We start from the raw sequence: 56,452 nt of genomic DNA, 5'->3' as shown, positions 1-56,452 counted from the left end.
GCGCCCGCGACGACACCGACGGCCGGACCGCCTCCGAGCTCGCCGCGCACGACGACGTCCTCGGCCGGCTCTCGGTCGGGGTCGGCTTCGTGCCGGTCCCGGTCGCCGTCCGGTTCGGTCCGATCACGGTCCGCCCGTCCGACGTCGTCGGCCTCGCGGTGGGCGACGTCCTCCCGCTGGGCCACCCCACCTCTCGACCTCTCGACGTCGTCGTCGACGACGTCGTGCTCGCCCGGGCCGCCGCCGGGACCCAAGGCACGCGCCTCGCGTGTGTCGTCGTGACCTCCGAGGAGACCTCCTGATGTTCGCCACCGCCACTCTCGCTCCCGAGGCCCGCGCCGCCGCCGAGCTGCTCGTCGGCCTGCTCCCCTCCACGGTCCCGCTGACCGTCGAACCGCTCGATCCCGCTCGCGGGCCGAGCGCCGACTCGGCCGCGGTCGTGTCGACCTTCGTCGGGGCGTCGAGCGTCGAGCTGATCCTCGTCGCGGAGCGCGCGGTCGCCGACTCGCTGGCCGGCGCCGGGGGCACCCCGATCTCGCTCGCCGATGCCCTGCGTCCCGCGCTCGAGGCCGCCGCGGTCGCGTTCGGACCGGGCGTTCTCGACGTCGCCGAGATCCGCCCCGTCGGCGACGACCTGTCCGGCGAGGGCCTCACCGCCTTCGCGCTCATGGCCGGCGGCGCCGCGCAGGCCTGGTTCGGTATCCGCAACCGGGCGCGCACCCCCGCGGTGCCGCAGCAGCGCGACCCGCGCCAGCACGCCGACATGCGCCTGCTCTACGACGTCGAGATGACGCTGACCGCGGAGATCGGCCGGACCCGGCTGCCCATCCGTCAGGTCCTCGAGCTCATCCCCGGTTCCGTGCTCGAGCTCGACCGCGCCGCGGGCGCACCCGCCGACATCATGGTCAACGGTCGTCTCATCGCCCGCGGCGAGGTCGTCGTCGTCGACGAGGACTACGGGATCCGCATCACCGAGATCGTCGCCGCCGACCAGACCACCGCCTGATGTCCGTCGCGCTCGTGGGCGTGCGGGTGGTGCTTGCCCTCGCGTGCGTGCTCGTCCTCATCTGGTTCGCCGGCCGCAAGCTCTCCGGAACCTCGGGCGTGCGCAGGTCGCGGTCGATGCCGCTCAGCGTGATCGGGCGGCAGTCGCTCGGCAAGGGCGCGGGCGTCGCGCTGATCGAGGTCGCCGGGCGGGTGCTCCTGCTCGGGGTCAGCGACCAGGGCGTCCGGGTCCTCACCGAGATCGACGTGCCCGCGCCCGAACCTGTGGTGATCGCAGACCTGCCCGTGCCGGACGACGCGGCCGTCGTGCTGCGCGAGGAGATCGACCTCGCCACGCTCGTCTCCCCGTACCCCGACGGCTCCAGCCGACTCACGGACCCGGTCGAGCTCGCCCAGCTCGCCGGCCTGGCCGCGGCGTCGAGCGCGCGCGGTGCGAGCGCGTTGCACGGCTCGATCCTGTCGCCGGACACCTGGCGGCGCGCGGTCGACGCCATCCAGCAGCGCACCGTGCGGCGATGAGGCGCGCGCTGCGCGCGCTCCTCACCGTCGCCGGGGTCGTCTTCCTGCTCGCCCTGGCCGGTGCCGCGCCCGCGACTGCGGCCAGCTCGACGGCAGCGACCATGACGGCGCCCGCGACGACGCCAGCGACCGCAGCTGCACCCGCCGCGTTGCCCGCGGCGCCTGCCCCGCCGGTCGACCCGGCAGCACCGGCCGACCCGACCGCCCCGGGCGCCGACCCCTCGGTCACGGTCGATCTCAACGGCGTGAACGGGGCCCCGAGCGGCTCCATCACCGTGCTGCTCGCGCTCACCGTGCTGTCGGTGGCCCCGTCCTTGCTGCTGATGATGACGAGCTTCACCAAGATCTTCGTGGTGCTCGCGCTCACCCGGAACGCGCTCGGGCTCACGGGCGTGCCGCCCAACCAGATCCTCGCCGGGCTCGCGCTATTCCTCAGCCTCTTCATCATGGCGCCGGTGCTCTCCGAGGTGAACACGGTCGGCCTGCAGCCGTACCTCGATGGGAGCCAGACGTTCACCCAGGCGGTCGAGGTCGGTCAGGTCCCGCTGCGCGAGTTCATGCTCAAGCAGACCCGTGAGGAGGACCTTGCGCTGATGACCCGCGCGGCCGACCTGCCCAACCCCGAGGACAAGGCCGCGGTCTCCACCCTCACGCTCATCCCGGCGTTCATGCTCTCCGAGCTGCGCAGCGCGTTCATCATCGGGTTCGTCATCTTCGTGCCGTTCCTCATCATCGATCTCGTGGTGTCCTCGTCGCTGATGGCGATGGGCATGATGATGCTGCCGCCGACGATGGTGGCGCTCCCGTTCAAGCTGCTGCTGTTCGTGCTGATCGACGGGTGGGGCCTGATCATCACGGCGCTCGTCGGCAGCTACAGCCTGACGGGCGGTTGACCCGTGGACACCAACGCCGTTCTCGACATCGGTCTCCAATCCCTGATCCTGGCCGCCAAGCTGTGCGCCCCGGTGCTCGTCACCGCGCTCGTCGTCGGGCTGGCGATCTCGCTGCTGCAGTCGGTCACGCAGGTCCAGGAGGCCACGCTGAGCTTCGTGCCGAAGGCGATCGCCGTCGGGATCGTGCTGCTCGTCACCGGGCACTGGATGATCTCGGAGACCGTGTCGTTCACGCAGGAGCTCTTCTTGCAGATCCCGTCGCTGCTCAGCGGGGGCTGACGCGATGACCCTCGCTCTGCCCTGGGGCGGCCTCGAGTCCGTGCTGCTCGCGGGCGTCCGGATCGCCGCGTTCTTCGTCATCGCGCCGCCGTTCTCGCACCGGGGGGTCCCCGGCACCGTGAAGGTCATGCTCGCGATGGGGCTGGCCCTGCTGATCGCGCCGCGGGCGCGCGCGGCGTCGGACCCGACCGACGTCGCCGCGTTCGTCGGCCAGCTGCTGCTGCAGGTCCTCGTCGGGCTCGCCCTGGGCTTCCTGGTCGCGCTCGTGTTCGCCGCGGTGCAGTCGGCCGGTGGGCTGATCGACCTGTTCGCCGGGTTCCAGCTCGCCCAGGCCTACGACCCGATGGGCCTGTTCAGCGGCGCGCAGTTCGCGCGGCTCTACCAGCTCACGGCGATCGTGCTGCTGTTCGCCTCCGATGGGTACCAGCTGGTGATCCTCGGGCTGGTCCGCACGTTCGACGTGCTCCCGCTCGGCATGCCGCTGGACCTGGCCGCCATGGCCGCGGTCAGCACGGCGGGCTTCACCCAGATGTTCCTCGCGGCGCTCCAGGTCGCGGGCCCGCTCGTCGTCGTCCTCTTCCTGGCCGACGTCGGTCTCGGTCTCCTCACGCGCGTCGCTCCCGCCCTGAACGCGTTCGCGCTCGGCTTCCCGCTCAAGATCCTGCTGACGCTCATGCTGTCCGCGACCGCATTCCTTGCTCTGCCGCAGCTCGTCGCGCACCTCACCGGCGACGCCGTGACCGCCATCATGGAGGTGACCCGGTGAGCGGGGACGCGGGCGACAAGTCGCAGAAGGCCACCCCGAAGCGCATGAAGCAGCTGCGTCACGACGGTGCGCTGCAGCGCTCGCAGGACCTGTCCGCGTGGCTCGGCATGGGCGTCGCGGCCATGACGCTCACCGCCGTGCTCGCGTCCGGGTCCGAGCACGCCGTCGAGCAGCTCATGGTGGTGCGCACGATCATCGCCCACCCGGATCCGAAGTTCGCCGTGCAGGCCCTGTTCGACGGCGCTTCGTCGATCCTGGGGACGCTCACGCCGCTGCTCGCCGTCGTCGTGGTCGCCGCGGTCGTGGGCTCCGCGGTGCAGGGCGGGATCTGGTTCTCGACCAAGAAGCTCAAGCCGACCTTCAAGCACTTCAACGTCATCAAGGGGCTCAAGAACGTCTTCGGCGGGCAGGCCTGGTGGAACGGGCTCAAGGCGCTGCTCAAGACGATCGTCGTCGGGGGCGTGCTGTTCATCACCGTCAAGAACATCACCCCGCTGCTGATGACCTCGGGCGGGCTGTCCCTGCAGCAGGTGCTCGGGCTCGCGAGCGGCGGCGTCGCCACCCTCATGAAGACGGCCGTCGCGGCGGGCCTGATCCTGGCGGCGTTCGACATCCTCGTCATCCGCAAGACGAACCGGAAGCAGACGATGATGAGCGTCCAGGAGATCAAGCAGGAGAGCAAGTCCTCCGAGGGCGACCCGCTGCTCAAGGGCGCGATCCGGTCCAAGCAGCTGGCGATGAGCCGCAACCGCATGATGGCGGCGGTCGCCACGGCCGACGTCGTGCTCGTCAACCCCACGCACGTCGCCGTCGCGCTGCGGTACGAGCCCGGCCACGGAGCGCCGCGCGTGGTGGCCAAGGGCTCCGGTCACGTGGCCGCGCGCATCCGCGCCGAGGCGACGGCCAAGCTCGTGCCGATGGTCGCCGACGTGCCGCTCGCCCGCGCCCTGAACGCGGCGTGCGAGATCGGCCAGGAGGTTCCCGAGGACCTGTTCGTCCAGGTCGCGAAGATCCTCGCGTTCGTCATGTCCCTGCGCCGCCGCGGTGCGGCCCAGGGCATCCACACCCTCGCCGAGCGCCACGTCGCATGACCCCCGCTGCTCGGCGCCCCGCCTGCCCCGCCTGCCCCGCCTGCCCCCGAACGAGGACGAGTCGATGAACAACAAGAACATTGCCGGGCTCGCGGTCCCCGCGGGCGTGGTCGGCGTCGTCATGCTGCTCGTCGTACCGATCCCGGCACCGATGCTCGACCTGCTGATCACCGTCAACATCATCGGCTCGCTCGTGATCCTGCTGACGAGCATGTACGTCAAGCGGCCGCTCGACTTCTCGATCTTCCCGTCGCTGCTGTTGATCGCGACGCTGTTCCGGCTCGGGCTGAACGTGGCCTCGACGCGACTGGTGCTGCGCGACGGCTACGCGGGCGAGGTCATCGAAGCGTTCGGTCACTTCGTGGTGGGCGGGTCCCTGGTCATCGGGCTCGTGATCTTCATGATCCTGGTGGTCATCCAGTTCGTCGTGATCACGAACGGCGCCGGGCGCGTGGCCGAGGTCGGCGCCCGATTCACCCTGGACGCGATGCCCGGCAAGCAGATGGCGATCGACGCCGACCTCAACTCGGGCCTCATCGACGAGGACACCGCGCGCCGGCGCCGGGCCGACGTCGGCGCCGAGGCGGACTTCTACGGGGCGATGGACGGTGGGTCGAAGTTCGTCAAGGGCGACGCGATCGCGGGCATCATCATCACGCTGATCAACCTCATCGGCGGGTTTATCATCGGGATGCTGCAGATGGGGATGAGCGCCGGCGACTCGCTCAACCACTTCAGCCTCCTGACCATCGGCGACGGCCTCGTCACCCAGATCCCGGCGCTGCTGCTCTCGGTCTCGAGCGGCATCATCGTCACGCGCGCCACGGCGGACGGCGACCTCGGCTCGGCCGCGAGCAAGCAGCTCGCCCAGTCCAGCCAGGCGCTGCAGATCGCCGGGGTCGCGGCGATCGCCCTCGCTCTCATCCCCGGCCTGCCCAAGCTGCCGTTCATGACCATCGGCGCGCTGCTCGTCTTCGCCGGCCAGCGGGTCAAGGCGCGCGACGATGCCGAGGCCGCCGCCGCCCTGGTCGCCGGGCCGGTCGCGCCGCCGCAGTCGCCTGACAGCCCCGAGTCGCTCATCGAGCAGATGCGCGTGCACGCCCTCGAGATCCTGCTCGCCCCGGACCTGGTCGACCTGGTCGGCGGGGGCGACGGCGACCTGCTGTCCCGGGTGCGCGGCCTGCGCCGCAAGATCGCGCTCGACCTCGGCATCGTCGTGCCGCCGGTCCGCACGCGCGACTCCGTCGACCTGCCCCGCTCGACCTACGCGGTCCGGATCTCCGGCGTCGAGGTCGGCCGCGGCGAGCTGCCCGTCGGGCGCATGCTCGCGCTCGGTGACGCGCTCGAGGCGTTGCCCGGCACCGCAGTGCTCGAGCCCGTGTTCGGGCTCGCCGGCAAGTGGATCCCCGCGGAGCTGCGGCACGCGGCCGAGATGTCCGGGGCGACGGTGATCGACCGGGTCTCGGTGCTCATCACGCACCTGGGCTCGATCATCGGCGCGAACGCCTCCCGCCTGCTGACGCGCGAGGACGTCCGGGTCCTGACCGAGGGCGTCAAGCACGTCAACCCGTCCGTGGTCGACGAGCTGATCCCCGGCCTGCTCAGCCTCGGCGAGGTCCAGCGCGTGCTGCACGGGCTGCTCGACGAGCAGGTGCCGATCCGCGACCTGGGCCGCATCTACGAGGCGCTCGCGCTGCGGGCCAAGGTCGGCACGGACGTCCCCGGCCTGGTCAACGCCGCCCGGACCGCGCTCGGTCCGGCGCTGGCGGCGCCGTACGGGCACGAGGGCGTGCTGCGCGTCGTGGTCATCGACCCGATGCTCGAGCAGCACCTCGTGGAGTCGCTGCGCCCCGCCGACGGCGGCGCGCAGATCATGCTCGATCCCGATCGGGTCGACGCGGTGCTCTCGTCGGTGCGAGCCTGCGTCGCGGCGGGGGAGTCGGCGGGCTACCCTCTGGTGCTCACCTGCGCGCCGGCCCTGCGGGCGGCGATGCGCCGCCTGGTCGTGCTGGCCAGCCCGGATCTGCCTGTGCTCTCCTACACCGAGGTGACCGGTTCAGGACTGCGGATCGAGACCGTAGGGACGGTACGCGATGCCCACGCGATTGCTGCTTGACGGCGACGACCTGGCCTCCCTCATGCACCGGGTGCGCGTCGAGATGGGGCCGAACGCCGTGGTGGTCCGCGCCGAGCGGGTGCGCACGGGCGGGGTCGCCGGGTTCTTCGCGAAGGAGCACTACGAGCTCACCGTCGAGGTGCCCGAGCCGCCGCGCCGGTCTCTGCGCCGACAGGCCGTGCCTCGATCGGACGTCGGCTCCGGTATGGCCGGCCTGCTCGACGCGGCCGACGCCGCCGAGGCGTGGGACGCCGGCCAGGCCGCGCCGGCCGGCCGGCCGGCCGCGCCGGAGCCCGGCCTGCGCGTGTCGACCGACGCCGACACGTTCGCGTCACTGCTCGCCTCGATCGACGACATGGCCGACGTGCCCACCGCCAAGCCGCCGCACGCCACGGTGGCGCCGGCCACTGCGGTGCCGGCCACGGCGGTGCCCGTCGCGCCCGGGATGCGCGCTGCCCTGCTCGGCAGCACGCCGTCGTCGGGCCTGCTCGACCGGTTCGGTGCGCCGATCTCGTCGCCGGCCGTTCCGGTCGGCGACGGCGGCGCCTCGACGCGCCCCGCCGGCGGCGACCGGCGGGCACTCCTGCGACTGGGGGTCCCGGCGACCCTGCTCGGCAGCGGCCCGCTGGACGAGGCCCTGCCGCTCTCCGACCTGCTCGCTCGCCTGGTCCGGCCCCCCGCGCTGGTGCGCGCCCCGGGGTCGATCGTCGCCGTCGTCGGGGAGAGCGCGCAGGCGCTCGCCGTCGCCACCCAGCTCGCGGCGCGCGTGCGCCAGGACCCGCACGACGTGGTGCTTGCCGGCCAGATGCATGCGGTCGCCGGCCACTCCCGCCGGCTGCTGAGCTCGTCGGCGGCGGCCCTGCACCGGGCGCGGTGCGCCGACGGCGAGCAGGTCAGCATCGTCGCGATCGGCGTCGGCCCTCAGGTCGAGGCCTGGCCGGCTGCCGCCGAGCTGCTAGCCGACCTCGGCCCTGACCAGGCGTGGGCCGTCGTGGACGCGCGACGCAAGACCGCCGACCTGCGCGCGTGGGTGCGTTCGGTCGGGCGGCCTCGGGAGTTCGACGTCGTGGCGGTGGCCGCGCTTCACGACACCCAGGAGCCCGGGACCGTGCTCGACCTCGGCGTCCCGGTGGGCTGGATCGACGGGCTGCCGGCCACCCCGGTCGTGTGGGCGGCCGTGCTGAGCGAGCGGCTCGAGTCCGGCACGCGCTGGGACTGAGGGCGCGCCCGGCGTGCACCGCTGCCGTGAGCGGATAGTCTCGCGTGCATGTTGGTGCTGAGCCGTCGCGTGGGCGAGCGACTGATGATCGGTGACGACATCGTCATCACGATTCTCGAGGTGCGCAGCGACGGCGTGCGGTTGGGGATCGACGCGCCCCGTTCGATCGCCGTCAACCGGGCCGAGGTCATCGAGGCGGTCAAGGCCGCCAACCTTGCAGCCTCCGCAGCGACGGACTCAGCGGTCGACACCCTCCGTCGCCTCGTGCCGCCCCGCACCGCCCCTGCACAGCCGGAATCGGGCGCCTGACCGCACCGCGCGGTCGAATGGTCATACCCCCTGCGCCCGTACCGCTCATCTCCGCCCCTGCCCTGTCGATCAGTCGGGCAGTCACAGGTCCGAGGTGTGTGGAGGCAGCAATGGATGACATGGACGAGATCGTCCGTGAGTTCTTGGTCGAGAGCTACGAGAACCTCGATCAGCTCGATCAAGATCTGGTGGCCCTCGAGGGTGCACCTGGTTCGCGCGAGCTGCTGAGCAGCATCTTTCGCACGATCCACACCATCAAGGGCACCAGCGGCTTCCTCGCGTTCGGGCTGCTCGAGAAGGTCACCCACGCGGGGGAGAACCTGCTCGTCCAGCTTCGCGAGGGCAAGCGGGCGATGGACCTGCACACCACGGATGTGCTGCTCCGCATGGTCGACACCGTGCGCGAGATCCTCGCGTCGATCGAGACCGGGGGGGTCGAGGGTGAAATCGCCGTCGACGAGGTGATCCAGCAGATCCACGACGTGCTCGAGAACCGGCCTGTCGCGTCTCCGCCGCAGCCCGCAGCGGTTGCCGCTGCCGAGCCCGTCGAGCCCGCCGTCGAGCCCCGTCTCGAGCCGGCTGACCCGCCGGCCGGCGCACTGCCCACCCAGCGCGACCACGCCGCCGACGAGCCGGTCGCAGCGGCGAGCGAGCCCGCCTCGGAGGGACCTGGACCTCGGACGGCGTCCGACGCCTCGATCCGGGTCGATGTCGACCTTCTCGACGCGCTCATGCGCCAGGTCGGGGAGCTCGTGCTGGCGCGCAACCAGATCAACCGCCTCGCGGACGGCACGGTCGACGTCGACCTCGTGCGCGCATCCCAGCGGCTGAGCCTGATCGCGTCGGAGCTGCAGGAGGGCGTCATGAAGACGCGCATGCAGCCCATCGATCACGTGTGGGCGAAGATGCCGCGCATCGTGCGCGACCTCGCCGCCACCTGCGGGCGCCAGGTCCGCCTGGACATGGTCGGCGGTGACACGGAGCTCGACCGCACCCTGCTGGAGGCGGTCAAGGACCCGCTGACCCACCTGGTGCGCAACGCGATCGACCACGGCATCGAGTCCCCGGCGGACCGCGTCGCGGCCGGCAAGGCGGCTGTCGGCGTGCTGACCCTGCGTGCGTACCACGCGGGCGGCCAGGTCATCGTCGACGTCGTCGACGACGGCAAGGGCGTCGACGTCGAGCGGGTCGCCGCCAAGGCGATCGAGCGCGGGCTGCGCACCCCCGAGCAGATCGCGGGCATGAGCGAGCCCGACCTGCTCCAGCTGCTCTTCCTGCCCGGCTTCTCTATGGCGGCGGCCGTCACCAAGGTCTCCGGCCGCGGTGTGGGCATGGACGTCGTGCGCACCAAGATCGAGGCCATCGGCGGTCAGGTGGACGTCGAGTCCACGATCGGCCGCGGCACGACGTGGCGCCTGCGCATCCCGCTGACGCTCGCGATCATGCCCGCGCTCACGGTCGAGTCGGCCGGCGAGCTGTACGCGATCCCGCAGGTCAGCCTGCTCGAGCTCGTCGCGCTCGACGGGCAGAAGGCCCGGACGGCGATCGAGTACATCGGCACCGCGCCGGTCTACCGGCTGCGCGGCGACCTGCTTCCCCTGGTGGCGCTGCGCGACGTGCTGGAGACGGGTCACCATCGGGAAGCCAGCACGCCCGCCGTGATCGCGGTGCTGCAGGCGGACACGCAGCGTTTCGGCCTCATCATCGACCGGGTCCTCAACACCGAGGAGATCGTCGTCAAGGCGCTCTCGGCCCGACTCAAGGGCATCGGCGTCTACGCCGGGGCAACCCTGCTCAGTGACGGTCGCGTCTCGCTCATCCTCGACGTCGGCGCGATCGCGCGCCGGTCGCTGAGCGCCGAGCCGTTGGACCTCGATCGCGAGTCGTCCGCCGCCTCGGCGGTTGCCGTCGTCACGACGGAACAGGTGCTGGTCGCCGGTATCGGTGGCGGCCGCCGCGTGGCGATCCCTCTCGATGCGGTCACGCGTCTCGAACGCCTGCGCAGCGACCTGGTCGAGCACGTCGGCGGACGCGAGGTGGTCCAATACCGCGGCGCGATCGTCCCGATCGTCCGGCTCGCCGGGCTCCTCGGGGGGACGGCTGCGACCGACCTGGACGACCTGCTCGTCATCGTCTCCACGCGCGGCGCGCGCAGCGTGGCCATCGTGGTCGACGAGATCGTCGACATCGTGGACGACGACGCAGCGCAGCACAGCCAGATCGACGGCTGCGGTCTGATCGGTTCGACGGTGCTCAAGGACCGCGTCACCGAACGGCTCGACGTGACGCAGGCGGTGCTCACCGCGGACCCGACGTTCTTCGATGACGACACCAGCGGTGACGACGCCAGCGGCACGTACTACCGGGCTGCCCTGCCGGGCCTGTCCGTGCGATCCGGGCTCGATTCACTCGTGGGGGTTTGAGATGGGTAAGCAGCTCGCGACGTTCACGGTCGGCGGAGCCCGGTACGGCATCGATGTGCTCCGGGTCCAGGAGGTGCTCCGCGCGCACGTCCGGACGGCCGTGCCGCTCGCGCCTGCCGGGGTGACCGGCCTCGTGAACCTGCGTGGTCAGGTCGTCATGACCATCGACCTGCGCACGCGTCTCGGGCTCCCACCCCTGGCCGTCGACGCCGAACCGATGATGGTGGTCGTCGAGGTGGACGGCGAGGCGATCAGCCTGCTCGTCGATGAGATCGGCGACGTCTTCGACGTGGACGAGTCGCAGTTCGAGACCCCGCCCGACACGCTCCCCGCCGCTCTGCGCGAGGTCATCCTGGGTGCGTACAAGCTCGAGCAGGGCCTGCTGCTCGCGCTCGACGTGGATCGCGCCACCGCTGCCTAGCGCACCCGCGCCCTGCAGGTGGCCGGAGCACTCACAAACGAGGTCGGGCGACCGATCGAGGAGGTGAGGCGCGCACGGATGCGCGCAGAGGTGCGGGGGGAACACGATGATCTTTGACAGATCGGTTCGACGACGGCACAGCAGGTCGGGCCCCTGGGCCTGGTTCCGGGACCGGCGCCTGAGCACCAAGCTCTTCACCGTCGTCCTCGCCCTGACCGCGACGTTCGCGGGGGTGGGGGGCTACGGGGCTCTCGTCCTGCTGCAGACCAGCGCGCAGACCGACCTGGTCGCGTCCAGGTCGAACGGTGTGCTCGTCCCGATGCAGGACGCGCGCGTCGGCCAGATCCGCAGCCAGCTCATGCTGCGCCAGCTCGCGATGTCGCGCACCGACTCGGGTCGCGACCGCGCCACGCAGGCGATCGTCGGCAATGACGCACTCGTGCGCCAGGCGATCGAGCTCGTCGACGCGAACCTCGCCGCCCCCCTGCCCGCGTGGGACGACTTCCTGGTCGCGTGGGAGGGCTGGGTCACGTTCCGGGACGCGACGCTCCTGCCGCTCGCCCAGGCCGGTGACGTCTCAGCGGTCGACCTCGCGATCGCCTCGGCCCCCGCGGCCGACGCCGATGCGCAGGGCCGGTCCATCGCGCTGGCTGCACGGGTTGTCGGCGCCCAGATCGACGCGGCCGCGGCGTCCGCACGGAGCGAGATGCGACAGACGATGGCCATCCTCGTCGGGGTCTTCGCGGTGGGTACTTTCCTGGCGGCCCTGCTCGCGTTCGCGGTGATCCGCTCCGTGACGCGCGGCGTCCGCGGCGTCCAGCGCTCGCTCGTGGCCATGTCTGACGGCGACCTCACCGTGTCCGCGAGCGTTGTCGGCCGGGACGAGATCGGCGCGATGGCGCAGGCGCTCGCGACCGCCCAGGAGTCGCTGCGCGCGATGCTGGCCGGGGTCGCGGGCACCGCCGCGACGGTCGCGTCGGCGGCGGCTGCCCTCGCGGCGTCGAACGCCCAGGTCGCGGCCGGTTCGGACGAGACGAGCACGCAGTCGGGCGTGATCGCGGCCGCCGCCGAACGGGTCAGCCAGAACGTGCAGACGGTGGCCTCCGGGGCCGAGCAGATGGGGGCCTCGATCCGCGAGATCGCGCAGAACTCGAACCAGGCGGCGAACGTCGCCGGCTACGCCGTGGAGGTTTCCGACTCGACCGCTGCGACCGTGCGCGAGCTCGGCCAGAGCTCGCAGGACATCGGCGCCGTCGTGAAGGTGATCACCTCGATCGCGAAGCAGACCAACCTGCTCGCGCTGAACGCCACCATCGAGGCGGCGCGCGCGGGCGCCGCCGGCCGAGGCTTCGCCGTCGTGGCCAAGGAGGTCAAGGAGCTCGCCCGGGAGTCCGCGCTGGCGGCCGAGGACATCGGGCAGCGCATCGCGACGACGCAGGACGCCGCGTCGTCGGCCGTGGTCGCCATCGGTGAGATCTCCGCGATCATCGCCTCGATCAACGACTTCCAGCTCACGATCGCGAGCGCGGTCGAGGAGCAGACGGCGACGACCAACGAGATGTCCCGGTCCGTCGGGCAGGCGGCAGAGGGGTCGGAGGAGATCGCGATGAGCATGTCCCGCGTCGCGTCCTCGGCGGCCGAGGCCAGCGCCGTGCTCGGCCAGATGAGCGGGTCCGTCGACGAGCTCGCGCGCATGTCGCAGGATCTGCGCGAGCGGGTCGCCGCTTTCACGTACTGAGGTCGGACTGCACTACTCAACACGTCGTCGCCCCGGTCGATGAGAAGCCTGACCCCGCGAAACGCCGGGGCCGAGCAGACCACGGCCGGGACGCACGGACCGGGACGACGAGCAGGGGGTGGCCGGTGACGAGGATTCGCGTGCTCGTGGTCGACGACTCGGTCGTCGTTCGCCGGCTCGTCACCGACGCGCTCGCCGGGGACCCCCGGATCGATGTGATCGGCACGGCCGCGAACGGGCACATCGCGCTGACCAAGATCGCGCAGCTCGCGCCGGATCTCGTCACGATGGACATCGAGATGCCGGTGATGGACGGCATCGAGACGGTGCGCGCCCTGCGCCGACGCGGCGACAAGCTCCCGATCATCATGTTCTCGACGCTCACCGAGCGAGGCGCCGCCGCGACGTTCGACGCGCTCGCCGCGGGTGCCACCGACTACGTCACGAAGCCCGCGAACCAGGGCAGCGTCGCCGCCTCGATGGCCAAGGTGGCCGGCGACCTCATCCCCCTGATCAAGGCGCTCGTGCCGTACCCCGGGCACGGCCGGCCGGCGCTGCCCCGCACGTTCGGCGCCACGCGCCCGGCCCTGGCCGGGTCCACCCAGGACGGTGCCGCCGAATCGGCCACCTCCCGGCCCGGCTCCCGGCCGGTGGCGGTGCGTGCGACACCCGCGTCGTCCCCGATCCACCTCGCCGCGCGCCCTGAGCGTCGCCCGGTGCGGCTCGTCATCGTCGGCTCGTCGACCGGCGGGCCCGAGGCGCTGTCGCAGGTCTTCCGGTCGATCACGACGCCGCTGCCGGTGCCGATGGTGCTGGTCCAGCACATGCCGCCGGTGTTCACGCGGCAGCTCGCGGCCCGGCTCGACCGGCTCGGCGCCACGACCGTGGTCGAGTCCGACGGGGACGAGGAGCTGCTCCCTGGGCATGCGTACATCGCCCCGGGCGACCGGCACCTCGAGGTGCGCCCGACGGCGCGCGGCGGTCGGACCAAGCTCACCGACGGCCCACCGGTCAACTTCTGCCGGCCTGCTGTCGACACACTCTTTCGCTCCGCGGTCAGCGTCTTCGGCGGGGACCTTCTCGCCGTCGTGCTGACCGGTATGGGAGCGGATGGCCGGACCGGCTGTGGCGCCGTCGTCGGCGCCGGCGGCACCGTCCTGGTTCAGGACGAGGCCTCGAGCGTCGTCTGGGGCATGCCCGGCGCCGTGGCGATGGCCGGTTTCGCGCACCGCATTCTTCCGCTCGACCAGGTAGGGGCCGCCCTGGTCGGTTCGGTTCTCAAGTCCGCCCTCGACCCTGCAGGTGAAATCCGTTGACTCTCGCCACCGAGACATTTACGTTCGTCGCCGATCTGGTCCGACAACGCAGCGCCATCCAGCTCGAGCCGGGCAAGGAGTACCTGGTGGAGAGCCGGCTGCTGCCGCTCGCCCGCCACGCCGGGCTGGCGGGTGTGGACGAGTACGTTCGCGGGCTGCGCGCCGTTCCGCGACCGATCGAGTACGAGAAGGTCGTCGAGGCGCTCACGACGAACGAGACCTCGTGGTTTCGCGATGCCAGCCCGTTCACGGCACTGACCGATCACGTGGTGCCCGAGCTGCTTCGCGACCGCCCGAGCATGCGCCAGCTGCGCCTGTGGTCGGCCGCGTGCTCGACGGGCCAGGAAGCGTACAGCATCATCATGGCGCTGCGCGAGTCCGCGCCGGCGATGTCCGTGCAGATCACCGCCACGGACCTCTCCGAGCAGGTGCTCGCGCGCGCCAAGGCCGGGCTGTACAGCCAGCTCGAGATCAACCGCGGGCTGCCCGCGAGGATGCTCGTCGAGCACTTCACCCGGGTCGGCATCGAGTGGGAGGTGAGCCAGCAGATTCGTCGGGGGGTGACGTTCTCGCGGCACAACCTGCTGCACGCGCCGCCCGCGGGTGGCCCGTTCGACATCGTCTTCCTGCGTAACGTGCTCATCTACTTCGACCTGGCGACCAAGCAGGAAGTGCTGCGCCGCGTCCAATCCGTCGTCCGCCCTGGCGGGTACCTGCTGCTGGGCGGCGCTGAAACCACCATCGGCGTCGACGACGCCTGGGAGCGGGTGCCCGTCGGGCGCAGCTCCGTCTACCGACTGAACGCACGGAGGGCAGCATGAAAGCGCTGGTCGTTGACGATTCCAGGACCATGCGACGCATCGTCGTCCGCATCCTGCAGCAGCTCGGGTACGAGACGGACGAAGCGGCCGACGGCCAGCAGGCCCTGGACCTGCTCGAGGCGGGTTCGGTCTTCGACCTCGCGTGCATCGACTGGAACATGCCGGTCATGGACGGACTCGAGTTCGTGATGGCGGCCCGCGCCCGGGCCGATTGGCGTGCGATGACGCTGATGATGGTCACCACGGAGGCGGAGCACGGCCAGATCGTGCGTGCCCTCGCGGCCGGTGCGCACGAGTACATGATCAAGCCCTTCACCCCTGACGCGTTCCGGGACAAGCTCGAGCTGCTCGGGCTGATTCCGACCGAGGAGATGGTATGAGCCCCATAGGGATCTTTGACTCCGTCCAGCTGACGGCCATCGCGGAGGAGGTCTTCGCCGCCATGGTCGACGGCGAACCCGGCCTCCTGCAGCCCTGGTGGGACGGGCCGGTCACGGTGGCCGATCCGCTGCACGCGTGGGTCGACCTGCACGCGTCGTACAAGGGCCGCGTGCTGCTGACCACGGACGCCGCGACGGCCGACGACCTGGCCCGCGCGCTGCTCGGGATGGACGCCGGCGAGCCCGTGTCTGAGGCAGACCTCGTGGACGCGTTCGGCGAGGTCGCGAACGTCGTCGGCGGGAACCTCAAGGCGCTCCTGCCGGAGCAGGGGAAGCTGACGATGCCGCTGGTGAGCCGCCAGGCGCCGTCGCACGAGAACGCCTTCCAGCTGGACGAGGTGCTGCTCGCCTGGCGCGGGCGCCCGCTCGTCATCTCGGTGTGGAACCTATGAGCCGGTCACCGCAGTGCACCGGTGGGCAATGGGCTGGACTAGCAGGCAAGGACGAATGACATGTTGCGAGTGGTGATTGCCGACGACAGTCGGGTGATGCGTCAGATCGTCATCCGCACGTTGCGGCAGGCGGGGTACGACTGGGACATCACGGAGGCGGCCGACGGCGCGCTCGCGCTCGAGGTCGTCACGGCCGAGCGGCCGGACCTAGTGCTCTCGGACTGGAACATGCCGAACATGACGGGGATCGAGCTGCTGCGCGCGCTGCGCGCCGGCGGGGACGACGTGCCGTTCGGGTTCGTCACCTCCGAGGGCTCGCCCGAGATGCGCGGTGAGGCCGAGGCCGCCGGTGCGCTGTTCCTCGTCGCCAAGCCGTTCACCGCCGAGTCGTTCCGCGACGTCATCGAGCCGGTGCTCGCGTGAGCGTGCCGGCCGGGACCGTCCCCACGCCGCTGCCGGGGGCCCTGGACGTCCGCGAGGTGCTCGAGGAGCTCTTCGGGCGCGACGTCGACGTCACCACGGGCGGGGCGATGGTCAACCCCGCGGCTGACGACGGCGCGATGGTGGGCATCTATGTCGACAACGCGCTCAGGCTGCGCGCGATCATGCTGTTCGACCTGCCGCTCGCGGCCCGGGCCGGTGCGGCCATCGCGCTCGTGCCCCCGGGCGGCGCGGACTTCGCGATCGAGGAGGGTGCGCTCACCCAGGCGCTGTTCGACAACGCCGCCGAGATCCTCAACATCACGGCGTCGATGTTCAACGCCGAGGGCGCACCGCACGTCAAGCTCGACCGCTGCTACGCCCCCGGCGACCCGCTGCCGGCCGACGTCGCGCAGTGGGTGCTGGCGTACGTCCGCCGGATCGACCTCACCGTCGACATCAAGGGCTACGGCCCGGGCAGGCTCTCGGCGCTCGTCGTCTGACGCCTCCCGGCCTGGAGCGCTAGCCGCGGACGACCCGGGCGATCTGGTCGACGGCCGGGCGCAGTTCGTCGAAAGCGCGTCGGTAGAGCGCTTGGTCGCCACCGAACGGTTCGACGACGTCGTCGTCCTCGGTTGCCGCCCGACGCTGGCCGCGCTGGGCGGCCGCGAGCGGGAGCAGCGCGGCGAACCGTGCGGTCAGGGGTCCGGCCGGAAGCGCCGCCGGGTCCACGCCGCCGGCGAGCCGCGCGAGCTCGCGCAGCGTGAACGTCCGGCGCACGGCGCCCGGGTGCAGCGCGACGATCTTCGAGCGGTGTCCGCGGGTGAGGGCGAGCACGAGGTCGGCGTCGCGCAGCATCTGCTCGGTCAGCTGACGGCCCGCGAACCCGTCGGGCGACGCCCCCGCCGCGCGCACGAGGTCCGCCATCGGCGCCGGCATCGGCGCACCGACCACGGCCGGCACCCCCGCGCTGGTGACCTCGACGTCCGCCTGCGGCCCGAGGGCCGCCGGACGTCGCCGTGTAGGCCACGCGGGTGGCCGGCCGCGTCGACTCACACGATCGCGCCAACCGCGGCTATTCTCTCGGGACCGGCCGATCTGTCGGCCGGACCCGAGTCCGGGGAGCTGACGTGACGTATCCACGCTGGGCGACCGAGCGGTCCGACGCGACCGTCGCTGGTGAAGGTCCCAAGCCTGCCGCCCCGGCCGGCGCGCGCGCACGGATCCGCGCAGTACGCCGCACGGTGCGCAGCAAGCTGATCCTGATCCTGGTGCTCATCGTGGTCGCCGTGATCCTGGCACTCATCGTGGCCGATCTGGTCGCCACGCCCGACCTCGAGGCCGGGGCAGATCTCCTGCCGCTGCTGCGGCTCTGACCCTGCGACGGGCGTCGCGGATCGCTCGCCTGTTCTCGATCGCCCGCGCGCGGCCTCGCTCGCCGAGCAGGGCGAGCGTGATCGTCTTCGCGTAGATCTGGGCATGCACCACGGCGGAGTCGAGCCGCGAATAGTAGCGCTCGGCAAGGATGAGCTGGTTGCGGATCGCCAGGTACCGGTTCGGTCCCGTGACGGCCTGCTCGACGACGGCGTCGAGCACGACGACCACCGGCTCGCCGAGCCGGCGGCACCTGAGCCCGAGCGCCACGTCCTCCATGTACAAGAAGAACTCCTCCGGGATCCCCCCGACCCGCTGCCAGGTCCGCACTGCGATGACGAAGGCCGCACCGTCCACCCAGAGCGCGCGCCGGGTCCCGTGCGTCCGGCCCACCCGCACGTGCTCGGGGTGTCGCAGGGGGAAGCTCAGACGACCGCCCTCCGACCACAGGCTCGGCGCCTGTCCTTTCACCCCCCGCGTGACGAGCCGGGGCGCGACGACGTGCCCACCGGGACGTTCCTGGGCGACCTCGAGCAGGCGGTCGATGACACCGTCTGCGAAGCGCACCTCATGGGTGCACACGAGGATCTCCGTGACGTCCGGCCGGCTCGCGAGCAGGTACCGGACCCCGTCGTTGGCCCCTCGCGCGTACCCGGTGTTCCGGCCCGGGCGCAGGATCACCGCGCCCGCGTCCCACGAGTCGTCGAGGTCCCCGGAGCTGTCGACCACGACGATCCGATCGCGGGGGAAGAACTCACCCAGATCGGTCAGCGTCAGTAGCAGCGTCTCGGGGCTCTCGTAATGAACGACGACGGCCGCCGCGTCGCCCTGGTCGGGCACGGCACTCCCGGTTGTTGGTGCGCGGGGTCGCGCTAGACCGACGCCCTACGCGAAGCGGGTAAATGGTGCAATTTTACCCGATTCCCCCGCGGCGACGGCGGCAGGCTGCGCCGCCGCGGGGCATCAGTGGCGCGTCAGGCGCTCACCCGGCGTTCACGGGATGCGCGGGACACCGTGAGCCCGCCGAAGCCGATGAGCCCGGCGGCGCCGAGGAGCAGCCACGGCAGACCATCGATCCCGGTGTAGGCCAGAACCCGGTTGTTGACGGCCGGGGTCTCGCTCGCGACGGTCTTGCTCGCGACGGTCTTGCTCGCGACCACCGCCACCGGTGTGACGACCGGGACGACTGGGACCACGACCGGAGGGTCAACGACGGGAGGGTCAACGACCGGCGGCACGGCCGCGATGTAGCAGCCAGCCGTTGCGTCAGTCGACTGATCACCCGTGGCAGCCAGGACCTCGACCGTGAACGTCGCTGTGGTCTCGAGGTCGGAGAACACATAGCCCGCGGCAGCGGTCGCGATGACCTCGTGCCGTCCGACCGCGAGCGGCCGGGTGTCGCTCCAGGTGTAGCTCTCGCCGTTGGTGAGGGTCAGCGACCCATCGGCGTCACACGTCGGTGGGATCGGAGTGACCTGCGCCTGAGTGATCACGCTGACCGGCAGCACCGCGGGTAGGCACTCGGGGCTATCCGGTGACAGCTGCGCGATCTTGACGGGCCAGGGGCCCTGGGTTGTGATGGCGTGCCCCGGGGTCGCAGTGGCCGTGTAGTCGCGTCCATTCTCGGTCTCTACGAACGACCAGATGTAGCTGGGATTCTGCTCCAGCGTTACGGTCCCCTCAGCGAGGCATGTCCCAGGTGTCCACGTCGGCGCGACGGGCACCACCGGGGTCGGGCAGTTCGGTCGGTCGACGAGACCACCCGCACGGAAGTCCGGCGTCCCGTTCTTGTCGATCGATTCCAGCGCGACACCGCCATAGAGGTCCACCTGATACGGCCCGCACGGCGGGGTGTTAAGAGTCGACGCCTGGGTCGAGCTCTTCGCGCCGATGGGGAAGGTCATGGGCCTCTGCGGCTGGATTGCAGTCTGGGGTACGGCCGTGAGATTGAACCCCTTCCGGTCCCAGGTTCCCGGCACGGTGTAGGACGTCGCTTGCAGCGTTACTGGGGCGCACAATCCACTCGATTCGGCGTCGACCGTCAGGCTCGCTGTGACCGTGTTGGCGTGGTCCCAGCCGTAGGTCCACTCAGGTGTGGAATCGCACTTCACTTCCACGGGGCACGCGACGGCGGGACCGGCAAACATGACGGTGAATATGGCCGCCACGCATACCGCAAGTATTTTCTTCATGGCAAAGCTGCTCTCTGCGCGTATTGTCCCTCGACTAATAGAGAGGGGTGTCCCAAGAATTCACGGAGGAGTTGCGGCGAGCCTCAGTCCTGACGGACCTGTGCGCGGCCGGGCCGCAGAAGCGACCTCAGCTCGCTCGGGCAGTTGCCGGCATCCGCGCAACGGAAAGACGTGCCTCTCGGCAAGTCATATCCGTTCGGGTTTCTCACGGCAATGCTCCTTGGGCTGGTAACCGACTCAGCGCGAAGCCCTCGCAGGCTCGACTGGTCTAGTTAAGTAGTACACCAAGCGCCCGAACTCATTGGTGGATTTTCGGTCGGCACCGGGGTGAATTCACACTCAGGATCTTTCGGGCATTTCTGACATTTCACGATCCGCCGACTGAGTACTCGTGCTGCGCGCTTAGCGCGCGAGTCACGTTTCGCGGGGGTCATGCGACGAGCGCCCCGTTGGACCGATCGACATCGAGGTCGAGTAGACCCGGCGGCACTGGTGGTCGGGTTGGCCTAGCTGGCCCGTCTAGTTCGGGTGGTCGTGGTGGTTCGGGTGGCTGCGTTCCGGGCGGTCCGGTGGGTGGCCCGGTCTGTCTGAGTGTTCGTCCGGTGGGGTCGGTGAGTTGGTACCAGACGCGTGCGATGCCGGTGATGGCGTTGTAGTCGCGTGTGGTGTGGCGGGTCAGGGTGAGGTCGAGTCGGTGGACTTCGTGGTGGTGGAAGTTGCATAACAGGGCCCCGTTTTCTACGGAGGTGGGTCCGTTGTCGCGTTGCCACCAGGCGAGGTGGTGGATGTGGCACCAGCGGGCGTGGGCGTGGCAGTCGGGCCAGGCGCATTCGCGGTCGCGGGCGATGACGGCTTTGCGTTGGGGTCCGGTGAACAGTCGTTCGGTGCGCCCGAGGTCTAGGGGGACTCCGTCGGCGTTGATGACGATGCGGGTCAGTTCGCAGTCGCACATGATCACGCCGAGCTCGGAGGCGGGCACGGGTGTGCCGTCCTCGAGGGTGGCGGGCGCGTACCCCAGGACTGGGAGCATCGCGGGGCCCGCACCGCATTGGGTCTCGTTGCTGGTGTCGTTGCCGAACAGGGTGTTGCCGCCAATCTCGCCGTCACGCTCGCTGCGCCGGTCAAACTCGCCGCCGCCACCCGTGTCGCCACCGTCGGCGCTGTCGGCGGTGAATCCGAAGGTGGCTAGGGCGGTGCGGCGGCGGTCGCGGTCGGCTTGGGCTGCGGCCCAGGTCGCTTCGGTCAGGATGACGGAGACCTGGGGTGGTACGTGCGCGCCGGGTTTGGTGTCTACCGAGGCCAGGATGCGGTCGGCGATGGTGGCCAGGGCGTCGGCGTTGCGTTGGCCGAAGTCGCGGTCGTCGTCGGCGGCGGGTCTGGGGGTGGCGGCTTCCAGGGCGAGGGCGACCTGGTGGCCGGTGAGGGAGTCGAGCAGTCCTTTGAGGTGGGTGCCGTGGGGGTGTGGGTCAGGTGCAGGAACCTTGCGCGGCGTTGGGCTTGGTGGTCGTGTTCCAGGCCGGCGGGGTCGACGTGGGCGGCCCACCGGTCGGCGGTGCGCGCGAACGTGCCCGCGTCCTGCCCGGCAGCCAACCCGAGCAGCGTCTCTTGCCCGGCGGGGGAGGTGGCGGCTTGGCGTTGGGCGGGGGTGCCGGTGGCGGCGACCTTGGCGATGATGCCGGCGTGCTCGAGCGGGATACGCCCCTCGGTCACGGCGTCCAGCACGTCGGGGACGGTGTCGAGCTCGGCAGCTTGGCGGACCCGGGCGGCCCCGCCGCGCTTCCCGAGCCGGGTCTTGCGCCCGACCCAGGCTTCGAAATTCGGGTCCCCGGACCCGCGCCACGTCTCTGCGTTGCGTTCGGCGATGAGCACCGCGGACCGGATCGCTTGCAGGGTGTCGATGGTCAGGTTCAGCTCGGTCAGCACGCCCTGCCGCTCAGGCCCGGCCCACGCGGGTGCCCCGCAGCAGCTGAGGCGAGCGCTGCAGCGGCGGCGCGCAACGCGGCCACCTCGCCGCCGGCCCCGCACGCGAGCGGCGCGACCGGACCGCCGTCGGTGGTGGCAGCCAGGCTGGCGGGCGACGCGACCGCGACAGGCGCGAGGGGAGGCGCAGCGGTCACGTCCACAGCCGCCCCCTCTCGCCATCGAGTCGCTAGAACCGAGTCAGAAGATCGAACACCTGTGCTAATCGTACCCAACCCGGACGAAACGGTCAAGGGTTCCAGCAAGATCACTCCAGACGCGATGCCGCCCGCGGCGGTCTGTCGATATTGCGACCTGCTGCGACGAACGAGCTTCGTCGGCTCGCTTCGCCCGTAGTGGCCTTGCTTGGCCGCCCTCCCCGTCCGGCCCGCGCCTCCTCCCCCTTTCCTCCCTGGCCTGGGAAAGAAGAACACCCCTGGTGCAAGGATGAAAGATCGATTGAAGAACATCACTCACAGTCGTTTCACAAATACTTTCGCCAGACTTGCTGCGCCGGCGTACCACTCGCGAACCTGGTGAAGAACATGGGCAAAACTACAACAACAATATCTAACCGATCAATCCACCACGTGACGGCGCGCCGTAAGCAAAATAGTACTATCAATGTCCTGAGCCGCACGGATGACATGTTGCTGCTTGCGGAGCTCTTCGGACATGTGGGGCCGCATACTCCTGGCAGGGGTAGCCCGACCCCATTGACTTAAGGATTGAGAAATGGACAGAACGTGGAAATGAAACTCGCGGCGATGCCAATCGCCGCATCCCTTGCCCTGGCCATTGCTGCCTACTTGTCGCCCGCCGCGCTGACCAGTTCCGAGCCGGCTATTGCTGACCGGGCGGAATCCACTCCGGTCGGCGTTGTGCTTGATCGCTCCTGGGGTGACACCGCGAAGGGTCGCGACGCAAAGAGCTCCGCGGTCGCGGCCTGGGACGCGAGGACCGACCTGGGCTCCCTCTACTCCGTCGCCACGAGCACCGGCGCGCGTGCTGCATGGGCAATGAGCGACGTCGCTGGTGGCGCGATCACCGGTCAGGGTGTCACGGTCGCACTGATCGACACCGGAGTCACTCCGGTTGCCGGGCTGAACACCGCAGGCAAGGTCATCAACGGCCCTGACTTCTCCGCCGAGGGTGTTTCGGAATCCACGAGCTTCCTGGACAGCTTCGGTCACGGCACGAACATGGCCGGAATCATCGCAGGGAACGACGTGCAGCCAGCGCGCGGGATGTCAAACCCATTTGTCGGGGTTGCTCCTGGCGCGCGGCTGCTCAACCTGAAGGTCGCGGCTGCCGGCGGCGGCGTTGACGTCAACGGAGTCATTGCGGCCGTCGATTGGGTTGTCCAGCACCGCAACGACAACGGGATGAATGTCCGGGTCATCAACCTTTCCTCCGGTGTCTCGGCCTCGACGCCGTACACGGTTGACCCGCTTGCCAAGGCCGTCGAGGAAGCGTGGGCGGCCGGCATCGTCGTCGTCGCCGCGGCAGGGAACGAGGGCGGGGCCGCCGAACTGACGATGCCCGCTGCCGATCCCTATGTGATCGCCGTCGGCTCTAGCGACAATCAGGGGACTTCTTCGGTCGCCGATGACACGCTGAGCACGTTCACCAATCCCGGCACGGCCTCACGTGCCCCCGATCTGCTCGCTCCGGGCAAGTCAGTGGTTTCGTTGCGTGTCCCGGGTTCCACCATCGACCAGGGACACCCCGAAGGTCTCGTCACCGGCGACACAGCGGGACGATTCTTCCGTGGAACCGGGACCTCGCAGGCAGCAGCCGTCGTGTCTGGCACGGTCGCACTGCTCCTGCAGGCTAAGCCCGAACTGAACCCCGACCAGGTGAAGTACCTGCTCGAGGAGTCGGCCGAGCCGATGCCCGCCGAGCCGAACGTCGCTCGTGGCGCCGGCCAGGTGAACATCGAGCGGGCTCTCCTGGCGACGGTTCCGTCCGCGGACACTGCTCTCCAGTCGTGGACGACGTCCAGTGCGCCTGGGACTCCGGGCGACTCTGTCGCTGGCTCTGACACTTGGTCGGCGTGGCACTGGTCGGCGTGGCACTGGTCGGCGTGGCACTGGTCGGCGTGGCACTGGTCGGCGTGGCACTGGTCGGCGTGGCACTGGTCGGCGTGGCACTGGTCGGCGTGGCACTGGTCGGCGTGGCACTGGTCCGCCTGGCACTGGTCCGCGTGGCACTGGTCCGCGTGGCACTGGTCCGCGTGGCACTGGTCCGTGCACTGGTCCGCGTGGCACTGGTCGGCGTGGCACTGGTCCTGACCGACCTCTCCTGACGGCCAGACAGCACCAGCAGTAGTTCGTGCAGGTGGGGTCCGCGGGGCAACCGCCTCGGGGCTCCCACCTGCACGTCTCTCCGCGGGAGCTAAACGCGCTGACCCGATCGCCCCCCGATCAGTCCCGCCCATTCCCTTCAGTAGTTCGTCGCGATGCCGATGATCAACCTGAGCGGTGATTCGTTCCCGCAGGGGCAGGGGTGGGGAATTGGCTGGGCGATCGATCGCGCGAGCGCACAAGCTCACGCCCGTGAACACGCTCTTGATCGGCCTCGTGGCCGTCGCCGCGGGGCTCTTCCTCGGCCCGCTCCGTGGGGTGCCCGCACTTCCTTCGACCTTGGATGTCCCCTGGTGGGCCGTCGCGGTCGGCTTCGTGCTCTCCGGGTCCTTGATCATCCATGTGCCCTTGGCGAGCAGCGCGTACACCCACACGCTGCGCGAGCTGCCGTCCGTCATCGCGCTCGTCTTTCTCAGCCCGAGCGCTTACCTGTGGACCAGCATCCTCGGCAGCGGCATCGCACTTCTTGTAGTCCAGCGACAGCGCGGGACCAAGTTCGTGTTCAACATGGGACTCTTCGCCGTCGAGGTCGGCGTCGCGGTTCTCACCTTCCGCGCCATCCTCGGTTCGGGTGAGCCGACCTCTCCCCTCGGTTGGCTTGCGGCACTGGTCGCCATGGTGGCTGCCGGCCTTCTCAGCTGCGGCCTCGTGACCCTGGTGATCTACCTCGCCGGCGACGGCTACAGCCCCGACATCCTGCGTGAGGCCGTCACCTCCGGCCTCCTGGCTTGCGTGGCGAACTGCGGGCTCGCCCTCCTGATCGTCGTCCTGCTGGTCAGCGATCCCCTTGCACTCGTCCTGCTGGGCGTCGCCACCGCTGTTCTCTTCCTCTCCAACCGCGGCTACGTCGCCTTCGCCGCCCGGTACGCCCAGCTCGACCTGCTCTACCGCTTCGTCGGCTCGGTCGGCGCGACGGTCGACCTCGATCTCACCGTCGCCTCAGTGCTGAGCGAGGCCCGCTCCCTCCTGGGCGCCCAGCGTGCGGAGCTTGTCGTCCTGCCCGACGGCGACCGCCCCGGCCAGCACGTCGTCCTCACCGACGACGGCGTCGACGACCGCACCGACTTCTCGCTCCGCCCGGACGTGTGGTGGTCCGGGACCCTGGAGGGCCAGGGCATCCTCATCCCTGCCGGCCAGGACCGCTCGCGCAGCTGCCTGCCCGCGGCGCTGACCGACGCCATGGCGGTCCGACTCCCGATCGACGGGGTCGACGGCGTCCTGATCGTGACCGATCGCCTCTTCACCGGCCGCACCTTCGCCAAGCAGGACCTGCGCCTCTTCGAGGCCCTAGCCGGTCACGCCGCCATCACCCTCCAGAACGCCCGCCTGGTCGACACCATCCGCTCCGACGCCGCCAAGCGCGACCACGATGCCCGGCACGATCCGCTGACCGGTCTGCCCAACCGCCGCGAGTTCCAGGAGAGCTTCGACGCGATCGCCGCCGACCACGGCGGCGCCGTCGTGATGGTCGACCTGGACGACTTCAAGGAGATCAACGACACCCTCGGCCACGGCGCCGGTAACGACGTCCTGCGGGAGATCGGGCGTCGGCTCCAGAGCGTCTCCGACGGCGTCGTCGCGCGCCTCGGCGGGGACGAGTTCGCCGTTCTCCTGCCCGACGTCGACCGGGTCGGCGCCATCGCGTCCGCGGAGGGCTTCCTCGAGGCGATCCGTCGACCGGTCGCCGTCGACGACGTGTTCCTCGCGGTCGGCGCGAGCATCGGCATCGCGATGCACCCCCTGCACGGCACGACGAGCGACATGCTGCTCACCCACGCCGACGTCGCGATGTACGCGGCGAAGGTCGGCGGCACGCGGATCGAGATCTACGCCCCGGAGCCCGAGAGCGGTCGGCACCGCCGGCTCGCCCTCGCGGCCCAGATGGAGTCCGCCATCGGCGAGGGTGCGATCACCCTCTGGTACCAGCCCAAGTGCGACGCCGCCACAGGGGTGTGCGTGGGGGTCGAGGCGCTCGTGCGCTGGATCCACCCGCTCTACGGCCTCGTCTCGCCCGCCGAGATCCTCCCCGTCGCCGAACGGACGGGCCTGGTCCGTCGGCTGACCGACCACCTGATCGCCACCGCGCTGCGCCAGCAGGCCGAGTGGCGCGAGCAGGGCCTGGACCTCACGGTCGCGGTCAACATCACGACGCGCGACCTGCTCGACGAGCAGCTCCCGTCGATCGTCGACAGCCTGCTGACCCGCAGCGGCGGGACCTCCCAGCGGCTCACGCTCGAGATCACCGAGAGCGGCATCATGCGCGACCTCGACCGCTGCCTGACCGTGCTCGATGGTCTCGCCGCGATCGGCATCAAGCTCTCCATCGACGACTTCGGCACGGGCTACTCCTCCCTTGCGTACCTCGAGCGGCTGCCCGTGAGTGAGGTCAAGATCGACCAGAGCTTCGTGCAACGCCTCGCGGACCCCAGTCACAACTCGACAGTCCTCCAGTCCACGATCCAGATGAGCCACCAGCTCGGTCTGTCGGTCGTGGCCGAGGGCGTCGAGACGGAGCCCGTCCTGGCCGCCCTGGTCCGTCTCGGCGTCGACGTCATCCAGGGCTACCACCTGGCCTTCCCGATGCCGGCGGTCGAGATCGCACCATGGAGCCTCGCGGCCATCCGCGACCCGCGCCGATCCCGCCCGGCCGGAATCACCCCACGTCCCACGTGACTCGGCCCCGCCGTCGGCCGTTGTGGCGCATGATCGAGAGTGTCCAGGAGTGTCCAGGAGTGGGCATCAGGGTCGACGGCGAACAGCATGAACGAGCGGTGTTCGACCGACAGCAGGGGGCAGCAGTGGCAGTCGCGGTGGCACAGGCATGGGCGGAGTGGCGCGAGTCGCGCGCCCGACAACCGGTCGCAGTGAAGCGCCCGTTCAGCGATTCCGCAGCCCTGCAGCGCGGGGCGCCGTTCGTGATCCTCGCTTTCGTCGCCGTCGTCGTCGAGCTGCTCACGGGCGCGTCGTCGTCCGATCTCGCGTTGGTTGCCGCGGCTGGCGTGACGGCGGGTGCGCTGCTCGTGGCGGCTTTCGCCGTGCCGTGGGGCCGACTGCCGTCGTGGTGCGACGTGATCGTGCCGCTCGGCTTCTTCGTGGTGGTCGCGCTGCTGCGCGACGCCCGGGGCGGGGCGTCGTCCGGCTACCCGCCGCTGGTCCTGCTGCCGGTCGTCTGGTTGGCGGTCTATGGCACCCGTGCCCAGCTCCGCATGGCCATCGCGGGGTTGGCTGCCACCCTCCTCGTCCCCATGATCGTGGTGGGCGCCCCGCGCTACCCGGCGTCCGGCTGGGGTCTTCCGGTCTTGGCCGTGGCCATCGGGGCGCTGGCCGGGACGGCGATCCAACAGATCGTGGAGCAGTCCCGACAGCGCGCGGCGGACGTGGCTGCCCTCGGGGTGGTCGCCCGTGCGCTGACCGCGGGGGCCGACCCGCGCCCCGATCTCTGCGCGGCCGCCGCGCTCATCGCCGGTGCCGGTTTCGCGGTTCTCTTCGAGCCCGACGACGACGGCGTCCTGATCGCGACCGCCGGCACCCACGGCCTCGACCCGGGCCTGCTGCGCGTCGACCCGGGGATCGAGACCTCGGCAACGGCGCAGGTCTGGAATTCCGGGATCCGGCTCTACCTCTCGGACGTCGTCGGCGACCCGCGCGCCTCGCGCCGGTTGACGGAGCTCACCGGGGTGGCCGCGGCGCTGTTCGCGCCGGTCACCCGCGACGGGCGCCGGATGGCGGTGCTCGTCGTCGGCTTCACGCACACCCGCCCTCGGCTGCCCGAGCCCGCGCTCGACCTGGTCGAGCTGGTCGCCGCCGAGATCGCCGCGGCGATCGACCGGGCCGACCTAGTGGCGCTGCTCGCCGAGCAGGCGCGCACCGATCCCCTGACCGGGGCCGCGAACCGGCGTAGCTGGGACGAGTCGCTCGACCGTGAGCTGGCCCGCGCCGAGCGCACCGGTGACCCGTTGACCGTCGCCCTGGTCGACATGGACCACTTCAAGGCCTACAACGACGAGTTCGGCCACAACGCGGGCGACGTCGTGCTGCGCGACCTCGTCCTCGCCCTGCGGGCCGAGCTGCGCACGGGCGACCTGATCGCCCGCTGGGGTGGCGAGGAGTTCGCGCTCGCCCTGCCGGTGTGCGACATGGCGCACGCCCAGCAGATCGCGGCGCGCCTGCTGGGCGTCATCCCCGGCGGTCAGACGGCGAGCATCGGGCTGACCCAGGCGGGGTTCGGCGACACCCCGCGCAGCCTGATCGGGCGGGCCGACCGTGCGCTCTACGCGGCCAAGGACGGCGGCCGCAACCAGGTCGGCGTGCTGCCCGCGCCGTCGCGACTGGGGCCGGCGCCGGGAACGATCGAGCGCGCGGCCTCCTGAGCCTGGTCGGCCGCTTCCGCAATATCGGGGCAAAACCGACGAAACCCCTTCATGACTCCTCGATCCCGCCGATAGGTCGGGCGGAGAGGAGTCGTGATGGCATTCGATCGCCCGACCCGGGAAGGGCCGGTCTACGACAACGATTCGTACTGGTGGAGCGCGCCGGTGCGCGAGAACTACCTCGGCCTCGACCGCGGGCCGGTGCCGGCGGAGGGTGCCGAGGAGTCCGCGGCGGGCCCGAGCGATCGCTCTCAGCCGGAGGCGTCGACCGCGCTGCCGGCCCAGCAGGCAGGCCCGGGGCCGATCCAACAGTTCGCCGGGTGGTCGCCGCGGCGGTCCGGGCACTAGACCCGCGACTTGTGCGGACCCGCAGGTCTCGCTACGCTCCCACTCATCAGAGGTCTGATGAAACGGAATCTTGTGCAGCGTGGCACTCGCGTGGACCAGGCGGCTCAGCGCCTCCTCGACCGCATCGCGACCGGCGAGTTCGCCGATGACGCCCCGTTGCCGCCCGAGGCCGACCTCGCCGCAGAGCTCGAGGTCAGCCGTCTCACCCTGCGCGAGTCGGTGAGCATCCTAAAGACCCAGGGGATCCTGCGCGTCGAGCACGGCCGCGGCACCTATGTGAACCCGATGTCACGGTGGTCGGCGATCGGACCGTTCATCCGCGCCACCTCGCGTGCGGACGCGAGCGCCACCGTCACCACCCCGCTGCAGCTTCTCCAGGTTCGCCGCATGATCGAGATCGGAGCCGCCGAGCTCTTCGCGAGCGTGCGCACCGATGCCGATCTCGCGGCCCTGCAGGCCGAGATCGACCGGATGGACCAGGCCCACGCGGCGACCGACGTCGACGCGTTCGTGGCCGGCGACCTCGCCTTCCACAACGTGATCCTCGAGGGTTGTGGCAACCCGTTCGTCGCGATGCTCTACCGCCCGATCGGCCGCGAGCTTCTGCAGGCTCGCTCCCAGACCTCCGACTTCGCGGTCGTTCGCGTGAACGCCCAGGCCCAGCACCGCGGCATCCTCGCGGCCCTGCGCACGGGCGACCCGCATGCGAGCCGGGTGGCCATGGAGTCGCACCTGCGCCAGACCATCGACGACCTGGTGCAGCACGTGCTCAGCAAGCTCACCGTCTCGCCCACCTGATCTCACCCGGTTGCCCTCGACGCCGAGGACGATCCCAACACCTCTGACCTCTGATGTTGGTCAGACCGGCACAACCGCTTGATCAGACAACAAAGGAGTTGGCATGATCCCGTTCGACCATCTCGTCCGCGACTACCCCATCGCAGACCGGGTCCCCGCCACCACCGTCGCGAACCTCGTCGCGGCCTCGGGCCGCGTGCTCGTCGTGCTCGACGACGACCCGACCGGCACCCAGTCGGTCGCTGACCTCCCGGTCCTGACCGGCTGGTCCACGGGCGACCTCGCCTGGGCGCTGCAGACGGGCAAGTCCGCCGTCTACGTGATGACGAATTCGCGCAGCCTCGACCCGGCCGACGCCGCCGCGCGCAACCGCGAGGTCGTCGCGGCGGCCCTGGCGGCGTCGCGCAGCACCGGCATCGCGATCGACTTCGTCTCGCGCTCCGATTCCACGCTGCGCGGGCACTTCCCGCTCGAGACGGACACGATCGCCGCGTGCCTCGCTGAGCAGGACGGCCGCACCGTCGACGCCGTCGTCATCGTCCCCGCGTTCGGCGAGGCCGGGCGCATCACCGTCGGCGGTGTGCACTACGCGGGCACCGCGGCGGACGGCTTCGTGCCGGTCGGGGAGACCGAGTTCGCGAAGGACGCCACGTTCGGCTACGCATCCTCCGACCTGCGCGACTGGGTCGAGGAGAAGACTCAGGGGCGCCGCGCGGCCCAGGACGTCGTCGCGATCACGCTCGACGTCCTCCGCGCCGGGCCCGAAGCCGTCGCCGCGGTGCTCGCGCCGCTCACGGGCGGTCAGCCCGTCGTCGTGGACTGCGTCGAGGAGAACGACCTGCGCATCCTCGCGCTCGGGCTCGACCTCGCCGAGCGCGAGGGCAAGCACCTGCTCTACCGCGTCGGGCCGCCGTTCGTGCGGGCGCGCATCGGCCAGGAGGTCCACGCGCCGCTCACGGCCGACGACGTGATCGCCATCCGCAAGGACGCGACCGCCCGCAAGGACGCGGCCGCCTGCAAGGACGTGACCGCCCGCAAGGACGTGACCGCCCGCACTGACGCGCTCGCCCGCACTGACGCCGTCGGCGGCCTCGTCGTCGTCGGCTCCCACATGGCGCTGACCACCCGCCAGCTCGACGCGCTGCGCGAGCGGCGATCCCCGACCGAGATCGAGATCTGCGTCGCCGACGTGCTCGACGACTCCCGCCGCGACCAGCACCTCGCCGCCGTCATCGACGCCTGCGTCGAGGGCCTGGCCAGCGGAAACGTCGCGATCGGCACGAGCCGCACCCTGGTCACCGGGGCCGACGGCGCGTCGTCCCTCGACATCGCGCGCCGCGTCTCGACGGCCATCGTCGAGGTCGTGCAGGCCGTGCTCGCCGCCCGGCCGCCGCGGTTCGTGGTCGCCAAGGGCGGGATCACGTCGTCCGACGTCGCCACGCGTGGGCTGTCGATCACCCGCGCGGTGGTCCGCGGCCCGATGCTGCCCGGGATCGTCTCGCTCTGGGAGCCGTCCGACGGACCCGCGCGCGGCATCCCCTTCATCGTGTTCGCCGGCAACGTCGGTGGCGAGCAGTCGCTCGCCGACGTCGTCGACAAGCTCTCTCCCAGTGCCCCGATTGACAGTGACCTGATTCAAGGAGGAACCATGTCCAGCTCCAACCCCGCCAGCACCACTCTCGCCACCACCACGATCGCCGTCCTCGGCCTGGGCGCGATGGGCCTGCCGATGGCGACCTGCCTCGCGCCGCACGCCCAGGTCTGCGCCTTCGACCCGACGTCGGCGCGCGCCGCCCTCGCCGTCGCGGCGGGCGTCAAGGCCGCGGACTCGGCCCGCGAGGCCGCCCGCGGGGCCGACGTCGTCCTGCTCGCCGTCCGCAACTACGCCCAGCTCGACAGCGCCCTGTTCGGCGACGACGGCGTAGCGAGCGTCCTCGAGCCCGGTGCGGTCATCCTGCTGACCTCGACCGTCGGCATCGAGGCGGTCCGCGAGGTTGCGGTCCAGCTCGACGCCATCGGTCTGCACCTCGTCGACGCCCCCGTCTCGGGCGGGCCGGTGCGCGCCGGGAACGGCACGCTGTTGATTACGGTCGGGGCCACCGACGAGGCGTTCGCCAAGGTCGCGCCCGTGCTCGAGGTCCTCGCGGGGACGCTCAAGCGGATGGGTCCGCGCCCCGGCGACGGCCAGGCCATGAAGACTGTCAACCAGCTGCTGTGCGGCGTGCACATCGCCGCCGGTGCGGAAGCGCTCGCCCTGGCCCGGGCCCTCGGTCTCGACCCCGCGGCGGCGCTCGAGACGCTGGGCGCCGGTGCGGCCGAGTCGTTCATGCTCGGCGACCGCGGCCCGCGCATGCTCCAGGCCTACGACGACGGCGGTGCCGAGGTCCGCAGCCGGCTCGACATCTTCGTCAAGGACATGGGCATCGTCACCGGGGCGGCCAAGTCGGTGCACCTCGCGACCCCCGTCGCTGCGGCCGCCGAGCAGCTCTTCCTCCTCGGCGAGGCCCAGGGCCTCGCCGCCGGGGACGACTCCGCCGTCATCACGGTCGTCGCGCCCCGCAAGGAGCGCTGACCCGTGGGAACCGCTGCCCTCCTGACGATCGCGCTCGTCGCGGTCGCGATCCTGCTCGTGCTCGTCATCAAGTTCGAGCTCTCGGCCTTCGTCGCCCTCCTGCTGGTCTCGATGGGCACGGCTTTGGTCGCGGGCATCCCGGTCATCGAGGTCGTCCCCGTGATGGTCGCCGGGATGGGCAAGGTGCTCGGCTCGGTCGCGATCGTCGTCGGGCTCGGGTCGATGCTCGGACGCCTGATCGAGGTATCCGGGGGAGCGGAGAACCTCGCCCGCCGGTTCACCGGGGTCCTCGGCCCGAAGCGCGTGATCGCTGCGCTGACGGCGGCCGCGTTCATCCTCGGCATCCCGGTGTTCTTCGACGTCGCGTTCATCATCCTGGCGCCGATCGTGTTCGCGTTCGCCAAGGTCGCGAAGCTCAACCCGATGAAGATCGGGCTGCCGGTGGCGGGCGTCCTGCTCACGGTGCACGTCGCGCTGCCCCCGCACCCGGGTCCGGTGGCCGCGTCCGTGCTCACCGGGGCCGACGTCGGCCTGATGACGCTCGTCGGCCTGGTCGTGTGCGCGCTCGTCGGCGTGATCGGCTTCTTCGCCGCGAAGCTGTTCCGGGTCGAGGGCATCACGTTGCTGCCGTCGCCCGCGAGTGAGTCCCTCGGCGAGGACGACGGCATGGGCCACCCGAGCCACGCCGACGACTCTGACCTTTCTAGTGCGGTTCCCTCCGGCTCTGGCCGTTCCGACTCTGGTCTCTCCGACGCCACCCGCTCCGGCGGGGGAGTCCTCACAGCCACCCGGTTCAAGGCCCGCACCAACGTGCCGAGCGCAACCATGGTGACGACGCTGATCCTGGTACCGATCGTCATGATCATGGCCGGTTCGGTCTCTGCCACGGTGCTCGAGGAGGGGAGTGCGGCGCGGTCGATCGCCACGTTCCTCGGCGCACCGACCACGGCCCTGCTCGCCGGCCTGATGGTGGCGTACTTCCTCATCGGGTCCAAGACCGGCTGGTCTCGCGGCAAGCGCACCTCGGTGCTCGACTCGGCCTTGCCGATGGTCGCCGTGATCATCTTCGTCACGGGTGCTGGTGGCGTGTTCGGCAACGTGCTGGTCGAGACCGGCATCGGTGCGGCGCTGTCGAGCACCCTGCAGGCAGCCGGGCTGCCCCTGATCCTCAGCGGGTTCCTCATCACCCTCGCGCTGCGTGCAGCACAGGGGTCGGCGACGGTCGCCATCCTCACCTCGGCGGGCCTGCTGTCCGAGGCCATCACCGGCGGCGGCTACTCCTCGATCCAGGTCGTGGTGCTGACGTTGGCCATCTGTTTCGGCGGGCTGGGGCTGTCGCACATCAACGACTCCGGGTTCTGGATCGTCACGAAGTACCTGGGTCTGTCGGTCGCCGACGGCCTGAAGACCTGGACGGTGCTGACGACGATCCTGTCGATCAGCGGCTTCCTGATCACCTGCCTCCTCTGGGCAATGGTGTAGCTCCACCCCTGAACACCGGTCGGCGCGGCGGGTCACCCATCTCGGGTGGCCCGCCGTGCCGATGTCGGCAACCCCGAGTGACCTGCAGGAAGATGACGATTCGCTTATCACGATCTAGACTGCTATCGCTGAGACGCAAATTAGGTACAAATAGACTATTCGATCTATTTCTTGTTCACACAGAACATTCCGGCAGATCCTGTCGGGAGTCCGTTGGCCTGGCGGACAGCCGAAGAGCCGCTTGACCCCGCGGGTTGACCCGCGACCTGACTCAGGCCCGACCAACGAAGGATGTCGCATGAAGCTCTCCCGGAACCTGCGCGCGACCCACGTGCGGCTCGGTGTCGCCTCGATCGCCGCACTCGGCCTGCTGGTGGCGCTCCCCGGCACCGCCCAGGCGGCCGCGACAGCGGTCCCGCTCGGCACGGCGGGCAGCTACGCCATCCTGGCCGGCTCGACCATCACCAACACCGGCGCGACCACCATCGAGGGTGATGTCGGCATCTCCCCCCTCGCGGCCATCACCGGCTTCGAGACCGTGACGCAGAACGGCGTCGTGCATGCCGCCGACGCCCCGGCCGGGATCGCTCAGGAAGACCTCGGCACCGCCTACGACAACGCGGCCGGGCAGTCGCCCGCGACGGCGGTCCCCACCGAGCTCGGCGGCACGACCCTCCTGCCCGGCATCTACAGCGCCGGCACCTTCGGGCTCACCGGCACGCTCACCCTCGACGCCAAGGGTGACCCGAACGCGGTCTTCATCTTCACTGCTGCGTCCACCCTCATCACGGGCCCTGGCAGCAGGGTTGAGCTGCTCAACGGTGCCCAGGCCTGCAACATCTTCTGGCAGGTCTCGATCTCCGCAACGCTCGGCAGCGGCTCCAGCTTCAAGGGAACGATCTTGGCGCTTACCAGCGCGAGCCTCGAAACCGGCGCGACCGTCGAGGGCCGCGTCCTCGCTCGCAACGGTGCCGTCACGTTGCAGGGGAACACCATCACCCGGCCGACCTGCGCGACGGTCCCCACGCCGACGCCGACCAGCCAGGTCGCCGCAGTCCCGACCGGTGCTGTCTCGACCGGTGACGGCAGCACCAGCGCGAGCACCGCGCCGTACGCACTGCTCGGCACGCTGATGGTTGCCGGTATCGGCGGCGCGACCCTGGTCGCCGTCCGTCGTCGCCGTTTCGACAGCTGACCATTCGTCACCGCATGGGCCACCTTCCCGATCGACCCGGATCACGTCCGGCCGGCTTCGGGGCGGTGGCCCGTTGCGTTGTGGCCGTCGCTCTCGTCTTCGGTGCCGCCGCATGCGCTCCCACGGACCCCGCGCCGAGCGTCACCACCTCGCGACCGCTCGCGTCGAGCACTCCGACGCCGAGTGCGACGCCGTCTGCCTCCCCCACCCCCACGCCGGTCGAAGCCCCCCATCTGGCTAGGTCCACCCCCGTCCACCTCGTGATCCCGGCAATCGGGGTCGACACGGATCTGATGGCCCTCGGGCTCCAGGCCGACGGCACGATGGAGGTCCCGCCCGAAGGCTTCCCGGCCGGCTGGTACACCGGTGCGCCGACCCCGGGCGAGCTGGGTCCGGCGATCATCGCGGGCCACGTCGACTGGACCGGCCCCGGGGTCTTCCACGACCTGCGCGACCTCAAGGCCGACGACGAGGTCTCCGTCACGCGCGAGGACGGCAGCGTCGCGGTGTTCCGTGTCACGGGGACCGACCAGTTCCCCAAAAACGCGTTCCCTACGGACCTGGTCTACGGCAACATCGACCACGCCGGCCTGCGGCTGATCACCTGCGGGGGGGCCTGGAATCGCCGAACGCATCACTACGACGACAATCTCGTGGTCTTCGCTGACTTCGTCCCGCCCGGCTCGTAACCCAAGGTCTCCCCGCCCACGCAAATCACGCGCGGGCGCGCAGCACCGGCGGCACTACATCACCGGCGGCACTACGCGACGAGCGAGACGGCTGATGCCGCGAGCGAGTCAGGCCCCGCGGAGAGGTCGAGCTCGACCTGCAAACGGCCTGGTCGCTGCGGCCCGCCTGGCCCCGGTCGTTCGGGTGGCCCGGCGGGTGGGCTAGCCCCGACCTCGGGTGGGCTTGCCCCGGTCCCGGGTGGCCCGGTCTGTCGGAGTTGTCGTCCGGTGGGGTCGGTGAGTTGGTACCAGACGCGGGCGATGCCGGTGATGGCGTCGTAGTCGCGTGTGGTGTGGCGGGTCAGGGTGAGGTCGAGTCGGTGGACTTCGTGGTGGTGGAAGTTGCACAGCAACGCACCGTTTTCCACGGAGGTGGCTCCGTTGTCGCGTTGCCACCAGGCCAGGTGGTGGATGTGGCACCAGCGGGCGTGGGCGTGGCAGTCGGGCCAGGCGCATTCGCGGTCGCGGGCGATGACGGCTTTGCGTTGGGCCCCGGTGAACAGTCGTTCGGTGCGTCCGAGGTCTAGGGGGACTCCGTCGGCGTTGATGACGATGCGGGTCAGTTCGCAGTCGCACATGATCACGCCGAGCTCGGAGGCGGGCACGGGTGTGCCGTCCTCGAGGGTGGCGGGCGCGTACCCCAGGACTGGGAGCATCGCGGGGCCGGCCCCGCATCGGGTCTCGTTGCTGGTGTCGTTGCCGCTGCCGAACAGGGTGTTGCCGCCAATCTCGCCGTCACGGTCGCTGCGCCGGTCAAACTCGCCGCCGCCACCCGTGTCGCCGTCGTCGGCGCTGTCGGCGGTGAATCCGAAGGTGGCCAGGGCGGTGCGGCGGCGGTCGCGGTCGGCTTGGGCAGCAAGCCAGGTCGCTTCGGTCAGGATGACGGACACCTGGGGTGGCACGTGCGCACCCGGTTTGGTGTCTACCGAGGCCAGGATGCGGTCGGCGATGGACCCCAGGGCGTCGGCGTTGCGTTGGCCGTAGTCGCGGTCGTCGTCGGCGGCCGGGCGGGGGGTGGCGGCTTCCAGGGCGAGGGCGACCTGGTGGCCGGTGAGGGAGTCGAGCAGTCCTTTGAGGTGGGTGCCGTGCGGGGTGTGGGTCAGGTGCAAGAACCTGGCGCGGCGTTGGGCTTGGTGGTCGCGTTCCAGGCCGGCGGGGTCCACGTGGGCGGCCCACCGGTCGGCGGTGCGCGCGAACGTGCCCGCGTCCTGCCCGGCCGCCAACCCCAACAACGTCTCTTGCCCGGCGGGGGAGGTGGCGGCTTCGCGTTGGGCGGGGGTGCCGGAGGCGGCGACCTTGGCGATGATCCCGGCGTGCTCCAGCGGGATACGCCCCTCGGTCACGGCGTCCAGCACGTCGGGGACGGTGTCGAGCTCGGCGGCCTGGCGCACCCGCGCGGCCCCGCCGCGCTTGCCTAGGCGGGTCTTGCGCCCGACCCAGGCTTCGAAGCTCGGGTCCCCGGACCCGCGCCACGTGTCCGCGTCCCGCTCCGCAATGAGCACGGCCGAGCGGATCGCCTGCAGGGTGTCGATGGTCAGATTCAGCTCGGTGAGGATGCCCTGCCGCTCAGGCCCGGCCCACCCCGACGCCCCTGCCGCGACCGCGGCGAGCGCCGCAGCCGCCGCGCGCAACCCGGCCACCTCCGAGCGCGCCCTGCACGCGAGCAGCGCGACCGGGCCGCCGTCGGCCACGGCCCGAGAGGAACCCGACGCCGGGCCGCCGTCGGCCAGGATCCCCGGGGAACTCGACCCGGTGCCGCCGTCGGCCACCCCGGGACTGTTGGTGCCGCGAGCCAGACTCGTGATCACCGCTGGAGCGGGAGCAGGCCCGGTGGTCATGTCCACAGCCGTCCCCTCTCGCCATCGAGTCGCTAGAACCGAGTTAGAAGATCGAACACCTGTGCTAATCGTACCCAACCCGGACGAAACGGTCAAGGGTTCCGGCATAGAACCTGGGGAGCGACGAAAACACGCACCGCACCCCACCGAGCCCACGATGATGGAACCCAACCCCGAACGCCCCACCCGACGGAAGGACCCCGCCATGCAGCGCGCAGGTCCCAGGCCAGTCGCCGGCCACGGCCGAGGTCCTCGCCTGCCTCGGTGAACAGTGCGCCCCCCAACCCGCCGAGGCGGTCGACCAGGGCTGGGCGCTCACGATGTCCACGGAGCAGTTCGACTCCGCGCCGCCGACCGTAGTAGCAGCAGTCGTGCTCGACGCCACCACAGGAAAAGAGCTGGCGCGCGGTGCCTACCCGATCACGTACCGGCGCACGGACGGCGGCGGTCGCTGTCCCGGGCCGACGGCGCCCGAACCGGTCATCATCACAATTCCAACTCAGCGCAGCTGACGGACCGGCGCCTCGTTGCCCCACGCGGTGTCGGCCGTCCACACCGGCACGGCGAGGCGCGCGGTCAGCGCGAGGCAGAACCGGTCTGCGAGCGACAAGCCGTCTCCTCGACTCCACTGCGCAGCGGCCCACTCGGCGTCCTCGACGGTGCTCGCCTCGACCTGCAGGCCGTAGCTCACCAGGAGCGCACGGGCCAGTGACCAGTCCGCGCCAGAGGCGCGCACCTTCTGGGCAACCTCGGACCAGTTCACGGCCGCACATCGCGCGTCGTCCGTAAGCAGCTCTTCGACGACGTCGGAACCCGGTTCGCCCTGCAAGAAGGCGAGCAGTGCCGAGGCATCCAGAACGACCGTCACGTGAGGTCCTCGGCGGCGGCGTCCGCGCGACGCTCGGTCAGGAGGGCGCTGACGAGGTCGGCTCCCTGGAGCGAGGCGGAGATCCTCGCCCGCGCCTGCTCGCGGGTGAGCAAGATGATCCCCTGCCCGGTCTCGACCAGGATCAACGGCGTCCCGGCGTCCAGCCTCGCCCGTAGGCGCACCTCGGCGGGGACGACCAATCGACCACGGTCTCCCATCACGACGGCGTGTGTCCCATTCATCACGCAACCGTACCCCCAGACAGCACCGAGTGGGAAGCAGCCGCCAACACCAACGCCGGAACCGGTCGCCCTCGGCCCGGTCTAGGGTCGAGGAATGAATCGCCGCCCGACATCACAGCTATTCCTTGGCGTCGCCATCCTCGCTATCGGAGCGATCGCTCTCCTGCGCAGAATGGGTTTCATCGACCTCAGTCTCGACACCCTGATCTCCACCTGGTGGCCGCTCGTGATCGTCGGCGTCGGCCTCGCGGCGCTCATCTCCGCACCGCGCGCCTGGCTCGGCCCGGTCGTCGTCATTGCCGTCGGGGTGCTTTTCCAGCTCGGCCGGCTGGATCTCCTCGCGGGCAATGTCGGGGATTTCCTGTGGCCGCTGGCCATCATGGTCGTCGGCCTGTCGGTGCTGACGAGCCGGGGTGTTCAGGGCCCCGATGACACCACGATCAATTCCACCGCGATCTGGTGGGGCTCGGTGCGCCGCACCACCTCCCAACGGTTCGCGGGCGGCAGCCTCAGCGCAATCATGGGCGGCATCGATGTCGATCTACGCGACGCCGACATCGTCGGCAGCGCCGACCTCTCCGTGTTCACCGCGTGGGGCGGCGTCGAGATCAAGGTCCCGCCGCACTGGCGCGTGCAGGTGAACGGGCTTCAGCTGCTCGGCGGCTGGACGGACAAGACCGTCGCGCCCCTTGACCCCGCGGCTCCCGTGCTCCGGATCCACATCACGGCCATCATGGGCGGCGTCGAGATCAAGACCCGCGCCGCAGCCACGATCTCCGACTGATTCCTGCCCGACGGCGGGCGGCCGCGCGAGCCGGTCGGTCGCACTTCCAGCACCCGCGACACTCCGCGTTCGACCTCGGGTCGAATCGAGGCGGCGCCCAACCATGGGTGCCGCACGGAAGATCGGACAACGTCGAACGAATCCACCCGCCAATCCACCTCCGCTCCGACAAAGCCGGGTCTACTCTCCGAATCACTCACAAAAGGACAATTCGCACCACCAGCCGACGGCGGCCGAACGGTGCGATTCCCAAGCCGGCCGGGCCGGCCAGCACGCCAGACGGGGGCCGCGTCATGACGGACGAAGCACTGCGGATCGGCGCCATGTGCCTGCGCACCACGCTCGACCGCACCCGGAGCCACAGCCGCTCGGTCGACGGCGATCTCGTCCTGGTCCGAACCGGCGTCCTGGCTGAGGGTGGCGTCCTTGTGGGCCCCGACGGTTCGGTGCTCTACCTCGACGCAACCCTGAGCCCGGAAGAGGGAGTCAAGGCTTATCGCTCGGGCGCCCGCACCCCCCGCGAGCTGTTCCAGGTCTTCGACGAGGCGCTTCAGACCCGCCGATAGGGCCGCCCGCAGCTACTGTCGAACCTCCGAGTCCTTCGCCCCGGAGGCCGACCCGCCATGACGCCACGCCGCAACCCCGCCGCCCCGTGCCTGTCGCGGCCCGAGCTGCGCACCGACGACGACCAGGGCGCCACCTACGTCGAGCTGTTCTTCGACCTGGTCTTCGTCTACGCCGTGACCCAGGTCGTCGATCTGATCCACGGCGACCTCACCGCGCAGGGCCTCGTGCGCGGTCTGCTCGCGTTCTGGTTGGTCTGGTGGGCGTGGACGCAGTTCACCTGGGCCCTGAACACCGCGGACACGCGGCACCGCGTCGTCGAGCTCGCAACCCTGATCGCCACCGCGGTCGCCTTCCTCATGGCCTACGCGCTGCCGACGGCGTTCGACGACGGCCAGGGCCTCTGGTTCGTCGTGCCGTACGTCGCCGTCCGCCTGGTCGGGCTCTGGCTCTACCTCGCCATCTCGGGCAGCGACCCGCACCAGCGCTCGGCCGTGACGAAGTTCGCCACCCTCTCGCTGATCGGTCTGGCCATCGCGCTCGTCGGCGGCGCGCTGGACACCCCGGCGCGCAGCTGGGCGTGGCTCGCGGTGATCGTGGCCGACCTCGTCGCCGGCGCCGTCGCGGGGAGGTCCGAGGGGTGGAACCTGCGCGCCGGCCACTTCGCCGAGCGGTACGGCCTCTTCGTCATCATCGCCCTGGGGGAGTCCCTGATCGCCGTCGGCGTCACAGCGTCCGACGTCGATCGCACCGGCGCCCTGGTCATCGTGATGGTGCTCGGCGTCGTGATCGCCGCCGAGCTCTGGTGGACCTACTTCGCCTGGGTCCACGCGGCGATCGAGCACGCCATCGACCGGGTGACCGGCGCGACCCAGTCCGCGATGGCCCGCGACGCGTTCAGCTTCGTGCACTTCGTGGTGGTGTTCGCGATCGTCGGCGTCGCGGTCGGGCTCGAGGGCGCGATCGCCCACCCGTACGACCCGATCGAGCCCGCAGACCTCGCCTTCCTGGTCGGTGGCGCGGCCGCGTTCCTGCTCGCCACAGCCCTCGCCCTGTGGCGGACGACGGGGGAGGTGCTCTGGGCGCGGGTAGGCATCACTGTCGTGTTCGGGACGTCCTGCGTGCTCGCGGCGTCGGTCCCGGCGGCGTGGATTCTTGCCCTCATCGCGGCCGGGATCGCAAGCGTGATCGTCGCTGAGCGGCAGCGCGGGGTGGCCCCGAGCCCGCTGTAGCCCGAGGCGTCAGTCCTCAGCCAACCCGGCGTCCTTGGCCCACGCGACTGCGTCCGCCCGCGACGAGACGTCGATCTTCCGGTACACGCTGCGCACCTGCGACTTGATCGTGTTGTGGGACACCCAGAGCAGCGCCGCGAGCTCCACGAGCGTGATGTTCTCAGTGAGGTGAGACAGCACGATGCGCTCGCGCGGGCTCAGTGCCTCGAGGCGCTCGCGATGCAGCGCTGACTCGAGGTCGGCCGCGAGTGCCGCGGTCGGGCTTTTCAGGGAGACGTTCACAGTGGTTACCGGTGTCCTTCGAAGTTCCCGTTGCGGGTGACCGTGGAAGTGCTCCGGTCATGCTTCGTGCATTGACTGCGTCAACTTTATGGTTTCGATTCAATTGATACCTGCCGTGTATTGGCGCGGCCGCGAATTTCACCCGAATGGCTGCAGTGGTCCATGTCACTCCGCACACGAAAGCCCGTAATTGCCCGACGGCGATTGGTGGCCTCGCAACGCCGCGGCCGGCTCACACAACCGGCGAATCGGGCACGAATCAGCCCGTGGCGCCGCTTGGGATGGAACTCCGGACAACGTCGGACGGGTTTTGGATGCAGGCGGGTCGAGCCGTGCCCGCCCTGTTACTACTGTGGCCGCAGACCGGCGATAGTTTTATTGCGGGATCGCGCATTCTTTCGTACGAGCTGAGGGCTCAGCGCGCTCGATGGCGCCCCGATTAGAATGCCCGAATAGTGCACTGTTCGGCCAGACGGGTGTGTTTGCGGTTAAGCGGCAGTTTGTGGTGGCGAATCCTGTTGTACTGCTTGCGCGGTCCTCAGGGCCGCGAGCGAGGCGTGGATCTGCCGGTCGTGTGGTCGCCAGGGGAGACCGGCAGGGAGCCAGAGGCGAAACCGATGCTCTGACCACGCTCCGGAGGCAGTTCATGTCGCGACCCCGCTCGACCTCAGTACGCAAGTCCCTCCGCCTCGGCGGATTCCTCGGCGCAGTGGGTTTGACTGCCGTCCTCGCCGGCGTCGCCGTCTCGGGCACGGGTGCCTACTTCAGTGACACGGAGGTCGGCGGCCTCAGCGCGACGGCCGGTCATGTGAACCTCAGTGTGAGCAACCCGAACATCGCGTTCACTGGTCTCATGCCTGGCGTCGACCCGGCCGCCCAGTCCATCAACTACAGCCTCGACGTCAGTGGCAAGTCCGACGTGTGGCTCACGTTCGAGCCGACGAGTGTCAACTACCTCGCGTTCACCGGCGCCAATCGCAACCCGCTCTACCCCGACGGCGGGCTTGGTCGCTATGGCCACTTCAAGGTGGGGACGGCCGAGGCCGGGGTGCTCTTCGAGTCCTACAACCTCAACCACGTGCCTGCCAACGAGCCCAATAGCGTTCCCTGCCCCGTGACCGCAGACGGCACAGGCGGCGCCAACCGCCCGGCAACACCTGAGTACACGCACCCGGCCTACTGCGGCGTGCCTTCGGCTATCAAGCTCGCCTCGGGGCTCTCCAACGGTGCGCACGGGACGATCCAGGTGACATTCGGACTCACGACGATGGCCGACGAGCTGCAGGACATCCAGTGGGCCAACGTCCCCTTCAAGATCGTCGCCACCCAGGAAGGTGTTCGCCCGAACGCGGTCGACGACTTCTGACCGATGACCGGACGGCGGGGGCTCGAAAGTGGGCTCCCTGCCGTCCGGCAGTTCAGGGAACCTGGTAGACGCGAAACGGCGGTCGAGACTGTGAGACGGGCATCGGTGGCGCTCTTGCTTGCCGTGCTGCTCGCGGTCGTCGCCGGCGCAGCGCTCGCCTGGTCCCAGGGGTACCGGCTATACGCCATTCAGACCGGCTCCATGTCGCCGGCGTACCCGGTCGGAGCGCTCGTCATCGACGCCCCGCCCTCGGCTGATAGCCCCTCGAGCGGCGATGTCATCACCTTCAGAACCAGTGCTGGCTTCGTCACCCACCGCGTCGTCGAGTCCGCGCCCGGTGGGCTCACGACGAAGGGCGATGCGAACGCGACGGACGACCCGTGGACGATTCCCCAGTCGAGTGTTGTCGGGCGCGTCGTTGCTGTTGCACCCCGCTGGGGCTACGTCCTGGTCTTCTTCAAGCAGCCGGCAGGGGTCGCGGCCGTCGTGCTGGGACTCACCTCGATCATCCTTCTTTGGCAGCTGTTCTTCCCCGAGGAGTTCGAGGACGAGAAGGCCTCGGCAGTGTCATTCGCGTGACCCTGGCCCGCCTCGCCAGCTCGCGGTCGCCGCTCCACCGCAGGGTATGAAGGCCGCGCTCGCACCTTCCACGTTTCATGCGCGTTAAGTCACGTGGACGTCCCGCTTAGCCCCGGCCGAAACCTGGCACGATGCCCCCCATGACCCCCACCGGCACGCTCAAGAAACCGACGGCCCCGCCCGGCGCCCTCGACAAGTTCTTCAAGATCACCGAGCGTGGCTCCACGCTCGGCACCGAGGTCCGCGGTGGCCTCGTGACGTTCTTCGCGATGAGCTACATCATCGTGCTGAACCCGCTCATCATCGGGACCGTGCAGGACGGCACCGGCAACTTCCTCGGGGGCGGGTCCGCCGGACCCAACCTCGGGATGATCGCCGCGACCACCGCGCTGGTGGCCGGTGTGATGTCGATCCTCATGGGGGTTGTGGCCAACTTCCCGCTGGCGCTCGCCGCCGGGCTCGGGCTGAACGCCGTCGTCGCCTTCTCGATCGCCAGCCTGCCGGGGGTCAGCTGGGCGGACGCGATGGGGCTGGTCGTGCTCGAGGGGCTGCTCATCCTGCTGCTCGTGCTCACCGGGTTCCGCGAGGCCGTGTTCCGCGCCGTGCCGGTCGAGCTCAAGACCGCCATCTCCGTCGGCATCGGGCTGTTCATCGCCCTGATCGGCCTGTACGACGCCGGCTTCGTCACCACCGGCCAGGGCGTGCCGCTTCAGCTCGGACGGACCGGCTCGCTGGCCGGTTGGCCGATCGTCGTCTTCGTCGTCGGCCTGCTGCTCATGATCGTTCTCATCACCCGCAAGGTGCGCGGCGCGATCCTCATCTCGATCGTCGCGTCGACCCTGCTTGCCGTGGTCGTCGAGGCCATCGCCAAGGTCGGCGCGCGCTCCGAGGACAACCCGCTCGGCTGGTCCCTGGACGTCCCGGCGCTGCCCGACAAGATCTTTGCGGCCCCCGACTTCTCCCTGCTCGGGCAGTTCTCCCTGTTCGGGTCGGTCGAGAAGATCGGCGTCGTCGCCGTCGTGCTGCTCGTCTTCTCGATCATGCTCGCGGACTTCTTCGACACCATGGGCACCATGGTCGCCATCGGCGCCGAGGCTGACCTGCTCGACGACAAGGGCACCCCGCCCAAGACACGCGAGATCCTCATCGTCGACTCCATCGCCGCCGCTGCCGGCGGGATGGGTTCCGTCTCGTCCAACACGAGCTACATCGAGTCGGCTACGGGCGTCGGGGACGGCGCCCGTACCGGGCTCGCCTCGGTCGTCACCGGCGTGGCCTTCCTGCTCGCGACGTTCCTGTCGCCGCTCGTCGCGATCGTGCCGTACGAGGCCGCGACGCCGGCCCTGGTCATCGTCGGGTTCCTCATGATGATGCAGGTCGCGGGCATCTCCTGGAAGAACTACGAGATCGCCATCCCGGCGTTCCTCACGATCATCCTGATGCCGTTCACGTACTCGATCACCGTCGGCATCGGCGCGGGCTTCGTCTCCTTCGTCGTCATCAAGATCGCCGTCGGCAAGATCAAGGAGATCCACCCGCTGATGTGGGTCTCGGGTGCGCTGTTCGTCGTGTACTTCACGCTCGGCCCGATCAAGACGCTGCTCGGCGTCTGATCAGTCAGTTCGGATGACCGGCGGTGGTGGGCTGTTGCCCGCCACCGCCGGACTTGTCTCATCAATCTGATTCGGCCACCTGACCACGATCGGGGACTTACGGTGTGCACTCCGTTCCCCCTCGTCAGGAAGCCCTATGCGCGTCTCGGTGATCGGTTGCTCGACCCTGGGCGCGGCGCAGGCGGTCGCCCTCGCCTCGATGGGTCACGACGTGGTCGGGGTGGACTGCGACGCGGCGGTCGTGGCCGCGCTCACGGCTGGACGAGCGGACGGTGCCGAGTCGGGACTCGTCGAGGCCCTCGCCGAGATGCTGGCGACCGGTCGATTGCGCTTCACCACGGACCTGGCCGCCATCATCGGCGCGCGGGTGCACTTCATCTGCGTCGGTGCGCCTCTGGACCGCGGGTCCTTCGCCGGCGACCTCGCGTTTACCGAGGTCGCCGCCGACGCGATGCGGCCGCACCTGGCCCACGGTGACGTCGTCGCCAGCCGGTCCACGGTCCCGCAGGGCGCGGCCGAGCGGTTTGCCGCCCACCTCGAGGGGACCGGGGCGACCTACGTGCGGAAGTCGCTCGACCCGCGCGTCGGATTCGAGCTCGCGAACCTGCTCCGACCCGAGCGCCTGGTGTACGGCGTTCCCGCGGGAACGTCCGGCGAGACCGCGATGGTGATCCTCGACCGCGTCTTCGCAGGGCTGCTGGCCGACGGCGTGCCGCGCGTCGTCACCGACTACGCGACGGCCACCCGGACCGCGCCTGTGCCCGTGCCGACCGGAGACCCGGTGGAGACGTTTCTGCGCGCCGTCGAGCTGAACAACGTGGAGGCCCGCGAGCTGTTGCTGGGCCTGGTCCCGGACGTGCACAACGCCGCGCGCGACCAGCTCGTCGCGACCTGGGCCGCCTATCGCGACGGCGCTCAGCGACCACTCGCGCACGCGTAGCGTCTCCGCTGGAGGGTGTCCGGCATCGGGTGAATTAGGTCACTCAGGCATGGTTCTACCTGTCGGATATGCCACGATTGTCGATCGAGGGGCGCAGCAAATTCGCTGCTCCTCAAGGCATTCGTGACTGGGGGACCCCATGCGCATCTCCGTGATCGGCTGCGGCTACCTCGGCGCCGTGCACGCCGCAGCGATGGCCCAGCTGGGGCACGACGTCGTCGGCCTGGATGTCGACGCGGCCAAGGTTGCCGCGCTCGAGGCGGGGACGGCGCCGTTCTTCGAGCCCGGGCTGCCCGAGCTGCTCACCCAGACAATCGCGACCGGGCGACTGCGGTTCACGACCGATCCGGCCGAGGTGGTCGGCGCCCAGGTGCACTTCGTGTGCGTGGGCACGCCGCAGAAGCGCGGCGAGTTCGCCGCGGACCTCATGTACGTCGATGCGGCTTTCCAGTCGCTGATCCCTTACCTGTCCGACGGTGACATCGTGGCTGGCAAGTCGACCGTGCCCGTCGGGACGGCCGAGCGGCTCGCGGGCGAGCTGACCGGTACCGGCGCGACGCTCGTCTGGAACCCCGAGTTCCTGCGCGAGGGGTTCGCGGTCGAGGACACGTTGCACCCCGACCGGCTCGTGTACGGCATCCCCTCGGGGGAGGCGGGGGCCAAGGCGAAGGCGATCCTCGACGAGGTGTACTCGATCCCGCTGTCCGAGGGGATCCCGCTGGTCGTGACGGACTACGCGACGGCCCAACTCGTCAAGGTCGCGGCGAACTCGTTCCTGGCGACCAAGATCTCGTTCATCAACGCCATGGCCGAGCTGTGCGAGGCGACCGGCGCCGACGTCGCGGGACTGGCGGACGCCATCGGGCACGATGCCCGGATCGGGCGCAAGTTCCTCAACGCCGGGCTCGGCTTCGGTGGCGGGTGCCTGCCCAAGGACATTCGGGCGTTCATGGCCCGGGCGGGCGAGCTCGGGGTCGACCAGGCGCTGAGCTTCCTGCGCGAGGTGGACTCGATCAACATGCGGCGCCGGGTGCGGATGGTCGACCTGGCGCGGGAGGTCTGCGGCGGATCGATCGTCGGACGGCGGATCGCGGTGCTCGGGGCCGCGTTCAAGCCCAACAGCGACGACGTGCGCGACTCGCCGGCCCTCTCCGTGGCGGCACAGATGCAGCTGCAGGGCGCGCACGTGGTCGTCACGGACCCGCAGGCGATCGCCAACGCGCGGTACAAGTGGCCGGACCTGAACTTCGCGGAGACCGCCGAGCAGGCCGCCATCGGCGCCGACGTCATCCTCATCGCCACCGAGTGGGACGAGTACCGCAACCTCGACCCGGACAAGCTCGCGACCGTGGTGCACAAGAAGCGCGTGCTGGACGGGCGCAACGTGCTCGACCCCGAGGTGTGGCGCGCCGCCGGGTGGACCTACCGAGCGCTCGGGCGCCGCTGATCCGTTGGTGGCGCTGGAACTGCCGAGGTTCAGTCGGGCCTCGGCGCGCTCGCGGCCCGGGCCAGCCGGTCGGTGACGATGGCCTCGATCGCGCTCTCCAGCGCGGCGAGGGACGCGACGACCTGGTCGGCGTCGGGCGTGCGCGCGCACAGGAGCTCGAGCTGACGGGACATCCGTCGCTCGGCGCGCTCGAGCAGGTCCGCGCCCTTCTCGGACAGCGCGAGGGTGACGGCGCGGGCGTCGTCGGGCACGGCCGAACGCTCGATCAGGGCGCGCTTGCCGAGCGAGTCGAGTGTCGAGCTGATGGTCGGCTTGCTGAGCAGCAGGCGTGCGGCGATCTGCGACGGGCTGTTCTCACCGCTCGCGATGATCGACAGGACGCGGAAGTCGGCGATGCTCAGGTCGCCGGAGGCGCCCTCCACGAGGCGCGCGACGCGGATGAGGCCTCGGACGGCGCCGGGCAGGAGGGTGTGATCGGTCATGCCTGCACCGTACCCGATAGTTAGAAGTTCTAACCATCTAAAGTTCGACCACCTTTCCCGAGGTCGCGGGCGGAACCGGTGGGTCGTGGTTGTGGGTCTAGGTTGACAGTGCGCGGCATCGCGGGCGCGCGAAGGACGGCTCCGCACACCCGTGAGCAGGGGGTTCACCGATGGTCGTCGATCCGGCTCGTGGCTTGCCCACCGCAGGTCCGCGCGAGCTGCCCGCGTTCCTCGTTCCCGGCGGCCTCGCCGTGCTGGCGGTCGGACAGGTGGTCTTCCTGGCTGGTGAGCAGACGTGGCTCGGGGCCCAGCGTTCGGCGACCTTCGTCATTCCGGCATCGTTCCTGAGCTCGGAGTCGGACTGGCGTGGCGCCCTCATCGTCGGCGCGGTGCTCTCCCTGATCGGTCTGGCGGCCACCGTGGTGGGGGTGTATCGGCTCGCGCGTGCGGTCGATGCGGCAGCCCTGGCGGCGCACTCCCGGTTGGCGAGCTCCGCGCGGCGCGTGGCGCCGTCGGCGTTGTACTTCGCCGGGGGCATGCTCACCCTGGCGGTCGGGCTCACGTTGTACCGGGCCGGCCAGCTTGGGCCCCTCCTGAAAAGCGATCGCCTCGGTGAGCCCGCACTCGGGCAGAGCCTTGGAGCGATCATCGCCGTCGGCGGGTTCGGCTTGCTGCTGCGCGGGACCTTCCGGCTCGTCGTCAACATCCAGGCGAGCGCTACCGCCACGGAGCCGGTGACCACCGCGGCCTGAGCGTCGGTCTGGAGCCCACCCCTCACTGTGGTTCCGATGTCGGTGGCTCGCGCCACGATGGTCCGATGCCGCCTGGCGTCCGGCCTGGCGGCGCCGATCGGAGGTTCCCATGGAGTGCAGGATCGAGCTCATCTTCGTGCCCGTGACCGATGTCGACCGGGCGATCGGGTTCTACGTCGACAAGTGCGGATTCCATCTCGACATGCAGGCGAGGGTGGACGATCTCACGAGATTCGTGCAGGTCACGCCGCCGTCGTCCGCGTGCTCGATCGCATTCGGGGAGGGGATCACCGACATGACGCCCGGGACGCAGAACAGCATCCAGGCCGTAGTGACGAACGCGCAGGCTGCCCGGCGGGAACTGGTCGAACGTGGGGTCGAGGCGACCGAGGTCGTGACTCTCGCGTGGGGGTCTTTCACCTCGTTCTCCGACCCCGACGGCAACACCTGGACGCTGCAGGAGCTGCCGCCGCGGGGGTCCTACGACGCTGGTGCGGGCGACGAAGCCTGAGTTGTCTCTCAACCCTGCGCTGGTCGAGGTTCTGGGCGGCTAACCTCACGGGCAGGACCCGTGCCGACCAGGGAGTGGCGATGCCGAAGAGCACCGGATCGGACCGCAGTCCCGTGCGCGGGATTCGCGTCGCGTTCCTCCTGATCGGCGTGCTGGCGGTGTGCCTGCTGGTGCCCCGGCTGCGGGAGTGGGCGTGGGTGTTCGTGATCCTCCTCCTGGTGACGCCGTTCGGCGGGTTCCTCGTGGAGCGGCTGCGCCAGCGCCGCTAGAGGCGCCCACAGCCAGGTCAGCCGCGTGGCCGTGGACCCTCGGCGCAGGTCATCGCGCACCGGCCTACGATGGTCCGTGGAGGTTCTCCATGAGTGTGACCACCGAATTCCTGCGTGAGATGGGTAGCGACCTGTCCGAACGCGAATTCGTCGACCTGATGCGTACCGCAGTGACCGAGACCCACGCCGACGTGCACGCCCGGCAGGCGCCCGACACCGCAGTCCACCTGACCGTGCGCGACGACGTCGTCCTCTCCCCGGGTGCGGAGGTGTCCGCGGTCCGGGCGGTGACGGACTGGGGGCGGATCGTCGCGACCAGCCGGACGACCGCGCAGGTCGCCCAGATGCTGGGGTGGGAGGCGTCGCGGGTACGCCGCATGATCGCCCTCGGCGGCCTGTACGCCAAGTCCATCGGGCGTAGCCAGCTGCTGCCGGCGTGGCAGTTCGAGGAGCAGGAGCCCCTTCCTGGGTTGCGCGAGGTCCTGGCGGCGCTCCCCGCCGATCAGCCTCCGCTCGAGGTCGAGGCGTGGATGACCACTCCGGTGACCGGGCTGGCGGTCGACGGCGAGGCGCTGTCGCCGCGGCTGTGGTTGATCTCCGGCGGCGACCCCGGGGAGGTCGTGGCCCTCACGCGGCCCCGATCGGCTTGGGCGGCCGCGCCGTCGCCGCTGTCACGCTTTCCGGTCGGCCTGCACTCCGTGCAGCCCTAGCCCAGGTCCAGCCAGCCCTGGCGGGCTGCGCCAACTGGGTGAGCCAGGCCGCACTTTCACCCCGCGAGGCCGGACTTCGCCCGCGTGCTGTGTGAGCGTGGGCGGTCCGCGAAACAGCCCACCGTGCCCCAGTGTGGCTTAGATCACACCTTTCAGACCCTCGGGATAGACCGCGCTGCTCGACTGCATGGAAGCCTCACCTGAGCATCATCAGGACATTCACCCCTCCGGGGGGCACAGGGGGGCACCAGTGGTCAATCCGCGCTCGATTCGTCCGCTCGTCGCGTTGGCGGCGGCCGTCGCCGTCATCGGTGGGATCGGCGTGGCGCCCGCGATGGCTCTCGCCGGCTGGGGCGGCGACGACCGCCCGACCACCACGACCGCCGTCTTCCTCGACAGCGCGGACCTCGAGTACGGCACCGCGGTGACCGGTGAAGTGACCGTGGCCACCGACCTCGAGAGCAGTGACGGCGGCGAGGGTGAGGTCCCGCCCGGCCTGACCGGGCAGGTCGAGCTCTCCGTGGACGGTGGCGCCACCGTCGCTGAGACGTTCGAGGACGGTCTGCTCCGCTTCGACCTCGGCGTACAGGCCCCGGGGAGTCACACGGTGACCGCCGAGTTCCCAGGCGACGACGAGTACGCGTCCTCCTCCGACAGCGCCGACTTCGCGGTGGCGCAGGTCCCCAGCAGCCTCACCGTGACCGAAGCTCCCGACCTCACCTTCGGCACGGCGGGCTCGATGACAGTGCAGGTCAACGCGAGCCCCGAGGCTGACCCGACCGGCGAGGTCACCCTGACCGACCGCGGCGTGGAGATCGCCAATGGGACTGTCACCGTCGACGCCGGTGGTTCCGGGCTGGGGACCGCCATGCTCGCGCTACCTGCGACGCTCGAGCCCGGCACCCACAACGTCGTGCTCGCCTACTCGGGCGACGACCTGGTCGAGCCGTCTGAGAGCGAGCCGTCCGACGTCGAGGTGGACCGGGCGCTCGCGAGCGTCACCGTCTCCCCGGAGCCGGCCGAGCTCGTCGTGGGGCAGAAACAGGCCCTCGTTGTCGACGTCGGCGAGGTCGCCGGGCACGTCGCCGAGGGCACCGTCCGCATCGACACCGACGGCGCCGATCTCGGGACCGTCGACCTCGTGGACGGGACCGGCTCGCTCGACCTTGCGACGCCGCTGCCCGCTGGGTCGACCGCGCTCTACCTTTCCTACTCCGGCGACGGGTTTCTCGCCGCGGCCGACGGCTCGGGCGAGGTGCCGACCCGCAAGGGCCAGCCCGTCGTGACCGTGACCGTGCCGGCCTCGGTCGCGCACGGCGTGCAGGCGTCCGCCCAGGTCGCCGTCCGGCTGCCCGACGGCGACGGCGGTTCCGCGCCGGTCACCGAGACGCCCGTGGCGTTCACCGCGACGCGGCCGGGAGTGACGGTCGACGCCGGCAGCGCCGCCACCGACGCCGAGGGCGTGCTCACGTTCGCGCTGCCGGCGGACCTCGCCGCAGGCGACTGGGCGATCAGCGCCACCATCGAGGCGACGAGCGAGACGTTCGCGGCGTCCGACGACACCGCGCGGCTCACGGTGACGGCGACGCCCGGAGCCACGGGCGGTACGCCGGTGACGACCCCCGTCCCTGCGACGCCCGGAGCCACGGGCGCTTCGCCGGTGGCAGCACCCGTCCGGGCGGCGACCCCGGCCCGCGCGCACGGCCTCGCTGGCGCCGTGCTCGCAGCCACAGGCGCGAACGTGCAGGACCTGGTCGGCTGGGCGATCGCCCTGCTGGCGCTCGGTGGTGCGGCGACCGTGTTCACGCGCCGGCGGGCCGGGCGGTCCGCGCGGGGCTCGAGCCACCGGGCCGACTGATCGGTCCGCACCTGCTGCCCGACGGCGCCGCCGCCGTCGGGCAGGTGCGGGGTTCAGACGAGGTGGGCCGGGTTGCCGACGGCCGTCCGGCCCGGCGGGACGTCCGACAGGACGACCGCACCGGCACGCGCGACGTGCCTCTGGCCGATGGACCCCATGAGTTCGCTGGATCGGGTTGAGTTCGCCGGGCTCAACCGGCGAACTCAACCCGATCCGGCGAACCCACCCACGGGCGATGCCCCCGGGCGTGTGGAGGGGTCCCGAATACTATGAAGCGTGGGAACAGTCCTCTTTGCGGCACGGCTCGCGGCGGGGCTATTGGCCGGGCTCGCGGTCCTCTCGGGCTGCTCGGTCGGGCCGACGACGGCGCCTTCGACGTCGGGCACGGGAGTGGTGGGCACCCAGCCGCCGTCGGACGCCGCGGCCCACACGCTGGGCCCGCGGGATCCGGCGACGTTCGCCGGCGAGCTGTTCACACGCACCAACGCGGTGCGGGCCGACGCCGGGCTGCCGGCGGTCGTGGCGTCGTCGTGCGCGCAGGCGGCCGCGGCGCAGCGGGCGGAGGCGCTGGTCGGGGCCGCGGAGCTGACCCACGCGCCGCTGACCGGGGTGATCTCGGACTGCGCGCCGTCGACGACCGCGGCAGAGAACCTGAGCCGGGCGGCCGCCGAGCCCGCCGACGTCATGGCGGCCTGGATGGCGTCGCCGGGGCACCGGTCCAACCTGCTCGACCCGGACCTGACCGAGCTCGGGGTGGGTTGCGTGCTCGACGGCGGCGAGATGCTGTGCTCGCAGGTGTACCTCGGACCGTGAGGCAGGTGGGTCGCCCTTGAGATCCTGCCAGGGTGCATCCGAGTCGACGTCGGGCGCGGTAGTGGGGGTGAGCGGGGCGATGGGGCTCCGCCGTCCACGACCAGCAGGAGGAACCATGCGCAAGTCCTTCGTGATCGCAGTCGCAACCGGGGCGCTGCTCGCCCTCACCGGAATCGCCCCAGCTCAGGCCCAGGACAGCCGAGCCACCGGGCGGGGAACGGCCGAGCTCTCGGTGCTGCACGGCGTGCCCGGGGTGGTCGTCGACGTCTACGTCAACGGCGCGCTCACGCTCGACAACTTCACCCCCGGGACCCTCGCGGGGCCGCTGAAGCTCGCCGCGGGGACCTACTCCGTGGCCATCACGGGGGCGGACGCGCTCGACGCGAGCGCGCCCATCATCGGGCCGGTGGACCTCACGCTGAAGCGGGGCAAGAGCTACACGGCGGTGGCGCACCTGTCGGAATCGGGGACGCCGACGGCGACCTTGTTCAAGAACGACCAGTCCGCCGTCAAGCGCGGTCAGGGTCGACTGACGGTGCGGCACGTCGCGGCCGCACCTGCCGTGGACGTGCTCGCTAACGGCGCCGTGGCGATCGCCGGGCTGACGAACGGCAACCAGGCCAAGCTCAAGCTCCCGGTCGGGACCTACTCGGCCGCCGTCGCGCTCGCGGGGACGACGGCGCCGGTGATCGGGCCGGCCGACGTGACGGTCGCGAAGCGGACCAACACGATCGTGTACGCGTGGGGCAGCGCCGCGGATGGCAGCCTCAACATCGCCGTGCAGACGGTGGCGTTGAAGCCGTGCGTCAAGCGCTAGTTAGCGGTTCCCAGGACGACTGAGGTCGTCCCAGGGGTTCCCAGAACAGGGGCCGGCGAGAGGGCTCCGGTGAGGGAGGTCGGGCGAGGCTGGCCCGGGACTTCCTCACCGGAGCCCCTGCCGCGGGTGGGGTTCTGTGACGGGAAAGTGACGCTTGCGATGCGCTCGCCGCGTTTTTCACGCAGGCTTGACGCTCGGGAGCGAAAGTCGGAGGCGTCTCGCAACACACACGTTGTGGGGAAGGCGTCAGCGGGAGGGCGAGCATGACTCGTGGGAGCAGCCGGCAGCGCAGGCGGGTGGCCTGGACGCTGGTGACCGTCGTGGTCGTGTCGATGGCGACGTCGGCCTCGGGGGTGGGTTCCGCCCTGGGGCCGCTCGAGGCAGGGGTGGCGTCTGGCCGGCAGGTGGTCGTGGAACCGGGCGACACGCTGCAGATCGAGCCGCTGCCGTCGACGGCGCGGCTCGCGGCGGGGTCGTCTTCAGAGCAGCCATTGGACGCGCAGGACTCGGCGGCGCAGTCGTCGACGGCGTCGTCGCCAGCTGGACGGTCGAGCGGGGCGGGCACTTCCGGATCGTCCGCGGCGCCGGGCAGCGGGGACATCCCCGAGTCCGCCCTGCGGGCCTATCGGGCCGCCGCCGCTGCGGTCGCGGTGAGCGACCCCACCTGCGGCCTCGACTTCGCGCTGCTCGCCGGCATCGGTCGCGTCGAGTCGAACCACGGGCGGTACGGAGGGGCGACGATCGGGGCCGACGGGGTCTCACACCCGCGGATCATCGGGATCCCGCTCGATGGCCGACCCGGCGTCGCGCGGATCCTCGACACCGACGGCGGCCGATTCGACGGTGACGTGGTGTTCGACCGCGCGGTCGGCCCGCTGCAGTTCATCCCGGGAACCTGGGCGCGTTCCGGGGTCGACGGTGACGGTGACGGGGTCGCCGACCCGCACGACATCGACGACGCCGCCCTGGCCGCGGCCCACTACCTGTGCGCCGGCGACTCCCGGGTGGGCGACCCGGCAGGCGCTGCCGCGGCATTGATGCGTTACAACCACAGCGTTCCGTACGGGCTGCGGGTGCTCGGGCTCGCCGAGGCGTATCGGCACGGTGTGACGGTCGGCGGCGCCGGGGGATCTGGAGCGGTCGCACCGCCCAGCAGTCCCGCGCCCGCGCCGGTCGTCGAACCGCCTGTGGTCGTGCCTCCCGTCGTCGAACAGGTGACCGTCCCGGCAAGTGAGCCAGTGACCCAACCGGTGACCGATCCGGTCCCCGGCCCCGTGGCTGCCCCCTCGACGTCCGCGGACCCGTCGACCGATCCCGTGACGGACCCGGCCACCGATCCCGTTACCGATCCCGTTACCGATCCCGTGATCGACCCGGTCACCGATCCGTCGACCGACCCGGTCACCGACTCCGCTTGTTCTGTTCCGGCGGCTCCGCCCGGCTCTCCCGCGCAGGAGCCGGAGGCGGCCAAGCCTGCAGCCGAACCTGCGGCCGATCCTGCTGCCGAAGCTGCAGCCCCGCAAGCCTCGGGCGTCGTCGCTCCGCAGGCCCCCACCGCGGTGGACCCGTGCGACCCGGTCGCCTATGCGGCTGGGCTGGTCGAGGAGGTGAACGAGGCGCGGGTCGCCGCGGGGTTGGCGCCGCTGGTCGGGTCCGAGTGCGCCCAGTCGGTTGCACTCGGTCGTGCCACGAGCCTTGTCGGTCAGGTGGACGTCACCCGGGCGTCCGTGGACGAGCTGCTCGCCGCGTGCGCCTCGGCACCCGGGGCGACCGAGATCGTCAGTCGCGGCTCCGCCTCGCCGGGCGACGTCGTGGCCGGGTGGCTGGCCTCAGGGGATCTCCGCGATGGACTCGTCGCCCCGCGGCTCACCGAGGTCGGCGTCGGCTGCGCACTCGACCGCGGCGAGCTGGTCTGCTCGTTCGTGCTCCTGCGCCCCTGACAACTCCAGCGCCCCTGACAACCTGCGAGCGATCAGTACCGTGACGCCTGCCCCGACGAGCGCGCCGAGTGTGTTCGCGACGACTTCGCTCACCGTCCCGGACCGCTGCGGACGCCAGATCGCCTGCGCGATCTCGGCGGTGATCGAGTAGCCGAAGCCGACGACCACCGCCCACCACCACCGGGTCGGGCGTAGGACGGCGGCGAGCAGAGGTCCGAACGGTACGAACAGCGCGACATTTGCGAGGAACTCGATGCGCGGATCGGTGAGCCAGGCCTCCGCTCCGATGGCCCGCACCTGCTCGGACACCACGGCGAGCGTATCGACGACCGGGGTCGTCGGGGTGCGCCAGCCGAGGACCACCGCGACGACCACGGTGTAGGCCGCAGGGCCCACCTCAGCCCGCGTCGCTGGGCGGGGAACGGATCGATCATGGGACGAGAGTAGGCGGTCGGCGCGGGGATGGTCCGGTCAGACGGCTGGCAGCTAGCGGGCCTCCGTCGGGCGCTGCGACCGCTCGAACAACCGCGGACGCTGTGTGGCAAACGGGTACTTCTTCCTACGCCGCCCACCCTTCAGTTTCGTTACCTAAGGTAATGACGTAGGCTAAGGACATGCCCAGCATCACCGCACCAGTCCCGGCCGTAGCGCCGTCGTCGTCGGCCGTGAAGCCCTCTCAGTGCCGCCCCGGCACGCTCGCCGGTGAGCTCCGCATCGCGCTGCTCCGGACCGCCCGGCGCGTCCGGATGGAGCGCAGCAGCACCGAGATCACGGACGCGCAGTACTCCGTGCTGCACGGCCTCGCCAAGCTCGGGCCGCTCACGCCCGGCGTGCTGGCCGAGCGCGAGCACGTCCAGCCGCCGTCGATGACGCGCACGGTGGCGGCCCTCGTCGAGGCCGGGCTCGTGGCGCGCAGCGAGCACCCGACCGACCGTCGTCAGGTGCTCGTCACGATCACCGCCGCGGGCGAGCAAGAGGTGCGCGAGACGAAGC

Annotated in this window: 59 protein-coding genes and 1 pseudogene (2 of these 60 running past the window's edge); 48 read left to right on the top strand and 12 right to left on the bottom strand. The window is 70.6% G+C overall.

What is annotated here, in order from left to right:
• The 19 genes from VTA80_RS06350 to VTA80_RS06260 form a co-directional block, all read left to right on the top strand.
• Positions 1-302, top strand: the final stretch of a protein-coding gene (locus tag VTA80_RS06350) for a flagellar motor switch protein FliM (protein WP_407344551.1). 631 nt of this gene lie to the left of the window's left edge; 302 of the gene's 933 nt are visible here — the last part of the coding sequence; the start codon falls outside the window, past its left edge; the stop codon is at positions 300-302.
• Positions 302-1,006 carry a flagellar motor switch protein FliN gene (fliN, locus tag VTA80_RS06345; protein WP_407344550.1) on the top strand — a complete coding sequence of 235 codons (705 nt, stop codon included), beginning with the start codon at positions 302-304 and terminating at the stop codon, positions 1,004-1,006. Before VTA80_RS06350 ends, fliN begins: the two co-directional genes overlap by 1 nt.
• Entirely contained in the window at positions 1,006-1,524 is a 519-nt protein-coding gene (locus VTA80_RS06340) for a FliO/MopB family protein (RefSeq protein ID WP_407344549.1), read from the top strand. Before fliN ends, VTA80_RS06340 begins: the two co-directional genes overlap by 1 nt.
• Positions 1,521-2,417, top strand: a complete 897-nt coding sequence (gene fliP / locus VTA80_RS06335; protein ID WP_407344548.1) for a flagellar type III secretion system pore protein FliP — start codon at positions 1,521-1,523, stop codon at positions 2,415-2,417. Before VTA80_RS06340 ends, fliP begins: the two co-directional genes overlap by 4 nt.
• Before the next feature lie 3 nt (positions 2,418-2,420).
• Entirely contained in the window at positions 2,421-2,696 is a 276-nt protein-coding gene (fliQ, locus tag VTA80_RS06330) for a flagellar biosynthesis protein FliQ (RefSeq protein WP_407344547.1), read from the top strand.
• A gap of 4 nt (positions 2,697-2,700) precedes the next feature.
• Positions 2,701-3,462, top strand: coding sequence for a flagellar biosynthetic protein FliR (locus tag VTA80_RS06325; protein WP_407344546.1), 762 nt, complete (start codon positions 2,701-2,703; stop codon positions 3,460-3,462).
• Complete coding sequence (locus tag VTA80_RS06320; RefSeq protein ID WP_407344545.1) at positions 3,459-4,553, top strand: flagellar biosynthesis protein FlhB; 1,095 nt, start codon at positions 3,459-3,461, stop codon at positions 4,551-4,553. Before VTA80_RS06325 ends, VTA80_RS06320 begins: the two co-directional genes overlap by 4 nt.
• A gap of 64 nt (positions 4,554-4,617) precedes the next feature.
• The gene (locus VTA80_RS06315; protein ID WP_407344544.1) at positions 4,618-6,669 is read left to right on the top strand and encodes a flagellar biosynthesis protein FlhA; all 2,052 of its coding nucleotides are present in this window, start codon (positions 4,618-4,620) and stop codon (positions 6,667-6,669) included.
• Positions 6,647-7,888: a hypothetical protein gene (locus tag VTA80_RS06310; protein WP_407344543.1), complete on the top strand. Its 1,242-nt coding sequence runs from the start codon at positions 6,647-6,649 to the stop codon at positions 7,886-7,888. The genes VTA80_RS06315 and VTA80_RS06310 overlap by 23 nt, the downstream gene beginning before the upstream one ends.
• A gap of 48 nt (positions 7,889-7,936) precedes the next feature.
• Entirely contained in the window at positions 7,937-8,197 is a 261-nt protein-coding gene (gene csrA, locus VTA80_RS06305) for a carbon storage regulator CsrA (RefSeq protein WP_407344542.1), read from the top strand.
• Positions 8,198-8,307: 110 nt separating this feature from the next.
• Positions 8,308-10,620, top strand: coding sequence for a chemotaxis protein CheA (locus VTA80_RS06300; protein ID WP_407344541.1), 2,313 nt, complete (start codon positions 8,308-8,310; stop codon positions 10,618-10,620).
• 1 nt (position 10,621) lies between these two features.
• Positions 10,622-11,041: a chemotaxis protein CheW gene (locus tag VTA80_RS06295; protein WP_407344540.1), complete on the top strand. Its 420-nt coding sequence runs from the start codon at positions 10,622-10,624 to the stop codon at positions 11,039-11,041.
• A gap of 106 nt (positions 11,042-11,147) precedes the next feature.
• Positions 11,148-12,779 carry a methyl-accepting chemotaxis protein gene (locus tag VTA80_RS06290; protein WP_407344539.1) on the top strand — a complete coding sequence of 544 codons (1,632 nt, stop codon included), beginning with the start codon at positions 11,148-11,150 and terminating at the stop codon, positions 12,777-12,779.
• A 125-nt stretch (positions 12,780-12,904) separates the two neighbouring features.
• Positions 12,905-14,095 (top strand): chemotaxis-specific protein-glutamate methyltransferase CheB, encoded by a 1,191-nt coding sequence (cheB, locus tag VTA80_RS06285; protein WP_407344538.1) that lies wholly within the window; start codon positions 12,905-12,907, stop codon positions 14,093-14,095.
• Positions 14,092-14,916, top strand: a complete 825-nt coding sequence (locus VTA80_RS06280; RefSeq protein WP_407344537.1) for a CheR family methyltransferase — start codon at positions 14,092-14,094, stop codon at positions 14,914-14,916. The genes cheB and VTA80_RS06280 overlap by 4 nt, the downstream gene beginning before the upstream one ends.
• Positions 14,913-15,296, top strand: coding sequence for a response regulator (locus VTA80_RS06275; protein WP_407344536.1), 384 nt, complete (start codon positions 14,913-14,915; stop codon positions 15,294-15,296). Before VTA80_RS06280 ends, VTA80_RS06275 begins: the two co-directional genes overlap by 4 nt.
• Positions 15,293-15,748 (top strand): chemotaxis protein CheX, encoded by a 456-nt coding sequence (locus VTA80_RS06270; RefSeq protein ID WP_407344535.1) that lies wholly within the window; start codon positions 15,293-15,295, stop codon positions 15,746-15,748. Before VTA80_RS06275 ends, VTA80_RS06270 begins: the two co-directional genes overlap by 4 nt.
• 60 nt (positions 15,749-15,808) lie before the next feature.
• The gene (locus VTA80_RS06265) at positions 15,809-16,171 is read left to right on the top strand and encodes a response regulator (RefSeq protein WP_407344534.1); all 363 of its coding nucleotides are present in this window, start codon (positions 15,809-15,811) and stop codon (positions 16,169-16,171) included.
• Positions 16,168-16,671, top strand: coding sequence for a hypothetical protein (locus VTA80_RS06260; RefSeq protein WP_407344533.1), 504 nt, complete (start codon positions 16,168-16,170; stop codon positions 16,669-16,671). Before VTA80_RS06265 ends, VTA80_RS06260 begins: the two co-directional genes overlap by 4 nt.
• Before the next feature lie 19 nt (positions 16,672-16,690).
• On the opposite strand, the gene VTA80_RS06255 is transcribed toward VTA80_RS06260, so the two are convergent.
• Positions 16,691-17,122: a low molecular weight phosphatase family protein gene (locus tag VTA80_RS06255; protein WP_407344532.1), complete on the bottom strand. Its 432-nt coding sequence runs from the start codon at positions 17,120-17,122 to the stop codon at positions 16,691-16,693.
• Positions 17,123-17,298: 176 nt separating this feature from the next.
• On the opposite strand from VTA80_RS06255, the gene VTA80_RS06250 reads away from it, so the two are divergent.
• Complete coding sequence (locus VTA80_RS06250; RefSeq protein ID WP_407344531.1) at positions 17,299-17,544, top strand: hypothetical protein; 246 nt, start codon at positions 17,299-17,301, stop codon at positions 17,542-17,544.
• On the opposite strand, the gene VTA80_RS06245 is transcribed toward VTA80_RS06250, so the two are convergent.
• The 5 genes from VTA80_RS06245 to VTA80_RS06225 form a co-directional block, all read right to left on the bottom strand.
• A complete protein-coding gene (locus tag VTA80_RS06245) occupies positions 17,471-18,382 on the bottom strand; it encodes a glycosyltransferase (RefSeq protein WP_407344530.1) in 912 nt (303 codons plus the stop codon). The two genes, VTA80_RS06250 and VTA80_RS06245, sit on opposite strands and share 74 nt — an antisense overlap.
• 134 nt (positions 18,383-18,516) lie before the next feature.
• Positions 18,517-19,446 carry a hypothetical protein gene (locus VTA80_RS06240; protein ID WP_407344529.1) on the bottom strand — a complete coding sequence of 310 codons (930 nt, stop codon included), beginning with the start codon at positions 19,444-19,446 and terminating at the stop codon, positions 18,517-18,519.
• A 718-nt stretch (positions 19,447-20,164) separates the two neighbouring features.
• Entirely contained in the window at positions 20,165-20,764 is a 600-nt protein-coding gene (locus tag VTA80_RS06235; protein WP_407344528.1) for a hypothetical protein, read from the bottom strand.
• Positions 20,765-21,024: 260 nt separating this feature from the next.
• Complete coding sequence (locus VTA80_RS06230; protein ID WP_407344527.1) at positions 21,025-21,657, bottom strand: DUF222 domain-containing protein; 633 nt, start codon at positions 21,655-21,657, stop codon at positions 21,025-21,027.
• Entirely contained in the window at positions 21,651-21,851 is a 201-nt protein-coding gene (locus VTA80_RS06225; protein ID WP_407344526.1) for a hypothetical protein, read from the bottom strand. Before VTA80_RS06225 ends, VTA80_RS06230 begins: the two co-directional genes overlap by 7 nt.
• Positions 21,852-22,460: 609 nt before the next feature.
• On the opposite strand from VTA80_RS06225, the gene VTA80_RS06220 reads away from it, so the two are divergent.
• From VTA80_RS06220 to VTA80_RS06175, 10 genes and pseudogenes are all read left to right on the top strand, one after another.
• Complete coding sequence (locus VTA80_RS06220) at positions 22,461-23,987, top strand: S8 family serine peptidase (protein WP_407344525.1); 1,527 nt, start codon at positions 22,461-22,463, stop codon at positions 23,985-23,987.
• A gap of 264 nt (positions 23,988-24,251) precedes the next feature.
• Complete coding sequence (locus VTA80_RS06215; RefSeq protein ID WP_407344524.1) at positions 24,252-26,732, top strand: putative bifunctional diguanylate cyclase/phosphodiesterase; 2,481 nt, start codon at positions 24,252-24,254, stop codon at positions 26,730-26,732.
• 191 nt (positions 26,733-26,923) lie between these two features.
• Positions 26,924-28,429 (top strand): GGDEF domain-containing protein, encoded by a 1,506-nt coding sequence (locus VTA80_RS06210; RefSeq protein ID WP_407344523.1) that lies wholly within the window; start codon positions 26,924-26,926, stop codon positions 28,427-28,429.
• Between the two features lie 96 nt (positions 28,430-28,525).
• Positions 28,526-28,777, top strand: coding sequence for a hypothetical protein (locus VTA80_RS06205; protein WP_407344522.1), 252 nt, complete (start codon positions 28,526-28,528; stop codon positions 28,775-28,777).
• A 57-nt stretch (positions 28,778-28,834) separates the two neighbouring features.
• Positions 28,835-29,575 carry a FadR/GntR family transcriptional regulator gene (locus VTA80_RS06200; protein WP_407344521.1) on the top strand — a complete coding sequence of 247 codons (741 nt, stop codon included), beginning with the start codon at positions 28,835-28,837 and terminating at the stop codon, positions 29,573-29,575.
• A 103-nt stretch (positions 29,576-29,678) separates the two neighbouring features.
• Positions 29,679-31,145: pseudogene (locus VTA80_RS06195) on the top strand (four-carbon acid sugar kinase family protein); the annotation flags it as partial.
• A 78-nt stretch (positions 31,146-31,223) separates the two neighbouring features.
• The gene (locus tag VTA80_RS06190) at positions 31,224-32,147 is read left to right on the top strand and encodes an NAD(P)-dependent oxidoreductase (RefSeq protein WP_407345707.1); all 924 of its coding nucleotides are present in this window, start codon (positions 31,224-31,226) and stop codon (positions 32,145-32,147) included.
• Positions 32,148-32,150: 3 nt separating this feature from the next.
• Positions 32,151-33,629, top strand: coding sequence for a transporter (locus tag VTA80_RS06185; RefSeq protein WP_407344520.1), 1,479 nt, complete (start codon positions 32,151-32,153; stop codon positions 33,627-33,629).
• A 298-nt stretch (positions 33,630-33,927) separates the two neighbouring features.
• Positions 33,928-34,824 carry an ice-binding family protein gene (locus tag VTA80_RS06180; RefSeq protein ID WP_407344519.1) on the top strand — a complete coding sequence of 299 codons (897 nt, stop codon included), beginning with the start codon at positions 33,928-33,930 and terminating at the stop codon, positions 34,822-34,824.
• 14 nt (positions 34,825-34,838) lie between these two features.
• Positions 34,839-35,513 (top strand): class F sortase, encoded by a 675-nt coding sequence (locus tag VTA80_RS06175; RefSeq protein ID WP_407344518.1) that lies wholly within the window; start codon positions 34,839-34,841, stop codon positions 35,511-35,513.
• Positions 35,514-35,584: 71 nt separating this feature from the next.
• Here the strand turns inward: VTA80_RS06175 and VTA80_RS06170 are convergent, their stop codons facing one another.
• Positions 35,585-37,360, bottom strand: a complete 1,776-nt coding sequence (locus tag VTA80_RS06170; protein ID WP_407344517.1) for a DUF222 domain-containing protein — start codon at positions 37,358-37,360, stop codon at positions 35,585-35,587.
• A gap of 350 nt (positions 37,361-37,710) precedes the next feature.
• Between VTA80_RS06170 and VTA80_RS06165 the strand changes: the two genes are divergently transcribed.
• Positions 37,711-37,902, top strand: coding sequence for a hypothetical protein (locus tag VTA80_RS06165; protein WP_407344516.1), 192 nt, complete (start codon positions 37,711-37,713; stop codon positions 37,900-37,902).
• Here the strand turns inward: VTA80_RS06165 and VTA80_RS06160 are convergent.
• Positions 37,890-38,258 carry a type II toxin-antitoxin system VapC family toxin gene (locus VTA80_RS06160; protein WP_407344515.1) on the bottom strand — a complete coding sequence of 123 codons (369 nt, stop codon included), beginning with the start codon at positions 38,256-38,258 and terminating at the stop codon, positions 37,890-37,892. The genes VTA80_RS06165 and VTA80_RS06160 overlap by 13 nt on opposite strands.
• A complete protein-coding gene (locus VTA80_RS06155) occupies positions 38,255-38,500 on the bottom strand; it encodes an AbrB/MazE/SpoVT family DNA-binding domain-containing protein (RefSeq protein WP_407344514.1) in 246 nt (81 codons plus the stop codon). The genes VTA80_RS06160 and VTA80_RS06155 overlap by 4 nt, the downstream gene beginning before the upstream one ends.
• Before the next feature lie 94 nt (positions 38,501-38,594).
• On the opposite strand from VTA80_RS06155, the gene VTA80_RS06150 reads away from it, so the two are divergent.
• The 3 genes from VTA80_RS06150 to VTA80_RS06140 all read left to right on the top strand — a co-directional run bounded on the left by VTA80_RS06150 (position 38,595) and on the right by VTA80_RS06140 (position 41,080).
• Complete coding sequence (locus VTA80_RS06150) at positions 38,595-39,284, top strand: LiaF transmembrane domain-containing protein (RefSeq protein ID WP_407344513.1); 690 nt, start codon at positions 38,595-38,597, stop codon at positions 39,282-39,284.
• Between the two features lie 293 nt (positions 39,285-39,577).
• The gene (locus VTA80_RS06145; protein ID WP_407344512.1) at positions 39,578-39,850 is read left to right on the top strand and encodes a hypothetical protein; all 273 of its coding nucleotides are present in this window, start codon (positions 39,578-39,580) and stop codon (positions 39,848-39,850) included.
• A gap of 57 nt (positions 39,851-39,907) precedes the next feature.
• Positions 39,908-41,080, top strand: a complete 1,173-nt coding sequence (locus VTA80_RS06140; RefSeq protein WP_407344511.1) for a low temperature requirement protein A — start codon at positions 39,908-39,910, stop codon at positions 41,078-41,080.
• Between the two features lie 9 nt (positions 41,081-41,089).
• Here VTA80_RS06140 and VTA80_RS06135 read toward each other — a convergent pair whose 3' ends face one another.
• Positions 41,090-41,362: a response regulator transcription factor gene (locus VTA80_RS06135; protein ID WP_407344510.1), complete on the bottom strand. Its 273-nt coding sequence runs from the start codon at positions 41,360-41,362 to the stop codon at positions 41,090-41,092.
• A gap of 646 nt (positions 41,363-42,008) precedes the next feature.
• On the opposite strand from VTA80_RS06135, the gene VTA80_RS06130 reads away from it, so the two are divergent.
• The 5 genes from VTA80_RS06130 to VTA80_RS06110 all read left to right on the top strand — a co-directional run bounded on the left by VTA80_RS06130 (position 42,009) and on the right by VTA80_RS06110 (position 47,307).
• Positions 42,009-42,728 (top strand): hypothetical protein, encoded by a 720-nt coding sequence (locus VTA80_RS06130; RefSeq protein ID WP_407344509.1) that lies wholly within the window; start codon positions 42,009-42,011, stop codon positions 42,726-42,728.
• 105 nt (positions 42,729-42,833) lie between these two features.
• Positions 42,834-43,307, top strand: coding sequence for a signal peptidase I (locus VTA80_RS06125; protein ID WP_407344508.1), 474 nt, complete (start codon positions 42,834-42,836; stop codon positions 43,305-43,307).
• A 140-nt stretch (positions 43,308-43,447) separates the two neighbouring features.
• Complete coding sequence (locus tag VTA80_RS06120; protein ID WP_407344507.1) at positions 43,448-44,920, top strand: NCS2 family permease; 1,473 nt, start codon at positions 43,448-43,450, stop codon at positions 44,918-44,920.
• A gap of 136 nt (positions 44,921-45,056) precedes the next feature.
• Positions 45,057-45,860, top strand: a complete 804-nt coding sequence (locus VTA80_RS06115) for a hypothetical protein (protein ID WP_407344506.1) — start codon at positions 45,057-45,059, stop codon at positions 45,858-45,860.
• A gap of 139 nt (positions 45,861-45,999) precedes the next feature.
• On the top strand, positions 46,000-47,307 hold the full coding sequence (locus tag VTA80_RS06110; RefSeq protein WP_407344505.1) for a UDP-glucose dehydrogenase family protein: 1,308 nt from the start codon (positions 46,000-46,002) through the stop codon (positions 47,305-47,307).
• 29 nt (positions 47,308-47,336) lie between these two features.
• On the opposite strand, the gene VTA80_RS06105 is transcribed toward VTA80_RS06110, so the two are convergent.
• Positions 47,337-47,789 carry a MarR family transcriptional regulator gene (locus VTA80_RS06105; RefSeq protein ID WP_407344504.1) on the bottom strand — a complete coding sequence of 151 codons (453 nt, stop codon included), beginning with the start codon at positions 47,787-47,789 and terminating at the stop codon, positions 47,337-47,339.
• A gap of 194 nt (positions 47,790-47,983) precedes the next feature.
• Between VTA80_RS06105 and VTA80_RS06100 the strand changes: the two genes are divergently transcribed.
• From VTA80_RS06100 to VTA80_RS06065, 8 genes are all read left to right on the top strand, one after another.
• The gene (locus tag VTA80_RS06100) at positions 47,984-48,541 is read left to right on the top strand and encodes a hypothetical protein (RefSeq protein WP_407344503.1); all 558 of its coding nucleotides are present in this window, start codon (positions 47,984-47,986) and stop codon (positions 48,539-48,541) included.
• A gap of 109 nt (positions 48,542-48,650) precedes the next feature.
• Positions 48,651-49,052: a VOC family protein gene (locus VTA80_RS06095; RefSeq protein WP_407344502.1), complete on the top strand. Its 402-nt coding sequence runs from the start codon at positions 48,651-48,653 to the stop codon at positions 49,050-49,052.
• 80 nt (positions 49,053-49,132) lie between these two features.
• Positions 49,133-49,321, top strand: coding sequence for a hypothetical protein (locus tag VTA80_RS06090; protein ID WP_407344501.1), 189 nt, complete (start codon positions 49,133-49,135; stop codon positions 49,319-49,321).
• Positions 49,322-49,410: 89 nt separating this feature from the next.
• Positions 49,411-50,031, top strand: coding sequence for a hypothetical protein (locus VTA80_RS06085; RefSeq protein WP_407344500.1), 621 nt, complete (start codon positions 49,411-49,413; stop codon positions 50,029-50,031).
• Positions 50,032-50,281: 250 nt separating this feature from the next.
• Positions 50,282-51,889: an Ig-like domain repeat protein gene (locus VTA80_RS06080; RefSeq protein WP_407344499.1), complete on the top strand. Its 1,608-nt coding sequence runs from the start codon at positions 50,282-50,284 to the stop codon at positions 51,887-51,889.
• 276 nt (positions 51,890-52,165) lie between these two features.
• On the top strand, positions 52,166-52,702 hold the full coding sequence (locus tag VTA80_RS06075; protein ID WP_407344498.1) for a CAP domain-containing protein: 537 nt from the start codon (positions 52,166-52,168) through the stop codon (positions 52,700-52,702).
• Between the two features lie 115 nt (positions 52,703-52,817).
• Complete coding sequence (locus VTA80_RS06070; protein WP_407344497.1) at positions 52,818-53,519, top strand: DUF4397 domain-containing protein; 702 nt, start codon at positions 52,818-52,820, stop codon at positions 53,517-53,519.
• A gap of 263 nt (positions 53,520-53,782) precedes the next feature.
• Positions 53,783-55,459, top strand: coding sequence for a lytic murein transglycosylase (locus tag VTA80_RS06065; RefSeq protein WP_407344496.1), 1,677 nt, complete (start codon positions 53,783-53,785; stop codon positions 55,457-55,459).
• Here the strand turns inward: VTA80_RS06065 and VTA80_RS06060 are convergent.
• Positions 55,349-55,855, bottom strand: a complete 507-nt coding sequence (locus tag VTA80_RS06060; RefSeq protein ID WP_407344495.1) for a VanZ family protein — start codon at positions 55,853-55,855, stop codon at positions 55,349-55,351. The two genes, VTA80_RS06065 and VTA80_RS06060, sit on opposite strands and share 111 nt — an antisense overlap.
• 218 nt (positions 55,856-56,073) lie before the next feature.
• On the opposite strand from VTA80_RS06060, the gene VTA80_RS06055 reads away from it, so the two are divergent.
• A protein-coding gene (locus VTA80_RS06055) for a MarR family winged helix-turn-helix transcriptional regulator (protein ID WP_407344494.1) crosses the window boundary here: on the top strand, positions 56,074-56,452 show its 5' portion. 107 nt of this gene lie beyond the right edge of the window; only the first 379 of its 486 coding nucleotides appear in the window; its start codon is at positions 56,074-56,076; its stop codon lies off the right edge, out of view.

It is taken from the genome of Pengzhenrongella phosphoraccumulans (assembly GCF_045689905.1).
GTDB classification, from domain to species: Bacteria; Actinomycetota; Actinomycetes; order Actinomycetales; family Cellulomonadaceae; genus Pengzhenrongella; species Pengzhenrongella phosphoraccumulans.
The sequence above is the reverse complement of the archived record's forward strand: the minus strand, read 5'-3'. Positions and strand labels throughout refer to the sequence as shown.

Coding starts and splice junctions, on each gene's coding strand:
- fliP (WP_407344548.1), top strand. CDS start 1,521: ATGAGGCGCGCGCTGCGCGCGCTCCTCACCGTCGCCGGGGTCGTCTTC.
- VTA80_RS06275 (WP_407344536.1), top strand. CDS start 14,913: ATGAAAGCGCTGGTCGTTGACGATTCCAGGACCATGCGACGCATCGTC.
- VTA80_RS06085 (WP_407344500.1), top strand. CDS start 49,411: ATGAGTGTGACCACCGAATTCCTGCGTGAGATGGGTAGCGACCTGTCC.
- VTA80_RS06115 (WP_407344506.1), top strand. CDS start 45,057: ATGCGCGTCTCGGTGATCGGTTGCTCGACCCTGGGCGCGGCGCAGGCG.
- VTA80_RS06340 (WP_407344549.1), top strand. CDS start 1,006: ATGTCCGTCGCGCTCGTGGGCGTGCGGGTGGTGCTTGCCCTCGCGTGC.
- VTA80_RS06140 (WP_407344511.1), top strand. CDS start 39,908: ATGACGCCACGCCGCAACCCCGCCGCCCCGTGCCTGTCGCGGCCCGAG.
- VTA80_RS06165 (WP_407344516.1), top strand. CDS start 37,711: ATGTCCACGGAGCAGTTCGACTCCGCGCCGCCGACCGTAGTAGCAGCA.
- VTA80_RS06155 (WP_407344514.1), bottom strand. CDS start 38,500: ATGAATGGGACACACGCCGTCGTGATGGGAGACCGTGGTCGATTGGTC.
- VTA80_RS06295 (WP_407344540.1), top strand. CDS start 10,622: ATGGGTAAGCAGCTCGCGACGTTCACGGTCGGCGGAGCCCGGTACGGC.
- VTA80_RS06290 (WP_407344539.1), top strand. CDS start 11,148: ATGATCTTTGACAGATCGGTTCGACGACGGCACAGCAGGTCGGGCCCC.
- VTA80_RS06270 (WP_407344535.1), top strand. CDS start 15,293: ATGAGCCCCATAGGGATCTTTGACTCCGTCCAGCTGACGGCCATCGCG.
- VTA80_RS06105 (WP_407344504.1), bottom strand. CDS start 47,789: ATGACCGATCACACCCTCCTGCCCGGCGCCGTCCGAGGCCTCATCCGC.
- VTA80_RS06310 (WP_407344543.1), top strand. CDS start 6,647: ATGCCCACGCGATTGCTGCTTGACGGCGACGACCTGGCCTCCCTCATG.
- VTA80_RS06070 (WP_407344497.1), top strand. CDS start 52,818: ATGCGCAAGTCCTTCGTGATCGCAGTCGCAACCGGGGCGCTGCTCGCC.
- VTA80_RS06175 (WP_407344518.1), top strand. CDS start 34,839: ATGGGCCACCTTCCCGATCGACCCGGATCACGTCCGGCCGGCTTCGGG.
- VTA80_RS06090 (WP_407344501.1), top strand. CDS start 49,133: ATGCCGAAGAGCACCGGATCGGACCGCAGTCCCGTGCGCGGGATTCGC.
- fliN (WP_407344550.1), top strand. CDS start 302: ATGTTCGCCACCGCCACTCTCGCTCCCGAGGCCCGCGCCGCCGCCGAG.
- VTA80_RS06315 (WP_407344544.1), top strand. CDS start 4,618: ATGAACAACAAGAACATTGCCGGGCTCGCGGTCCCCGCGGGCGTGGTC.
- csrA (WP_407344542.1), top strand. CDS start 7,937: ATGTTGGTGCTGAGCCGTCGCGTGGGCGAGCGACTGATGATCGGTGAC.
- VTA80_RS06150 (WP_407344513.1), top strand. CDS start 38,595: ATGAATCGCCGCCCGACATCACAGCTATTCCTTGGCGTCGCCATCCTC.
- VTA80_RS06300 (WP_407344541.1), top strand. CDS start 8,308: ATGGATGACATGGACGAGATCGTCCGTGAGTTCTTGGTCGAGAGCTAC.
- VTA80_RS06325 (WP_407344546.1), top strand. CDS start 2,701: ATGACCCTCGCTCTGCCCTGGGGCGGCCTCGAGTCCGTGCTGCTCGCG.
- VTA80_RS06190 (WP_407345707.1), top strand. CDS start 31,224: ATGTCCAGCTCCAACCCCGCCAGCACCACTCTCGCCACCACCACGATC.
- VTA80_RS06265 (WP_407344534.1), top strand. CDS start 15,809: ATGTTGCGAGTGGTGATTGCCGACGACAGTCGGGTGATGCGTCAGATC.
- VTA80_RS06180 (WP_407344519.1), top strand. CDS start 33,928: ATGAAGCTCTCCCGGAACCTGCGCGCGACCCACGTGCGGCTCGGTGTC.
- VTA80_RS06200 (WP_407344521.1), top strand. CDS start 28,835: ATGAAACGGAATCTTGTGCAGCGTGGCACTCGCGTGGACCAGGCGGCT.
- VTA80_RS06205 (WP_407344522.1), top strand. CDS start 28,526: ATGGCATTCGATCGCCCGACCCGGGAAGGGCCGGTCTACGACAACGAT.
- VTA80_RS06110 (WP_407344505.1), top strand. CDS start 46,000: ATGCGCATCTCCGTGATCGGCTGCGGCTACCTCGGCGCCGTGCACGCC.
- VTA80_RS06235 (WP_407344528.1), bottom strand. CDS start 20,764: ATGCTCCCAGTCCTGGGGTACGCGCCCGCCACCCTCGAGGACGGCACA.
- VTA80_RS06240 (WP_407344529.1), bottom strand. CDS start 19,446: ATGACCTTCCCCATCGGCGCGAAGAGCTCGACCCAGGCGTCGACTCTT.
- VTA80_RS06120 (WP_407344507.1), top strand. CDS start 43,448: ATGACCCCCACCGGCACGCTCAAGAAACCGACGGCCCCGCCCGGCGCC.
- VTA80_RS06065 (WP_407344496.1), top strand. CDS start 53,783: ATGACTCGTGGGAGCAGCCGGCAGCGCAGGCGGGTGGCCTGGACGCTG.
- VTA80_RS06220 (WP_407344525.1), top strand. CDS start 22,461: ATGCCAATCGCCGCATCCCTTGCCCTGGCCATTGCTGCCTACTTGTCG.
- VTA80_RS06145 (WP_407344512.1), top strand. CDS start 39,578: ATGACGGACGAAGCACTGCGGATCGGCGCCATGTGCCTGCGCACCACG.
- VTA80_RS06130 (WP_407344509.1), top strand. CDS start 42,009: ATGTCGCGACCCCGCTCGACCTCAGTACGCAAGTCCCTCCGCCTCGGC.
- VTA80_RS06095 (WP_407344502.1), top strand. CDS start 48,651: ATGGAGTGCAGGATCGAGCTCATCTTCGTGCCCGTGACCGATGTCGAC.